The following is a 56,299-nucleotide window of genomic DNA, read 5'->3' on the forward strand; positions in this document are numbered from 1 at the left end:
GGTAGCCGCAAAAATCAAACGCTGAATCAGCATCACGTTTGATGGTGAGTGCTTCATCGGAATTCTGCTGCGACTGAAGTAATGCTCTTGCGCTCATTGGATCACTGAAACGCTGCATAAGCTGGCGAACAATTACCGCCAGCTCGCTGGCAATCTTCTCTTTGAGCTGAGTATCACGTTCCTCCGGTGCTATCTGGTCGGGGAAATGCAGGATCACCCTTCGGCGTGAAACTCCACCACTACGATCAGTGAAACGCATCGGGTTATTGTTCACAGCCAGGATGACCGCCGGGATGTGAGTTGAATAGGCGTTCTGATATTTGGGATCAACGGATACCGCATCGCCGCCAGTGATGGCTTTTAGTCCGGCCCCGTCACCGCTCCACTTTTCCTGGTCGGGAAGTCGAATCAGTGAAAAACCTATTAACGCAGCTCGTTCTCTTGGCGACTCAAGCATTTCAATGGTTGCCGAGGTAGCGTTATCTTCACCCGCCAGCATGGTTGCTATTTCAGCAAGAATACTCTTTCCACTTCCGCCAGGGCCAGTGACCTCCAGAAAAAGCTGCCAGTCATAACGGTTAGCCAGCACCATAAACAATGCAGCCAGAATAATGTCCCGCTTTTCAGGATTAAAACCTGCGGCACGATCCAGCCAGCGCCAGAATGCCGGGGCATGGGTTTCCAGTGACTCGCCGTCAACGGGCTGCGTGTAATCCACCTCGCACAGCGTACGTAACCAGTGCTTCTTATCGTGCGGGCTGAACAATCCTGTCCGGGTATCGAGCACACCGTTGCGAAATCCGATAAGTTGCCGCGCCGGATTCTGCTGTTGCGGAACGATCAGTTTGAGGGTTTCCACGAGAGACGCAATTTTCGCGGATGAAAAAGGTGCGTCGAGGCGCTGAAACAGCGCAGCGACATCACGGGCAAAATCGGCGTAATAGATAACTTTCCAGGCCCCCGCCTCATAGCGTGAAAGGAGCTGCCCGTTCGGGTCTACTGCCAGTGAATTTTTATAGTGATCCACTACCCTCTGCGCTTTTTCGCTGACACTCAGAGCGGTAAATTCAGCTTCGCTCATTGTGTCGAAAGGGCTGGCAACAGCTGGTTTTATTACTTCATAAATTGCCAGCCGGGTGGCTTCTTCGCCGTTCTGCGTGAATGCATCGTTCCAGTCACCATACACAGGTGGGAGCGCCATTGTGCAATTGCAGGCCCTGGCAGCAGCTTCGCCCCTTGTTTGCCCCGCACCGTTGAGATCGCGGTCAGCAGCAATAATTATCTGGCGCGTTGGGTACTGACTGCAGGCAATGCTCGCCAGGGAAAGGAAATTGACGGATGAAAAGGCCACCATGACAGCATCGCCAGTCAGATGGTTGATAGTGAGTGCGGTGGCATATCCTTCCGCTATCCAGAGCCGTTTGGCTGCTTTGGCAGTACCTTCAATCAGGTAAAAGGCATTCTTAACCTGACCGCCTTTAAGGAAGCATTTGCCCCCATCAGCGTTGATTAACTGCAGATTTACCAGCTCTCCATCTGCATACAATGGAACGATAAGATCTCCCGCGCGAAATGCCACACCACCGACTTTATGCATGGCGGTTAATTCCCGGCAAGGCAGTGCAGGAAACCCTTTACTCGTCAGATAGGCATTGCCTGTGGTCTGACGGGACTTATCAAACAAACGGGCAGCCAGCACTGCTGCAGCTTTTTTCCCGTCCTCTTTTTCAGGAGAACCAGATTCATGCATTTCCTGAGATACTGGCGGCAGGTTTCCGGTAATACCGTTTATTCTGTCTGCCGCTTCACTAATGCCTACATCCAGTACTTTACTTACTAGCGCCAGGCCATCACCTGCCCCGCACTGGTTACAGAACCACGTTCCCCGCCCTTCCTGGTCATCAAATCGAAAGCGGTCTTTCCCGGCACAGACCGGGCAGGGCTGGTGCCGATTTTTCAGTACGGTTACACCCAGTGCGGGTAAAATTCTTGACCAGTGACCACGAGCTGCTTTCTCTGCCTGGCTAACTTTCATTCCTGACATTGTGCGGCCCTCCTCAGTGCAGCGCTGGTTTGTTGAGGTGACGGGAACAAAGTTCATCCATGACCGTCATTCCGAGCAGTGAGAGAACCGGACAGGCTTTAAGCGGCCCCGACTCCATCAGATCCGAAAGCAACGCGCAGGCAATTTCCAGTCCTCTTTGCTGCCCATGCTGGCGCAGATAGAACCCTTCCAGCTCGCGGGCTATGGCATCTTCAAGTTCAGCGAGCGTCAGGCCGGAATAACGTTCCTGCTGACAACTGATAGTCAGCCAGGCACAGGCTACGGCACGGCGATACAGAGCGGCACGAAGTACCAGATGAGATTCACAGCATTTCATCAGGCCACCTCCGCATTCATCAGGTCGTCATGGCAGCGTTGCACCACTCCATCCAGTTGCTCTGTCATCAGATAAATGAGGGAAACCAGTTGTTCGCATTGGGCACCTGCTGGCTTTTCATAACAGTCCTGCAGGGCTGCCATGCCAGTTACATACTCACCCACATTGCGTAAATGTTTCAGCCTTACAACATCGTCGTAAGAAATCTCAAACTGGTTCATAGCGTCACCTCCCCGGCAGGCAGGCGTGCAGAAAGGGAGAGCACATAATCACGGACCAGCGAACGGCGCGCGGAACGCTCATCGCAGGCGACAGTGCGAAGCATACAAATGCGGGGTTGAGTGTCAGCACGGCGGATTGCGGCAAACACAAAGACATATTGCGGATATGACGGGGTGAGGATTGTAGCCATGATGGCAGCCTCCATTGAGTAGCGGTTATTGCTACCACCGGAAACGCCAATTTCACTGGTGGCAGCCCGAACGGGGTTGGCGTAACCGGCCTCAATGGATACCGGCCAGCCCGAAGGCTGCCCCGCCCGGACTGCCATTATCTCGAAAGAACTACGGTGTACACACAAACACCACAGCCCGGAAAATGGGTGTGCCTGAGCTACGACGAAAAAAAAGACGCCTGGCGCGTCTGGTGTCGCCATTGAGTTTCGCGGAACGCCAATTCCGGCTGCCGATTTTGCGACAGCGGAAAAACTATACCTGGAAATGACGACAGTAAGCAAGCCTGAAAAAAGGTATTTATTGTATTCAGGTATCATCATGCATCACATCCCCGCCCACGGGCGCTGATACGGTCCGCCATCCATGCGCTGACCTCAGACTGTGCCCAGGCAACATTTTTACCGCCAAGCGGGATCTGCTTCGGAAACGCATCGCGACTGATCAGGTCGTAAATGGTCGAACGGGACAACCCGCATAAGTGCATCACCTCAGGCAGGCGTAAAAATCGTTCATGCTGGTTCGGTACAGGAAATAATGGCGCAGCCGGAGCTGGCGCAGACACAGAAATATTACGCATTTATCTACCCTCTTTAATTTCCACAACAGACCTGATGAATTTATCCGGGTTCAGGTAGTTCCTTATTATGTGTATATAAACCGCCTGCGCACGCATTATTTATTTAGCGTCACATATTGATTTCATGAAACTTAAAACCAGATCAAACCATATAAAACAACATAATAAATACTATGCCTGCGGGCTATAAATATAGGAGCATTAATAGGAACTACCATTCATCAATGAGTTAACTACCCCATGGGTCATTGCACCTGATAGTGCTGACCCCACCGCCAATACAGCAAGGCAGTACAACTTCTACACGAGGCCTTGCATTGCAGGCCCCAATTTCCGGGCATATTTTTGAATCGCATCCAACTTATAAACATTGGGTCTGCATAAAAACCTTGATATTAAATAATTTCATCTTAAATCTTAAAATATATCCGCATGAATCCATAAAGAACCGGACAGTTCTAGTTTTATAAAAATCAGTATGAAATGCAACACCATGGTCAGAGGCGAAAATGTTATTTCCCGGCAATAACAGGCAGTCTATTTCAGCGCCTGTCGAATACTACTGAATAAGGGTGAATAGTGGTGAGGAGCAAAAAACAAATAGCTACGAGGAATAAAAAACCATCCATTATGAAAAAATACCATAAATAATTTTATTCCCATGTGAACAGTTATGAACAGTCGATGAATACTGCCATGCCAACCCTTCACCTTATAACCTACTGTATTATCTATTTTTTTACCTAAGTGAATAGTAGTGAACAGTTAATGTAAGTCTGAAACTGACTCAGTTAAACGAGGCCTTTCTTGGCTAGCCAAAAGAGGTCTTTGTCTTGTCGCTCGCACAATGGCGTTCAATGGCGGCTTTGTATGCATCACAGCACAATTGACACCAACACAAACAACAAGGTGCTGACATGACTATCCCAGACCAGAGCAATAAATCGACTGCTGATATTTCTATCCCTGCTGCGACACAACAGGCGCTTGAAAAAGTGAATGCTGCCAAATCAGCCTGGACGGAAGCCCGTCGCAAACAAATTGATGCTGCTGCGATGCTCGCAACAATCCGTAAACGCCGTGTAGAAACGGAAACGGAGGCAAAGGCGCAAAATGAAGAATGGCGTCAGATGTTTCATGAAAACCAGGGACAGGTAACGCCGAAAATGAAAAAACTAAGGGCTGAGATTGCCCTGGGGCGTGAAACACTCGACGAGTTTGATGATCTGCTTGCGGCCCATGCCGGAGAGAATGAGTATCTCCCATGGAAAACGGCGGAACTGGCCCGTGGTTACATTCAGGCACATGATAATCTTATCGAAACCCATGTTAACCAGCTTTGGCATGATTTTATGAAGCAGCATGGTCAAACCCTTATCCAGCTTTTAAGCCTTCTCAAAGTGACAAAAGGGAGAAGTGCCAGCTCTGTAATTGGTGTTGTCCATTCTGTGAATGATCCTGAAACGCTATTGCGGGATTTCATTACTTCTTCAATCACTAATCCGGCGTTGAAACAGAATGCCTCTCTGCAGAGTGACCCTTTCCTGAATAAAATTGGTGTACTTGCTGATAATAGTGCCTATCAGGATATTCAGAACGCCCCCAGCCCGGCGGCGCAAATCCGCATACAAAAACAGCGTGAAAAAGCGAAGAAGGGGCAAAGCTGATGGACACCACAATTACCCCTAAGGAAGCGCTGCATCACTACCGGGATGCTTCTCAGAGCTGGCTATCACTTCGCAACGAGCAAAGTACAGCCCAACTACGGCTGCAGGCATTGTTGCTGTCTGCAGATAAGCCTTACAATTATGCCTGGCAGGTTGAAACTCTCAGAGAAAAGCTAGAAGTGCTTGAATGCCAGATCAGCTGTGCGGCAAATGATGGTCTCTACGCGCAGAGAAGTGTCGTGGATGCCTGTGTTGATAATGCCTTGAGTGAATTTATGGCAAATTCGGGCAAGGCGCTGACCTCAGCGCTGGCACCTTATCTGAACGGCCCCTTTGGCCTTGATGTTGCTGCACGTGTGCTGCGTTTGGCGCTGGCGCATTATTCGGAACTCAATGCTCCAGAACTGCTTGAGTCCTGCCGTGAAATCCTTGATGAATCAGGTTTATCGCCTGATGCATCAATGCGCATGGATGCCTCGAAGAGATTCACTCCGGCGAAGCATAAAACTTTTCAGGACAGGCTCAAGCGCCTGAAACTTGCGGAGGAAGCCTATGGCTTTACAGTGTCCTGAGTGCGGCGCAATCTCACATGCCCGTTCAAGCTTTTATGAGGCCCCATCCATAAAGCGGACTTACTATCAGTGCAAAAACCTGGAGTGCTCATGCACATTCACCGCACTGGAGAGCGTGGACACGATTATTGCCCGGCCTAACAAGGTTGAGACCAAGGATGAAACCGCAAGCGAGCAATCAGAGAAGTCAGCTCACACACTCGGAAAATATGGCGCTGCCTCCAGGCTCTCAAACCGCCAGCAAATTCCTGTCTGACGGCTCAAAGCAATCCTCGAACCGGCTTTTATGCCGGTTTTTTATGCCAACTTTCTGACTTTCCCGTTGATGCTGAGAGTGCATGGCTATGCTGCATGAAACCGCATGACTTTATGTACTGGTATTTTTACCTCTCAGACCGCACGCGGCATGGATGAGAACCGTTCATGCACCTGCATGAAAACCACTACATAAAGCGGGCAGGCGTGGCGGGGCTACGAGCGCGCGCTAAGATGTTAAATGGTGCTTATCTTTTCAAATTTCAACGAGCTGGCATGGTCAAGACGGGGGGAATCTCGCCTCTGCGGTGCGCTGTTGAAACATAAGGAACAAGAGCGAAGATCAGCAGGTTAGTGCAGAACAGCGTGGTAGCAAGTATTCCAAGCTTGACGCTGCTTGATGGGTGAAAAAATTTTAAAAATTTCACGAATGAATAGAGTGTAATTTACCTCCATAACCGCGCCGAACTACCGCTCAGTAACCTGCCCCTCCTAAATACCGTCATTTTTCCCGATTTAAGCAATGCATCCAAACGAGGCATGGTTTTGCAGGTGTTTTCCTGTCGCTGTAATCCCTGCTAGCGCCATTCGCGGCGCGGCCAGAGTACGCCGTTGCAACGGCATTAAAAGCGACTTCTTAAACGGGCAGGCGTGGCGGGGAGAGCATTGCGCACCAATATAGTTGACCATTTAAATTTTTTGAGATAGAAAAGCTTATCCGAAGATGCAATTAATTTTAGGTTTAAGAATTCTATTTTTCAGAGGGGAGAAAGTTGGTGCAGGATAACACTTCAATTTCTTTATATATTTCTATAGGTGGTTTTATCATATCCTGCCTAGGATTTTTAAATACCATTCGCCAGTCAAAATACAATAGAAAAATAGAACGTCTAAGAACTTATGACAAAATCTACTTCGATGTTTGCGACTTACTACTTTTCGACTACAAAATAAAATCACAGAAAACATACACATCAGAAGATAAAGATTTAGAACAAGCCGTCAATCAATTTAGTCAGTTGCACTGGATGGAACAAATATATGGTCCGGATAGTTATGAACATATAAGCTTCAAGAATAAATCAGATCAAGCCAGCTTTAGCAAAAAAGTATCAGAGGAATATTACAAATTCCAAAGAGAAAAAAGTTCAACATTATTAGGAAATCAATCACCAGTTATGCATACTGATAATGAAGAATTTAACAATCGTTTTAGACGTGTTATGGCACATATTAAGGAGAACATATCCCTTTTTAGTAAGCCAATTAGATTAGAATGGGAAAAAACAAGTTTAAGGGAACCAAATGAGATAAGGATGGAATATATCGCTCTTGAACGTGTCAACAGCTACTCTTGTGAAGAACTGGAAGAAAAAATTGACGACCCATACCTTGAAATATTCCTTATGATAAGACAAGAACACAGACTACTAAATAAGCAGAACTCAGAAAAGCTATTGGATACTTTATTCAATTTAAAATGGCGAATTTCAAAACCCTTGAGAAATACCAAGAGAAAAATATCATTTAAATTTAAATCACACGCCAAAGATTGATTCAAAGGCCTTAAAAAGGCCCTTGATTTGATCATAACTCATTTTCTGTTATTTCTACGGGCTTTTTTTTGCGCCTTTTTAATTCGTTTTATTCTAGCCTTACTATTCTTTTCAACCCTTAAAGTTTCTTTTTCAGGATAGTCTCCAGGAAGAATAGGGAATTGATAATCGTGATCATCAGTTCTTTTAATATTATCCGGAAGTAAAGCTTTAAATTCATCTCTATCTTTTCGAGCTCTTTCGTAGTCATCCTCTGTCCACTGAGTTGAATCAATAAACACCATATCTTCCCCTCCATTCCCCCCCATCGGTTCTGTGGCAACTCCAACTATATATTTCATATCCGGGAAAAGTAGCTTTGCTGAAGCACAGTAAACAGAGAGAGTATCTTTACGATATTTTCTATAGTCATCATATGATGTGCAACATTCTGGCACCGGAACCACTAGCCAAACATACCCATTATCGCTGTTACTGGGAGAGACCAAAACTCTAACACCTCTTTGCCCATGAGGGATGGAGGTGACTTTTTCAATTATTGCATTTGATAGTATACGCCTTGAAAATCTCGTCTCGGATGCCATAATTCTTAGACCACGAGTCATCTCATCAAATGAAAAATCCCCTTCGGACAATATTGTCCCACTAAGCATATGTTTCGCAAAATTTTCTATACAGGCATCCCAAAAATAAGAATTAGAATTTAGTTCTTTCCCTCTAATAAACTGAGGAAGGTTTTTAAGAGATTCATAGGCCCCCTCAACAATCAAAGCTGATACTCCTTTCTCTATATAAAACCCCGGCTCACGCCCATCTTTAGCATTTATATAGTACCATGCTAAAAGTTCTTCCTCTCCCGCTGCCGAGTTTAGTCCTCCTGAAGCAATAAATTCTTCCTTCTTACTAAGATAATCTATAAAATCAGCAATTGTATCGAGTTCAGAAAGTATAATATCTAAAGCAATATCATCAAAAACATGCACATAAGGCTTGTCAGCAATGGGCTGACCGATCATAAACGGAGTATCAAAATGTTGGTTTCCCACTATGCGCGGACATATAATCAAACTCCCAGAACCGCCAGAATGCTCTTGGAATTTTTTTGATGCATTCTTTGCAACAGCAATTCGGTGAACGATAATTTCGTCACACTTTGGCACTTTAATTGGAAAAGGGACATTACACTTAGCATCAAGAAATAACCTACCGGGTCTCTCTTTTAATGATGACTCGGCACCATAAAGTTGAACTGCGGATTTAATAACAGCCCTTTTAACCCAACGCCCCCAATCAACTTTTAAATCCCCTGAATCCTTAAACGAAATATCTTTATCGGAAAATATTATAACATGATTTTCAAATACAACTAGAAGATCACAGAGTTCCTTCCCATCTCCCGACGCCGTTTTTTTTCCTTCATCAGTATAAACATTTGGATAACTCCACAAGCTTAAAAAAGTTCTTTCACACAGCTTAGAAAGATATTTTTCAGAGTCATTTCCCCCGACGTTTTTATTAATAGCTCTCGAAGTTTGCATTTATTTCCCCTGTACATAATCAGCATACCACTGCATCATAACTCTGCGTTTATCAAAATACTGAGCATGGTTATAAGTGCCTCGGATACTGTTTTTATCAACATGAGCTAATTGCATCTCTATCCAACTCGATTCAAATCCTTGCTCATGCAAAATAGTAGACATTGAATGTCTGAATCCGTGCCCTGTAACCTTGCCACCAAAGCCAATGCGTTTGATTACTTGGTTTACACTTGCCTCACTCATTGGCTTATTCGGATCATTTCGTCCAGGAAAAACATAACGGTAGTTTCCTGTCATCGCTTTGAGTTCATTAAGTAAATCTAACGCTTGAGTCGATAGTGGCACAAGGTGTGCCCTACGCATTTTCATCCTTTCTGCTGGTATTTCCCAAATAGCGTTATCCAGATCAAATTCCGACCATAAAGCTGCACGTAATTCAATGGTTCTTACGCCCGTAATCATCAGTAACTTCGTAGCAATAAGGACAAGCCGACTCCCTGTGTAACTGTCTAGAGCACGCAAAAAATCAGGTAACTCATCAGCTTTAAGGAACGGGAAATGATTGGATTGATGCACTTCGAGGGCACTTGAGAGATCTGCCGCAGGATTAAACTCGGCTCTACCTGTAGCAATGGCATAACGGAAAACCTCCGAGCAACGCTGTCGCACTTTCCGCATTTTCTCCAACGCACCTCGTTTTTCAATTTTACGCAGCACATTAAGCAATTCTAGCGGTTTTATTTCGCCAATTGGCCTTTTACCTACATAAGGGAAAATATCGTTCTGAAAAGCTTCCATGATGTCTGATGCATAACCGGCCGACCATTTGGCAGATTTCATCTGGTGCCACTCTGTCGCTATCTTTTCGAACGCGCTTTCAGACTCGGTTTGCAAAGCAATCTTCTGCTCTTTTCGAACCTCACTCGGATTCTTTCCTTCGGCGACCAATTTGCGGGCTTCGTCACGACGGGAACGAGCATCGGCAAGGGTGATCGTTGGGTAAACACCAAGCGAGATCATTTTGGGTTTACCGGCATAGCGATAGCGAAACCGCCAGCTCTTGCTCCCATTAGGTTCTATAAGTAATGACAAGCCTTGACCATCCCCAAGCGTATAGGGTTTCTCTTCAGGCTTAGCGCGACGAATCTGCATATCGTTTAAAGGCATGTGTATAGGAATCCAGGACAGAACAGAAACATATACACAATCCTATACACATTCCGTATCGGATTCTACTGGATGGTTACGGACAAAGATGGACTTAAAAGCAGAAAAGTCTTTATAAATCAGGATATTTATAGACAAATATGGACGTTTGAGGAAGTTGAGATGGTGCCGATAATAGGAGTCGAACCTACGACCTTCGCATTACGAATGCGCTGCTCTACCAACTGAGCTATATCGGCCCTGCAAGAGGTGTTCACGAGCGTGAATCACGAGGCAAAAGGTTAGAACTTAGCGGGCGATGCGTCAATAGTCAGCAGAATCAACTGCCTATTTTTGCATCGCCCGTTCTCATTTACGCACGAATGGTATCGTCGCCGAAACCAATCCACTTATAGGTGGTTAACGCTTCCAGTCCCATCGGGCCGCGGGCGTGCAGCTTCTGAGTGCTGACCGCCACTTCCGCGCCGAGGCCGAACTGGCCGCCGTCGGTGAAGCGCGTGGAGGCGTTCACATAGACCGCGGAAGAGTCCACTTCATTGATAAAGCGGTTGGCGTTACGCAGGGTGCGGGTCAGGATGGCGTCGGAGTGCTGGGTGCCATGTTCGCGGATATGGGCGATAGCCTCATCCATATCAGACACCACTTTGACGTTCAGATCCAGCGACAGATACTCGTCGTCATACTGCTCCGCCTTCATCGGCTCGACCTTCGCCGGGCCGTTCTGCAGCGCGGGGAGGGCGGAAGGGGCGGCGTGCAGAGTGACGCCGCTCTCGGCCATCTGCTTGCTCAACGCCGGCAGGAAGGTGTCGGCGATGTTGCGGTGCACCAGCAGCGTTTCCACGGTATTGCAGGTGCTCGGCCGCTGGGTCTTAGCGTTGACGATGATCTTCAGCGCAGGGGCGATCTCGGCGGTTTCATCAACGAAGATATGGCATACGCCAATCCCGCCGGTGATCACCGGGATCGTTGACTGCTCACGGCATAGCTTGTGCAGGCCCGCGCCACCGCGAGGGATCAGCATATCGATGTATTTATCCATCTTCAGCATTTCGCCCACCAGCGCGCGATCCGGGCTCTCGATAGCCTGTACCGCGGCGGCCGGCAGACCGCACTCCTGCAGCGCCTGCTGGATCACCTTCACCGTGGCGGCGTTGGTGCGCCAGGTCTCTTTCCCGCCGCGCAGGATCGCCGCGTTGCCGGTTTTCAGGCACAGGGAGGCGACGTCGACCGTCACGTTGGGACGCGCTTCATAAATCACGCCGATCACCCCCAGCGGGACGCGGCGACGTTCAATACGCAGACCGCTGTCCAGCAGCCCGCCGTCGATCACCTGGCCGACCGGGTCGGCCAGATTGCACACCTGGCGCACATCGCTGGCGATACCGCTCAGACGCGCCGGGGTCAGCGCGAGGCGATCGAGCATCGCTTCACTCAGGCCATTGGCGCGAGCTTCGGCTAAATCTTCCGCGTTGGCGCGCAGAATATCGTCGGTCTGCGCTTCCAGATAATCGGCGATCTTTTCCAGTACCTGATTCTTTTCCCGGCTGGAGAGTAACGCCAGCTGCCAGGAGGCCGCTTTGGCGGCAATGCCCATTTGTTCCAGCATTTTCAGCTCCTTAACGGATGATCATATCATCGCGGTGGACGGCCACCGGGCCGTATTCGTAGCCCAGAATGGCATCGATTTGCTGCGAGTGCTGGCCGGCGATAAGGCGCAGCGCATCGCTGTTGTAGCGGCTGACGCCGTGAGCGATGTCGCGTCCTTCGCTATTGCGGATGCGGATCACTTCGCCGCGGGAGAAGTTGCCGCTGACGATTTTGATGCCTTTTGGCAACAGCGAGCTGCCTCTTTCGAGGATCGCCTGAGTCGCGCCCGCATCGACGGTGAGTTCACCGGCCGGCGGCGCGCCGAAGATCCAGCGTTTACGGTTCTCCAGCGGAGACTCCTGGGCGTGGAAGCAGGTGCCTACCGGCAGGCCTTCCATCGCGTGGCCGATGACGTCCGGGCGGTTGCCGGCGGCGATGATGGTATCAATCCCCGCGCGGCAGGCGACGTCCGCGGCCTGCAGCTTGGTACCCATGCCGCCGGTGCCGAGTCCGGAGACGCTGTCGCCGGCGATGGCGCGCAGCGCGTCGTCGATGCCGTAGACGTCTTTAATCAGCTCCGCCTGCGGGTTGCTGCGCGGGTCGGCGGTGAACAGGCCAGGCTGGTCGGTTAACAGCAGTAGCTTATCCGCCCCGGCGAGGATCGCGGCCAGCGCGGAGAGATTGTCGTTATCGCCCACTTTGATTTCCGCAGTGGCGACGGCGTCATTTTCGTTAATGACCGGGACGATGCTGTTATCCAGCAGAGCGCGCAGGGTGTCGCGGGCGTTGAGGAACCGTTCTCTGTCTTCCATGTCGGCGCGGGTCAGCAGCATCTGGCCAACGTGAATGCCATAGATAGAAAACAGCTGTTCCCACAGCTGGATAAGACGGCTTTGTCCCACCGCCGCCAGCAGCTGCTTGGAGGCGATGGTGGCGGGCAGTTCCGGGTAACCAAGGTGCTCGCGCCCGGCGGCAATGGCCCCGGAGGTCACGATGACAATACGGTGTCCCATGGCGTGCAACTGTGCGCACTGGCGCACAAGCTCGACGATATGGGCGCGGTTCAGGCGACGGGACCCGCCTGTTAAAACACTGGTGCCCAGTTTTACCACCAGCGTCTGGCTTTCACTCATGATTCTCTGCCGTTCAAAAGGAATATCGATATCGAGCTGATGTTGTAGCAGGAGTCGGCCCGCTTGCCAACACCCGGGGCGGCGGGCGCGCCATTTTATTGCGCGGGATCGGGCATTCTGGAGAGGGTATGTGACAAAAATATGTCAGATACATTTAAATACCCTTTTTTATAAAAAGTTCCATCTTGTCATAAATATTTAATATCCCGGCGTTAAAAAACCTCCAGTTTTTGATGGGCGAGCGCCCGCAATTGAATAGCGCGTATAAATAAATCACCGGGACTAAATAATGAAAAAGAGTACTCTGGCATTAATGATGATGGGCTTTGTGGCTTCAACGGCGACGCAGGCAGCGGAAGTTTATAATAAGAACGCGAACAAGCTGGATGTGTACGGCAAGATCAAAGCCATGCACTACTTCAGCGATTATGACAGCAAAGATGGCGATCAGACTTACGTGCGTTTCGGTATTAAAGGCGAAACGCAGATTAACGAAGACCTGACCGGCTATGGCCGTTGGGAATCTGAATTCTCGGGTAACAAAACCGAGAGCGACTCCAGCCAGAAGACTCGTCTGGCGTTCGCTGGGGTGAAGCTGAAGAACTACGGTTCTTTCGACTACGGCCGTAACCTTGGCGCCCTGTACGACGTGGAAGCCTGGACCGATATGTTCCCGGAATTCGGCGGCGACTCATCCGCTCAGACCGATAACTTTATGACCAAGCGCGCCAGCGGCCTGGCGACCTACCGCAACACCGATTTCTTCGGTCTGGTGGATGGCCTGGATCTGACCCTGCAGTACCAGGGTAAAAACGAAGGCCGTGAAGCGAAGAAACAGAACGGCGACGGCGTCGGCACCTCGTTAAGCTATGACTTCGGCGGCAGCGACTTCGCTGTCAGCGCAGCCTACACCAGCTCCGACCGTACCAACGATCAGAACCTGCTGGCCCGCGGCCAGGGTTCGAAAGCGGAAGCCTGGGCGACCGGCCTGAAATATGACGCCAACAATATCTACCTGGCGACCATGTACTCTGAAACCCGCAAAATGACCCCGATCAGCGGCGGTTTTGCCAACAAAGCGCAGAACTTTGAAGCGGTGGCCCAGTATCAGTTCGACTTCGGTCTGCGTCCGTCCCTCGGCTATGTGCTGTCGAAAGGGAAGGATATCGAAGGGGTGGGGAGCGAAGATCTGGTTAACTACATTGACGTGGGCCTGACCTACTACTTCAACAAAAACATGAACGCCTTCGTGGATTACAAAATCAACCAGCTGAAAAGCGATAACAAACTCGGCATCAACGATGACGACATCGTCGCGCTGGGCATGACCTACCAGTTCTGATCAACTTCAGAACCACCCGCCGCAGCCCAGGCTGCGGCTTTTTTTTTAGCGGCGATTCTTCGCCAGATGCAGGGTGTCGCTGTTCATGGTGATCTGCGCGTTATACTCCTTCGGCAGACGACGCGCCTGATAGAACGCCGACTCCCAGTAAGGGTTGTCCAGCGAAGAGCGCATCACGCCCTGGCTGCTCGAGGCGTGAAGGAAATTATGATCGGTATCGTAAAAGCCAACGTGCATCCCGGCCCGGGTGCGGAAGAAGACCAGATCGCCGGGACGTAAATCCCGCTTATTGACCCGCACGCCCATGTGCAGCAGCTCGCGGGTGGTGATCCGCTCCATCGGCAGGTTAAAGCGATCCTTCAGCGTGCGCCAGACGAAACCCGAGCAGTCGACGCCGCTTTGTTCAGTACCGCCCCATTCATAGGGGGTTCCCTGCCAGGTGTGCATCTGATCATGCAGGGCCGCCACCACCGGGATCAGATCGTCCGATCCGCTATCAATGGTCATATCCGCATGAGATTTTGTGTTCTTTGCCTGTTTCGGTGAGGAGGAGCATCCTGCCAACAGCAAAAAAGGAATTAACAAGAGAGCATGCTTCAGTTTTGGCTTCATATCGTTATTTTCGAAGTAGCAAGCAGACTGCTTTGTTTTATAGCCGATTAAAAAGAACGGCTGAATAAGCCGAGGCCGCCTTTACGTTTATTTACGATTAAAAATAAACAACCAGCCGAGAGATCACCCATAAAAGGCAGTTGTCACTTCCGAACGGCCTGTGCCAGGATTCTGATTAAACATTTCACGAGGCATTCCATGACGCATTACGCCATCTCTGGTGAGACTTTGCCCGGCGCCGCTTTCGACGCGGGGTGGATGACGTCTGCGCCTCATCATCGCTTCGCCACGCTCTGCCCACCGCCTCCCCCTCCAGACCGGGTTGTTTTCGGCGCTTAGCGCCGTCTTTAGCAGGCGCTTACCTGCCGGTATGACGCTTGATACCTTGTGTTTGACGTTCTGGAGCATGCTATGCACGTTCGCTATTCTCTGCTCGCCTCGCAGGCGACAACGGCCACCTTTGTGCTGCTGTGGGGCAGCGCGGCCATTTTCACCCGCTGGGGATTGGACAACGCCTCGCCGATGGCGCTGCTGGTCTTTCGTTTTCTGATTGCCCTGGTCGCGCTGGCGCCGCTGGCCATCGTCCGTCGGCGCTGGCTGCCCGCGCCGGGCACCCGCCTGCAGACCGCGGCCACCGGCCTGATGCTGATTGGCGGCTATTCGGTCTGTTACTTCGAGGCGATGGCCAACGGCGTGACGCCGGGACTTATCGCCACCATGATGGGGATCCAGCCCATCCTCACGCTTTGCGTGGTGGAGCGCCGCCTGCAGGGGCGGCGGCTGCTGGGGCTGCTGCTTGCCCTGGCGGGGCTGGTGCTGCTGGTATGGCGCAGCCTGGCGGCGTCGCCCATGGCGATGGCGGGGATCCTGTTTGCGCTGGCGGCTTTGCTGCTGATGACTTTTGGCGCGCTGTGGCAAAAGCGCAGCCGTCAGTCGCCGGCGGATGTCCTGCCGCTGCAGTATGCCGTGAGTCTGGGGCTGTGCCTGTTGATCGCCCCGGTCAGCGGCTTCCGGTTTACCGTTAACGTCGGGTTGATTATTCCGGTGCTGTTTCTCGGGCTGCTGATTTCGGTGGTCGCCCAGCTGCTGCTGTATCGTCTGCTGAGCGCGGGAAATATCGTCAATGTCACCAGCCTCTTTTATCTGGTGCCGGCGATCACGGCGCTGCTGGATTATCTGCTGCTGGGCAACCGGCTGCCGGCGGCGGCGATGGTCGGTATGGTGGCGATCGTCGGCGGGATCGTATTGGTGTTCCGCACCGGCAAGGTCCGCGCCGGCTGACGACGAGCCGGGCGCTGCGGCGTCCGGTTCATTTTCCTGTCATCTTTTTTACGCATGCTCCCGGCAGCTTATTTTGACCAGTAAGGGAAAGTACCATGGGCAACACGCTGACGATTTTTGATCTCGATAACACCCTGATACAGGGCGATAGCAGTACGGTCTGGAGCCAGTTTATGGTTCGCGAAGGGCTGGCGACGCAGAAGGGGTATCTTGCCCGCGAGGCGCAGCTGATGGCGGATTATGACCGGGGAGAGATGAATATCGCCGATTATGTGGCCCTGATCCAGGCGCCGCTGGCCGGAATACCGAAATCGGACGTTGATGCGCTGGTGGCCCGCTGCGTCCGCGAGGCGATCCTGCCCCGGGTCTATCCGCAGGCGTGGGAGCTCATTCGTCGTCTGCGGGCCGAGGGGGAGCAGATGCTGATTATCTCCGCCTCGGTTAGCCTGCTGGTGCAGGCGGTGGCCGCCGCGCTGGAGATCGATCAGGCGCTGGGCATTGACGTGGCGATGGTCGACGGCGGCTACAGCGGGGTCATTGCCGGGATCCCCAGCTATCAGCAGGGGAAGGTGGCGCGTCTGGCGCAGTGGCGCGAGGCGCATCCGCAGTATGACGGCGAGGTGACGTTCTATACCGATTCCATTAACGATCTGCCGCTGTGCCTGCATGCGGATCGCGTGCGGCTGGTCAATCCCTGTCCGCAGCTGCAGGCGGCCGGTGCCGGATACGGCTGGCCGGTGCTGAGCTGGCGGCTGGAATAGCGGAGCGGATAAATGTTTCTTCGGGTTCAGTCGTTCCAGACCGGATAAGGCGTGTGCCGCCATTCGGCATACAGGCGGCTCCGTGCCGGCGGTCATTGCCCGGCGGCGCTGCGCTTGCGCGGGCCTACGGGGTGTGAGCCTGTGAGAGGGCCCTGTAGGCCGGGTAAGGCGCAGCCGCCACCCGGCGAAATATCGGCGCAACCGGAAATGTCCCTGCTCGCGCTGCGTTTAGCAGGGCTACAACTTCTATTTTAATGCCGGGCAGATTGCGCTCCCGGTTAGTTCTTCTGCGTTATGTCACTTACGGCGCCGGGAGCGCACAGGGGGCGGCCAGTCGCCGCCGCCCCCTGTACCCCCGGGCTCCGGCCAGCAACATCGCCACTGCGTGGTGCCTTCGACTTATCCCTGCAGGCTTCGGGTCGGGCCGAGGCAGCGTCCCTGCAAAACACGGCCCTCAGCCCGCATCCATGCGGGCTGCCCCGGCCTTCCGGGAACGTCTCAGCGATGTTGAGGCCGCCAGCACCGGCAGTTTCAGTCGCGCAAGTGGGTAAATTAATGACTGGTTGCTCGGGCCGTAGGCCGGGTAAGGCGCAGCCGCCACCCGGCATAAAAGCAGCGCCGTGCCTGATGCCCTCGCCCGGCGGCGCTGCGCTTGCGCGGGCCTACGGCGTGTGAACCTGTGAGAGGATCCTGTAGGCCGGGTAAGGCGTAGCCGCCACCCGGCACAAAGGTGCGCTAGCGTTCGTCCTGATACAGCGGCACCACGGCGCCGCCGATATAGCGACGGCGCAGCCAGGCGGAGAGGGTGTCCATGATCATCACCACCGCGACCAGCAGCAGGGTGATAAACATCACCACATCCCAGTTCCACAGGCGCATATTCTCGGCATAGATAAGCCCAATACCGCCGGCGCCGACGAAGCCCAGCACCGCCGCGGAGCGGGTGTTGGATTCAATCTGATACAGGCTCAATGCGAGGAAGGTCGGGAACGACTGGGTAAAAATGCCAAAGCGATGCTTTTGCAGGCCGTTCGCGCCCACGGCGGTCAGTCCGCGCCCGGGGGAGCGGTCCACCGCTTCGTGTCCTTCCGCGTACAGCCGTCCCAGCAGGCCGGTGTCCTGCATGATGATCGCCAGCACCCCGGCCAGCGGCCCGAGGCCTACCGCGCGCACGAAAATCAGCCCCCAGATAGCCATGTCGATCCCGCGCAGCACATCAAACAGGCGGCGCATCAGCAGGGCGAGGGTCCCCAGCACCACGCCGCGCATGATGTTGCGGGCGGCGAAGAAGGAGAGCAGCAGCGCCAGCACCGTGGCGGTGAGCGTCCCGGCGAAGACGATAGCCAGAGTGATGCCGATTTGCGTGAAGTAATAGCCGAACGGCCAGTTCCAGAAGTTGTGCCAGACGAACATCCGCGCCAGATAGCGGCCAATCTGCTGTAGGCCGGTGGTCAGCAGTTCGCCGCTGATGCCGAACTGCAGAAAAAACCAGACGTAATAGAGCAGGCAGGCCAGCGCCACCAGTCCGACGTAGCGCAGGTAGCGCCCCTGGACCTGATAGAGCTGCTTATGCTGCCGCCGGCTGGCGGCGAGATCCGGTTGCATGTGCCAGACGCTCATTTCTTACCCTCCAGTACCCACAGACGCAGACGACCGGACAGCATGTCCAGCGCCGACACCACCAGAATGATCAGCAGCAGGGTGATGCTCACCTGATCGTAGCGGTCGAGCTTGATGTTGGTCATCAGCTCCTGGCCGATGCCGCCCGCGCCCACCAGCCCGAGAATGGTCGACGAGCGGAAGTTGATTTCAAGCCGCATAAAGCCATAGGAGAGAAACAGCGGTTTCACCTGAGGCCACAGGGCGAAGCGAATTTTCTGCAGCGGGGATGCGCCGCAGGCCGCCAGGCCGCGTACCGGTTTGTTTTGCGCGCTTTCCACCGCCTCGTAGAACAGTTTGGTCAGGCTGCCGACGGTATGCAGCATGAGCGCCAGAAAGCCCGGAATCGCGCCGATGCCGAACGCCATCACAAAGATCACCGCCCACGCCAGCTCGGGCATGGTGCGCAAAAACGCCACCAGCACGCGAATGGCAAAGCGCACCGGCGCCGGGGACCAGGCGTTATTGGCGGCAAGAAACGCGAAAACCGTGGCAATGGCGACGGCCACCAGGGTTGAGGCCAGCGCCAGCTGCAGAGTTTCCCAGATCAGCGGCAGCTGGATCGGCAGGCGATAGCCCCACCAGGCCAGCGAGCCTTTGGTCTGCACGTCGGCGAACAGGTTGCCGGCGCTCAGGGGCGGAATGGTCTCTGCCATATAGTCAAAGAAATGGGGCAGCGAGTGCCAGATAGTCAGCAGATTAAATTCCGCGGCGCTGCCGGCGGCAAAATAGAGCGCCAGCAGCAGCAGCGACCAGCAGACGGCATCGCGCTTTTGCCGCGAGCGTACCTGCTGGTAATAGCGTTCAAATTCGGTGTGGGTCGTCTTCATGCGTCGGGGATCTTCAACGTAGCGCCGCCGCTTACCCTGGGGCAAGCAGGCGGCGTTGAGGCAGGATTAACGCGCGCTCACCAGCTCGCGTTTCATATCAATAATCTGCTGGAAGTCAGCCACGCTGCCCGGGCCGATGTGCTGAGTACCGCCCATCGCTTTGATAAAGCAGGCGTGATCCTCAGTATCCAGTTTTTTCACCGCCGCCACGACCTTCGCTTTAAAGTCCGCTGGCAGCGCATTGCTCACCAGGATCGGGCCGTTCGGGATCAGCGGCGATTGCCAGATAATGCGGATCTGCTTCATCAGATCCGGATGATCCATGCGAATCAGGCGGTTGAACGCGCCGGTGGTGTAGCCGGTGTTGTAATCGCCCACCATCGAGGCCCAGGTGACCGCGCCCGCGAACTGGCCATTCAGCACGCCGAGGATGTCCTGCTCGTGGCCACCGGAGAAGGTGACGCTGGAGAAGGTGTTGTTGTATTTGTTGTCGGCGTTACCGCCAAATTTTTCTTTAAACGCATGGTTAGGGATCAGATACCCGGAAGTGGAGTCCGGGTCGGCGAAGCCGAAGGCTTTGCCTTTTAAATCGTCCAGCGTTTTATACGGGGAGTCAGCTTTGACAATCACCACCGAGTGGTAGCCGCGAGACTGATCTTTGTCGTCCACGGCGATACCAACGATATCCACCGCTTTGGGGTTATTAAGATAAACCGAGGCGTAAGAGGAGGGAGACATGCTCAGAACCACGTCGACTTTCCCTCCCAGCAGACCCTGGATCACCCCGGAATAGTCGGAAGAGTTGCGCAGTTTGGTGTCCACGTTCAGCTCTTTATCGAGGAAGGCCTTCACGCACTGGTTATCGCCGATTTGCTGGGTGGCGTTCTGGCCGCCGAGAATGCCCAGATTCAGCTCTTTCGGCTGCGCTGCCGCTGCCTGCCATGCCATTATCATGCCCGCGACCATTGCGGATAAACGAACTGCGCCAGTCATAGATTTTTTCATTATGTTGCCCGTGTGAGTGAAATTAATGCAATTGGCTAACTTCATCGCCGTACAGCCGCTGCAGCACATCCTGCGTCAGCCGGGAGGGGTGATCGTCAAAAATAAGCTGGCCGCTGGCGACGCCGATAACCCGGGTGCAGTAGGTCTTCACCAGCTCTACCGAATGCAGGTTTACCATTACGCTGATGCCCTGCTCGCTAATTTCGCGCAACACATCCATGATGCGCTGTGTGTTTTTCGGATCCAGCGAGGCGACAGGCTCGTCGGCCAGCAGGATCCCGGGGTTCTGCATCAGCGCCCGGCAGATCGCCACCCGCTGCATCTGCCCGCCGGAGAGGTTCTCCGCCCGCTGCAGCGCGTGCGGCAGCATGTTCATCCACTCAAGCAGCGCAATGGCGCGCGCCCGGTCGGCTTCAGGAAAGATTTTAAACAGCGATTTCAGGGTTGAAGTCTGGCTGAGGCGGCCCAGCAGGACGTTGGTGAGCACATCGAGACGGGGCACCAGGCAGAAGTCCTGAAAAATCATTCCGCAGTGGCTGCGCCAGGCATTGAGCGCGCGCCCTTTCAGCCGGGAGACATCGTGCGGGGTACCGACTTCCGGGTAGCTAAGAATTTCGCCGCCGCTGGCGCTGTGGGTGCCGTTGAGGACATGCAGGAGCGTCGATTTACCGGCGCCGGAGCGGCCTATGATGCCAACCATTTCGCCAGCGTGCAGATCAAAGCTGATGCCGTCCAGCACCTTGTGCTGGGCTTGATAAGCTTTACTCAGATTACGCACGCTTAAGACCTTCCGCTGCCGGCCGGCATTGAGTTCGGTGAACGGCTGGAAATCAGTTTCGGCCACCGCGGCAAGAGAGCTGTTCATAAGAGTGTCCAGGTTCGTCATTAACTGGCCACTATTAATAGGTCTTTATGTGAAATTTCGATGACGGTATTGCGAACAAACCGTGAACAGGCGGGAAAGGGCGGCGGTGAGCGGTTCACCGTGCGCGGTACGCTGGCGAAGCGCCGAAAAGCGGCTATGCTTTCGGGAACGCGGAGGCTGGCGTCCCCGTGCGGCAGGAACCCATCGGCAAAACTCGTTTTATCTTGCTAATGAGGTCTGTTTAATCGAATAGATAATGCTTCTGCCTTTGTTTAGCATTCATCATTCCGCAAAATTAACATATATATAACTATTTTGTGCGGCAGGTTAATCTATTTATGAGTCTTATGCATTGGATGAATCATCCTGGTTATTGCTGATTTTTAGACTTATATTCTTTATTTTTGAATAAATTTGGTTTATTTGACAACTGCATTCTGCCCTTCATTAAGAATATTCCTAACATAATAGGGTGAAGATCCTGGGTAATATAAAATTCAGCTAAGAATTGAGGGTTATATTGCTAATAACCTTATGAAAATAAATACCTTTTTCTTGCGCTCAAAAATGAGATATTTTCAGTTTTTGTAAATATTGACCTGGGCGCGAAATTCATTGCCTTCCCGCATGTTGACACTCCATAGGAAAAAACTTAAATTCAACGCCAAGCAGAAAATAATTATAGTTTAACCCCGCTTATTCAATATTGATAAGTAATGCGTGTCTTATTTAATGGCGATTTACTAAAGGAATCGAATACGCCAGTAAACTTTATAGGCCTGGCAAGCAGTGACGTTTTAAAAATGATTACTTCAAGGACTATGAGGTTAAAAACTATATGGAATATAAAATCTGTTCCGATAAGTATATTTGGTCTGCCGATGACTCCTACTTCTATAAAGGATTGTCCGAACTGATTGTAGATATCGACGAATTAATTTATCTGTCGCTAGAGAAAATCAGAAAAGATTTCGTGTTTATCAATCTCAATACGGCTTCGTTAAACGAGTTTATCAGGCGCGACAGCGAATGGCTATCCGAGGTAAAGGGGAAACAGGTCGTATTAATTGCGGCCAGGAAGTCAGAAGCCTTAGCGAATTACTGGTATTACAATAGCGATATTCGCGGCGTGGTATATGTTGGCCTGAGTCGCGATATTCGAAAAGAGCTGGCCTATGTGATTAATGGCAGGTTTCTCCGTAAAGATATTAAGAAAGATAAAATTACAGACCGGGAAATGAAAATTATCCGCATGACCGCCCAGGGCATGCAGCCGAAATCGATCGCCAGAATTGAAAATTGTAGCGTGAAGACAGTATATACCCATCGGCGCAATGCCGAGGCCAAGCTGTATTCCAAAATATACAAATTAGTTCAGTAACACCCAGGTAAGTTAATTTTTGAATGGTTCACCGGGACATCATGTCCTTAATTCAACTCAGGAAGAAAAAGCGATGAAAAAAAAGGTTCTGGCAATAGCTCTGGTAACGGCGTTTACCGGTATGGGCGTGGCGCAGGCTGCTGACGTAACGGCTCAGGCTGTAGCGACCTGGTCTGCGACCGCCAAAAAAGACACCACCAGCAAGCTGGTGGTCACCCCGCTCGGCAGCCTGGCGTTCCAGTATGCCGAAGGCGTGAAAGGATTTAACTCACAGAAAGGTCTGTTTGACGTGGCGATTGAGGGTGACGCAACGGCGACCGCCTTTAAGCTGACCTCGCGTCTTATCACCAACACCTTAACCCAGCTGGATACCTCCGGCTCCACGCTGAGCGTGGGCGTGGATTATAACGGCGCAGCGGTGGAAAAAACCGGTGATACCGTGATGATCGATACCGCCAACAACGTTCTGGGCGGCAACCTCAGCGCGCTGGCTAACGGCTACAACGCCAGCGGCCGTACCACCGCGCAGGATGGTTTCACCTTCTCGATCATCAGCGGCACCACCGACGGCACCACCGCCGTGACCGATTACAGCACCCTGCCGGAAGGGATCTGGAGCGGCGACGTCAGCGTACAGTTCGACGCCACCTGGACCAGCTGATCCTTGTGATGCGCCAGCAGGGGGGCTCCCCCTGCTTTTTTCACGGACGGAATTGTTATGAAAAAGCACCTTCTGGCCCTCGGGCTGCTGCTTGCCGGAGTATCGCCGGCGCAGGCGCTGGATGTCGGCGATATCTCATCGTTTATGAACAGCGGCAGCAGCACGCTGAGCAAAACGATCAAGAACAGCACCGACAGCGGCCGCCTGATCAATATCCATCTCGAACGGCTCTCTTCCCCGCTGGACGACGGACAGGTTATCCCGATGGATAAACCGGATGAGGTGCTGCTCACTCCCGCCAGCCTGCTGCTACCCGCCCAGGCCAGCGATGTGATCCGCTTCTTCTACAAAGGCCCGGCGGATAACAAAGAGCGCTACTACCGCATTGTCTGGTTCGACCAGGCGCTCAGCGATGCCCAGCGCGATAACGCCACCCGCAGCGCGGTGGCCACCGCTTCCGCTCGCATCGGCACCATCCTGGTGGTGGCGCCCCGGCAGGTGAACTACCGCTTTCAGTACGCCAACGGCTCCCTGACCAACACCGGGAATGCGACGCTGCGGATCCTCGCCTACGGCCCCTGCCTGAAGGCCGCCGACGGTAAGGAGTGCAAAGAGAACTACTACCTGATGCCGGGTAAATCACGCCGTTTTACGCGCGTGGACACGGCGGATAAAAAAGGACGGGTTGCGCTTTGGCAGGGTGAGCAGTTTGTTCCCGTGAAATAGACAGCTGTGCAGATGGATAACGACGATGCCTCTACAACGGATTTCCCCAGGACTGAAAACGCGGCTTGCCTTCGGCATGTTTTTTTTGTTCATTCAGCCCGACACCAGTGCGGCGGCCCCAGGCGCGCAGCAGATTGGCGGGGTGATTATTCCGCAGGCCTTCAGCCAGGCGCTGCAGGACGGCATGAGCGTTCCTCTTTATATTCATCTTGCCGGCAGCCAGGACACCCGGGACGATCAGCGGATCGGCAGCGCCTTTATCTGGCTGGACGGCGGCCAGCTGCGCGTTCGGCAGATCCGGCTGGAGGACAATGAGGGTAACGCCAGCGTCAGCGAACAGACCCGACAGCAGCTGATCGGCCTCGCCAACGCCCCATTCAGCGAGGCGCTCACCATTACTCTGACCGACAGCGCGCAGCTGGATCTCAGCCTGCGCCAGCTGCTGCTGCAGCTGGTGGTCAAGCGCGAGGCGCTGGGCACTGTGCTGCGCTCGCGCAGCGAAGACATCGGCCAGTCGAGCGTCAACGCCCTGAGCAGCAACCTGAGCTATAACCTCGGCGTCTATAACAACCAGATGCGCAACGGCGGAAGCAACACCTCCAGCTACCTGTCGCTGAACAACGTCACGGCGCTGCGTGAGTATCACGTGTTGCTCGACGGCTCGCTGTACGGCATCGGCAGTGGTCAGCAGGACAGTGAATTATATAAAGCCATGTATGAACGCGATTTCGCCGGCCACCGCTTTGCCGGCGGGATGCTTGACACCTGGAACCTGCAGTCTCTGGGACCGATGACCGCTATTTCGGCGGGCAAGATTTACGGCCTTTCCTGGGGGAACCAGGCCAGCTCCACCGTCTTCGACAACAGCCAGTCCGCCACGCCGGTGATTGCCTTTTTACCGGCGGCGGGCGAGGTGCATCTCACCCGCGACGGCCGGTTGCTGAGCGTCCAGAACTTCGCCATGGGCAACCATGAAGTGGATACCCGCGGCCTGCCGTACGGTATTTACGACGTGGAAGTGGAGGTGATCGTCAACGGGCGGGTGGTCAGCAAACGCATCCAGCGGGTCAATAAGCTGTTCAGCCGGGGACGCGGCGCCGGCGCGCCGCTGGCGTGGCAGGTATGGGGCGGCAGTTTTCATATGGATCGCTGGTCGGAGAGCGGAAAAAAGACCCGGCCGGCGAAAGAGAGCTGGCTGGCGGGCCTCTCGGCCTCCGGGTCGCTCAGCACCCTGAGCTGGGCGGCAACGGGCTATGGCTACGACAACCAGGCGGTGGGAGAAACTCGCCTGACGCTGCCGCTGGGCGAGGCGATCAACGTTAACCTGCAAAACATGCTGGCCAGCGACAGCTCGTGGAGCAGCGTCGGCAGCATCAGCGCCACGTTGCCGGGGGGCTTTAGTTCAGTGTGGGTCAACCAGGAGAGAACCCACATTGGCGATCAATTGCGGCGCAGCGATGCCGATAACCGGGCGATCGGCGGCACCCTCAACCTGAATGCGCTGTGGTCGAAGCTGGGAACGTTCAGCGTGAGCTACAACGATGATCGCCGCTACAACAGCCATTACTACACCGCGGATTACTATCAGACGGTCTACAGCGGCGCCTTTGGCTCGCTTGGCCTGCGGGCGGGGATCCAGCGCTATAACAATGGCGACAGCAGCGCCAACACCGGGAAATATATCGCCCTCGATCTGTCGCTGCCGCTGGGCAACTGGTTCAGCGCCGGGATGACCCATCAGAACGGCTACACCATGGCTAACCTCTCAGCGCGTAAACAGTTTGATGAAGGCACCATTCGCACCATCGGCGCCAATCTGTCGCGGGCCATCTCCGGCGATACCGGGGATGACAAAACCCTCAGCGGCGGGGCGTATGCCCAGTTCGACGCCCGCTACGCCAGCGGCACGCTGAACGTCAACAGCGCAGCGGACGGCTACGTCAACACCAACCTCACCGCCAGCGGCAGCGTCGGCTGGCAGGGCAAAAATATCGCCGCCAGCGGACGAACCGACGGCAACGCCGGGGTGATCTTCAACACCGGGCTGGAGGACGATGGTCAAATCAGCGCCAGGGTCAACGGGCGGATCTTCCCGCTCAGCGGTAAGCGTAACTATCTGCCGCTCTCGCCTTATGGCCGCTATGAGGTGGAGCTGCAGAACAGCAAAAACTCGCTCGACAGTTACGACATCGTCAGCGGGCGCAAGAGTCATCTGACTCTCTATCCCGGCAACGTGGCGGTGATTGAGCCAGAGGTGAAGCAGATGGTCACCGTCTCCGGTCGTATTCGGGCGGAAGACGGCACGCTGCTGGCGAATGCGCGGATTAACAACCATATCGGCCGTACCCGCACCGATGAAAACGGCGAGTTTGTTATGGATGTGGATAAGAAATACCCCACGATCGATTTCAGCTACGGCGGCAATAAAACCTGCGAAGTGGCGCTGGAGCTCAGCCAGGCGCGCGGCGCCGTGTGGGTGGGGGATGTGGTTTGCAGCGGCCTCTCGTCGTGGGCGGCGGTGCAGCAGACAGGAGAAGAGAATGAAAGTTAACCCATTAATCGCCCTGGCGATCCTCGCGCTGCTCTGGCCGGCGGCTGCGCTCAGGGCGGCGGTGACCAAGACCACCTGGTCGGATGCGCCGGCGCGCGAGTTTGTGTTTGTGGAAAACAACTCCGACGACAACTTTTTCGTCACTCCCGGCGGGGCGCTGGATCCGCGCATGACCGGCGCCAACCGCTGGACCGGCTTAAAATACACCGGCTCCGGGACCATCTATCAGCAGAGTCTCGGCTATATCGATAACGGCTACAACACCGGGCTCAATGCCAACTGGAAGTTTGATATGTGGCTGGAAAACTCGCCGGTTTCGCACCCCTTAACCGGCCTGCGCTGCATCAACTGGTACGCCGGGTGCGATATGGCCACCAGCCTGATCCTGCCGCAGACCACTGACGCCAGCGGGTTCTATGGCGCGACGGTGACCAGCGGCGGCGCGAAGTGGATGCACGGTATGATGTCGGACGCGTTTTATCAGTATCTGCAACAGATGCCGGTCGGCGGCAGCTTCACGATGACCATCAATGCCTGTCAGACCTCGGTGAACTACGACGCCAGCAGCGGCGCGCGCTGTAAGGATCAGGCTTCCGGCAACTGGTATGTGCGCAACGTCACCCACACCAAAGCCGCGAACCTGCGGTTGATTAACACCCACTCGCTGGCGGAGGTGTTTATCAACAGCGATGGCGTGCCAACCCTTGGGGAAGGGAACGCCGACTGCCGGACGCAGACCATCGGCAGCCGTTCAGGATTAAGCTGTAAGATGGTCAATTATACCTTGCAGACCAATGGGTTAAGCAATACGTCGATCCATATTTTCCCGGCGATCGCCAACTCGTCGCTGGCCTCGGCCGTCGGGGCGTATGATATGCAGTTCAGCCTCAACGGCAGCTCATGGAAGCCGGTGAGCAATACCGCCTATTACTACACCTTCAACGAGATGAAGAGCTCAGATGCGATCTATGTGTTCTTCTCCAGCAACTTCTTTAAGCAGATGGTGAATCTCGGGATCAGCGATATCAATACCAAGGATCTGTTCAACTTTCGCTTCCAGAACACCACCTCGCCGGAGTCAGGCTGGTATGAGTTTTCCACCTCCAATACGCTGATTATCAAGCCCCGTGATTTCAGCATCAGCATTATCTCTGACGAATATACCTCGGCGCCGTCGCGGGAGGGGTATGTCGGCAGTGGTGAACCGGCGCTCGATTTCGGCTACATCGTCACCACCAGCGGTAAAACGGCCGCCGACGAAGTGCTGATCAAAGTGACCGGACCGGCGCAGGTGATTGGTGGGCGCTCCTACTGTCTCTTCAGCTCCGATGACGGTACGGCGAAAGTGCCGTTCCCGGCGACGCTCTCTTTTATCACCCGCAGCGGCGCGACGCAGACCTACGACGCCGGGTGCGATGACAGCTGGCGGGACATGACCGATGCGCTGTGGCTGACCACGCCGTGGACCGATATCTCCGGCGAAGTGGGGCAGATGGATAAGACTACGGTGAAATTTTCGATTCCGATGGATAACGCCATTTCGCTGCGGACGGTAGACGATAACGGCTGGTTTGGCGAAGTCAGCGCTTCAGGAGAGATTCATGTCCAGGCGACGTGGCGCAACATTAACTAAGGCCCTGCTGACGCTGAGCTGCCTGCTGGCGGCGCCGCTGGCGCAGGCGATCTCGGTCGGCAATCTGACCTTTTCCCTGCCGGCTGAAGCGGATTTCGCCAGCAAACGGGTGGTCAATAACAATAAAAGCGCGCGGCTGTACCGGATCACCGTCAGCGCCATCGACCGCCCTGGCGGCAGCGAAGTGCGCTCCCGGCCGGTGGATGGCGAACTGCTGTTCGCCCCCCGCCAGCTGGCGCTGCAGGCCGGGGAGAGCGAATATTTCAAATTTTATTATCATGGGCCGCGGGATAACCGCGAGCGCTACTATCGGGTCTCGTTTCGTGAAATTCCCACCCGTAACCTGACGAGGCGCAGCCCGACCGGCGGCGAAGTCAGCATGGAGCCAGTGGTGGTGATGGATACCATCCTGGTGGTGCGCCCGCGGCAGGTACAGTTTAAATGGTCTTTCGATAAGGCGGCCGGGACAGTGAGCAACACCGGCAATACCTGGTTTAAGCTGCTGATTAAACCCGGGTGCGATTCGACCGAAGAGGAGGGCGACGCGTGGTATCTGCGTCCCGGGGACGTGGTTCGCCAGCCGGCATTGCGCCAGCCGGGGAACCACTATCTGGTCTATAACGACAAATTTATTAAGATCAGCGATACCTGTCCGCTGAAGCCCCGTCCCGCGGAGTGAGCCTTATCCGGCGGTCGCGCGGCGGGTAAAGCGCCGGCTGGCCAGCAGGCTCAGACCGCAGCACAGCAGGTAGTACACAGCGCCGGTGAAGACGAAGATCGCCAGGGGATAGATTTGCACCCGGTTGTTGACCTGGCCGGCCACGGTAGTCAGCTCCGGGACGTTGACGATAAACGCCAGCGAAGTGTCCTTCAGCAGGCCGATAAAGATCCCCACCAGCGACGGCTGAACGTTGCGCAGCGCCTGCGGGAGCAGCACCAGGCGCAGCGTTTGCCCGGGGGCGAACCCCTGGGTCAGCGCCGCCTCATACTGTCCTTTCGGCAGCGACTGCAGCCCGGCCAGCACCGAATGCATCACCGAGGCGGCGGTAAACCACGCCAGCGCCAGGGTCACGGTCACCGCGCCGGGCAGATCGCCGCCGGTCAGCATCGGCAGCAGATACCACAGCCAGAAGATGACAAATATCAGCGGGATGCCGCGGATAATTTCCGCCCACAGGAACAGCAGACGTCGCGTCAGCCCGCCGTAGCGCCAGGCCAGCCCCGCCAGCGCAATGCCTCCCGGCAGCGCCAGCAGGGTGGCGCCGATGGCCATCAGCAGGGTCAGGGCCACGCCGCCGGGCTGGCCCTCCGCCAGCCGGCCCCACAGCAGGTAATCAAGGTTATCGGCGATCACCGCCAGATTAGCGTTCATGTTGGGCGCTCCGTTGCAGTTTTCTTCCCGGGCCGAGACGCGTTAGCGCCACGCCCATCGCCACCCCCAGCGCCAGATACAGCGCGGTGCCAACGGCAAACGCCTCCAGGGCGTGCGCGTTATAGCTCTCAATCTGCCGCACCTGATAAGTCAGTTCCGCAAAGCCGATGCCGCTGGCCAGCGATGAGAGTTTCATCAGGTTGAGATACTGGCCGACAATCGGCTGCCAGGCGTTGGCCAGTCCCTGCGGCAGGAGGATAAAGCGCAGCTCCTGCCACGGGGTAAAGCCCTGCGACAGCGCGGCTTCCCGCTGCCCGTGGCTGACGGCGCGCAGTCCGGAGGCGATCTCTTCCACCAGAAAGGCGGAGGTAAAGACCCCCAGCCCCCACATCGAGCAGAGGAACTCCGGCGTCAGCCACCAGACGTTGCCCGGCAGAATGGACCAGGCGTGCTCGTCGTTTACCACGTCCTTCACCGCCAGCGGCAGCAGGTTCCAGGCGGCAAAGTACCAGAACAGCAGCTGGACCAGCAGCGGAGTATTGCGAAACAGCGAGACCCACGCGGCCACCAGCCCGCGCCCCACGCGGCCGCCGCCGAGACGCAGGGCCAGCAGCAGGACCGCCAGCGCAGTGGCGAGCAGGATCCCGGCGACGCTGACCCAGACGGTGGTGAGAAAACCAGAGATAATCCATTGCAACGGCTGTCCGCTCAGGACGCCGTGCCAGTCAAGCATCGGCGTCACTCGAGGCTCTCCTGGTGCAGCGGATCCAGCACCTTCTGCAGAAAACGCCGCGCGCGGGCATGCTGCGGATGGGCGAAAAACTCAGCCGGCGGGGCGACCTCGAGAATGTCGCCGCCGTCGATAAACACCACCCTGTCGGCAATTTCGCGGGCAAACTGCATCTCGTGGGTCACCACCAGCATGGTGATCCCACTGTGGGCGAGGTTTTTCATCACCTGCAGCACTTCGCCGATCATCTCCGGGTCGAGGGCCGAGGTGGGCTCGTCGAACAGGATAATCTGCGGCGAGGAGGCCAGAGCGCGGGCGATGGCCACCCGCTGCTGCTGGCCGCCGGAGAGCTGCGCCGGCATCTGCTGCGCTTTCTCCTCCAGCCCGACCTGGCGCAGCAGCGCAAGCGCCCGCTCCTGAGCCGCGCTTTTTCCCCAGCCGTGGACGCGCTCCAGCGCCAGCGTGATGTTCTCCTGCGCCGTCAGGTGGGCGTAAAGGTTGAACTGCTGGAAGACAAAGCCGACGCGGCTGCGCAGCTGGCGCAAGGCGCTGCCGCTCAGCCGGCTGGTGGGTTTACCGTCGATCAGGATCTCGCCGCCGCTTAAGGATTCGAGCTGGTTGATCAAGCGGATCAGCGTCGATTTTCCCGATCCGGAAGGACCGAGGATCGCCACCACTTCGCCGGGCTCGACCTGCAGGTTGATGGCGTTAAGCACCTGATGATCGCCGTAGCGCTTGGCCACCTCACGAAACGTTATGCTGGCGCGCTGCAGACGTGAAAAATCCGCGGCCGGGGCCGCGGAGTGGGAGAATAAACCCGAGAACATATTATTTCGCTTCTATGGTAAAGGCGCGCGGCTGCGGCGTTTTAGTGGCAGGGCCAAACCAGACATCGTAAATTTTCGCGGCTTCGCCGGTTTTCTCCAGCTTCACCAGCTCATCGTTGACGGCCTTCAGCAGGGCCGGTTCGCCTTTCTTCACGCCCACGCCAATCTCTTCTTTGCTGAGCAGATCGGGCAGAATTTTAAACTTGGCTTTATCCGGCGCTTCCGCCAACAGACCGGCAAGGATAGTGCTGTCCTGGGTGATGGCCTGGACGTTGCCGTTGCGCAGGGCGGTCAGGGCCAGCGGAATATCGTCATAGGAGAGGACGCGAGCCTGCGGGAAACGCTGGTGCAGGGCCTGTTCGCCGGTGGTGCCTTTCACCGCGCCGATGCGCGCTTTGCTGTACTCATCAAGCTTATCCGGAGAACCGGCCGGCACGAGGAACTGCTGGCCGGTGACGAAATACGGCGTTGAGAAATCAATAACCTGGGCCCGCTCCGGGGTGATGGTAATGTCGGCGACGATCAGGTCGGCTTTGCCGGACTGCAGCAGCGGAATACGGTTGGCCGGGTTAGTGGCCACCAGCTCGAGTTTGACGCCGAGCGCTTTCGCCAGCGCCTGGGCAAAGTCGACGTCGTAGCCGACGATATGGTGGGTTTTGGCGTCTACGGAGCCGAACGGCGGGTTGGCGTCAAAGGTGGCGACTTTCACGACGCCAGCGGCTTTGATGTCAGCCAGCTGGTCGGCCTGCGCCTGCGAGGCGAGCAGCAGCATACCCAGCGCCAGTGCGATTTTTGTGGTTTTGTTGCGCATAGTTTTTCCCCTGAATCCCTGTTTTGTTTTGTGGACATCACGCTCCCATAAATTGCCCATCGGCGGCAAAGAAGAAAAAATTCTTATCTATAACCAAAAAGAACTTAACAAACCTGTGGGTATTCTTTATGCGCCGCTGGCGTTTTCCCGGTGCGACAACGACCGCCGAACGGTTCCCTCTCCCTCAGGGAGAGGGTTAGGGTGAGGGGAAAAGGACCGGGGGTAATATGCGCCAGCCAGGATTGCAAATTCGGAATTAATATTTCCCGCGCCCGGCCAACTGTGGTTGAAATAGACCCAGGCGATACGCTTCCCGACAGAGGAGAAAATGAAAGTGGCATTGTGGCAACGGTTAACGGGCTGGCTGGCTTTTTTGTCCAACGGTGAAGCCGGACAGCAAGATACCCAACGCGTCATGGAGGCGATCCTGCCGGTGGCCAGCCTTTACGGCGTGGACATTGGCAACGTGGAAACCCGGTGGTTCCGTCATGATAAGACATACTGAGCGCCGCAGGACGCGAGAAGCCTACTGGAACGAGGTGTGCTTTGTGTAGCAAGAGACTGCCTGAGGTTGCGGCCTCGCAGGAGGCGCCGCCGCAGCCCAGGCAGTTTTGACCATGCCTATCCCCCCAGATACATCCGCTTAATTTCCGGATTAGTCAGCATCTCCCGCGCCGCGCCTGACAAGGTGATCCGGCCATTCTCCAGGACATACGCCCGATCGGCGATCGCCAGCGCGGCCGTCGCATTCTGCTCCACCAGCAGCACCGTCATATTCTCTTCGCGCAGTTGCTTAATGATGCCGAACAGCTCGCCGACAATTTTCGGCGCCAGTCCGAGGCTCGGTTCATCCAGCATCAATAACACCGGCTCGCTCATCAGCGCCCGGGCGATGGCCAGCATCTGCTGCTCGCCGCCGCTCATGGTGCCAGCCATCTGATGGCGCCGCTCCTTGAGCCGTGGAAAGAGGGCGTACATGCGATCGCGCAGGCGGGTGTAGCCGGCGAGATTATTGTAAGCGCCCATGCGCAGGTTCTCTTCGATGGTCAGGTTGGTAAAGACCCGGCGTCCCTCCGGCACCAGCGCAAGCCCGCGGCGCACGATCTGGTGGGTCTGGCTGCGCGAGATATCGTCGTTAAGGAAGCTGACGCGCCCGCTGGAGCGCACCAGGTTGACGATCCCATTGAGGGTGGAGGTTTTACCGGCGCCATTGCTACCGATCAGGGTGACGATCTCCCGGTCATAGACGTCGATATCGACGCCCTTCAGCCCCTGGATCACGCCGTAAAAAACCTTAAGTTCCCGGGCGTTAAGCATAATTGGCTTCTCCCAGATAAGCGGAAATGACGTCCGGATGCTGGATCGCCTCGGCCATCAGGCCGCTGAACAATGGCTTACCATACTCCAGGACCATCACCCGTTCGCACAGGCGGTTGACGAAGGGCATATCGTGCTCGATTAACAGGACGCTGAGCTGATAGTCATGGCGCATGCGGAAGATCAGCTCCGCCAGATCCTCGGTCTCCTTTGGGTTCATCCCGGCAGCCGGCTCATCGAGCAGCAGCAGCTTCGGCGCGGTGGCCAGCGCGCGGGCGATCTCCACTTTGCGCTGGTTGCCATAGCTCAGGTTCGTGGCCTGCATATGGGCGAAGTGGGCGATGCCGATATCCTCCAGAATGGCCATCGCTTTGGCCTTCGCCGCCCGCTCGGCCGGAAAGTAGCGGCCAATGTGCAGGGCCGCCTCCAGCAACGAATAGCGGCTGGCCCGGTCGAGCCCGACCATCACATTCTCCAGCACCGTCATAGAGTTAAACAGCCGGATATTTTGGAAGGTGCGAGCGATCCCGGCGTTCACCACCTGGTTGGGCTTCAGCCCCTTCAGCGAGGCGCCCGCGAGGGTGACGCTGCCGCTGGTGGGCTTATAGTTGGCGGTGATGACGTTAAACAGGGTGGTCTTACCCGCGCCGTTCGGGCCGATAAGGCCAAAGATCTCCGCCTCGTCAACATGAAAGCTGACGTTGTCGATGGCCCGCAGGCCGCCAAACTGCATGGTGACGTCCTGCACCTGCAGGATGATTTTATTTTCCGCCATAGCCGCCGCTCCTTCTTCCGGTCTGCCAAATCTCTTTTTTCCCCAGCAGCCCTTCGCGGGCGAAGAGCATGATAATCAGCAGCAGCAGGGAGAAGACCACCATTCTCAGGCCCGGATAGGCGCCGAGATCGTGACCGAAGAACTGCAGCGGCTGGTCGAGAAAGCGCAGCCACTCGCCGCTGCCGACCACCAGCACGGTGCCGAGCAGGGCGCCGGTGGTGCTGCCGAGTCCGCCGAGGACGATAATAATCAGCAGCTGGAAGGTGAGCATAAAGTCGAACAGCCCCGGGGAGATGGTGGTCAGCAGGGAAGCCAGCAGACCGCCGCCGATCCCTTCGAAGAAGGCGCTGGTGGCGAAGGCGCAGGTTTTAATGCGGAAGGTGTTGACCCCCATGGCGATCGCCGCATCTTCGTCGTCGCGAATAGCTTTCATCATCCGACCATACTTCGACCACACCAGCTGGAGGATCATTCCGGTGGCCAGCAGGGCGAACAGCCCGCACCAGAACAGAAGATGCGGCTGCTGCGGAATATCGTTCAGCCCGATGGCGCCGTTGGTGATTTGCGGGTTGTTAATGGCGAGGATCTTGATGATAAACCCGAAGCCGAGGGTGACGATGGCCAAGTAGTCGCCCCGCACCCGGAAGACCGGTACGGCGAGGCACACCGCCAGCGCCGCCGCGCACAGGCCGCTTATCAGCAGGGCGGGGAGGAAACCCGCGTGCAGGCTGAGGATCCACGGGCTGGGGGCGGCCATTTCAAACATGTCTACCTTGCTGTCGCTGGAGAGGATCAGCAGGGCGGTGACGTAGGCGCCCACCGCCACGAAGCCGTTCGGCTCCAGCGACAGCTGGCCGGTCACGCCGTTGATCAGGTTGTAGCTGACCGCGAGGATCATAAAGATAAAAATGGTGCTGATGACGCGAACAATGTAGTCATTAAAAACCACGTTGATTCCGGCCAACAGCGCGATACAGATGACAATAATGGCCAGGTTGCGCAGCTGCGCCCCGGCGGTCGTCGTCGCGTTGAGCATCAGAAACGGCTCCTTTCCAGACGTTCGTCGCCCATAATGCCGACCGGGCGGAACAAGAGGACCAGAATCAAGAACAGGAAGGCGAAAGCATCTTTATAGCCGCCCAGTTCGGGGAAGATCGCCACCGCGACCACTTCGGTAAAACCGAGGATAAAGCCGCCCAGCACCGCGCCGGTGACGCTGCCGATCCCGCCCAGCACGGCGGCGGCAAAGGCCTTCAGGCCGATAAGCACGCCCATCAGGGGATCGATCGTCGGGTAGCTGATGGAGTAGAACACGCCGCCGAGCGCCGCGAGGCTACTGCCGAGGGCGAAGACCAGAGAGATGATCCGGTTGGCGTCAATGCCCATCAGGCGCACGGTGTTGACGTCAAAGGCCACCGCGCGGATCGCCATCCCATAACGGGTGCGGTACAGCAGCCAGAGGATCGCCAGCAGCAGCAGGACGGTGATCAGCGGCACAATCCACGCCACGTTGGTAATGATGACGCTGCCAAAGGCCCGGGTCTGGTTGAAAAAGTCCGGGGCGGAGAAGAAGCGCGAGCTGCCGCCGAACAGCACGTTAAACAGGTTTTCGAGGAAGAAGCTGACACCGATGGCGGTGATCAGCATGGAGATTTTCGAGGCCTGACGCAGCGGACGATAGGCGACCCGGTCAATTAGCATACCAAACAGGCCGCACAGCCCGAGGGTCAGGAAAACGGCTACCCCGAAGGGTAGCCCAACCGAAGAAAATAAAAACAGCGTACTAAACGCGCCGACCATCATCACGTCCGCATGGGCGAAGTTGATCAGCCGCAGCACGCCATAAACCATCGTATAACCGATGGCAATCAGGGCGTACATGCCCCCAAGACTCATTCCATTGACCACTTGCTGGAGAAAAATGGCGCCGTCCATTTTGTAGCCTCGTCACAACTTAAGGGTTAACCACGGTACGAAACGCCAGCTTGCCATCTTTCACTTCGTTGATGACCGCGCTGCGAATGGCATCGCCGTTCTGTAAGGTCAGCGTGCCGGTCACGCCCTGGAAATCTTTGGTGGCGCGGATTTTTTCATTTACGCAGACCCGATCGTGGGGATCGCTGCACTGGTTCATGGCGTTGACGATGACGTTATAGGCATCCGCCGCCATTGCGCCCCAGGTATGGGTCGGCTGCTGGTATTTGGCTTCCCAGGCTTTGATGAAGGTTTCCCCCGCCGGGGTCTGCTCTTTGGCGTTCGGCGAGTAATAATCGGTGGTCATATAGCCGTTGACCGCGTCTTTACCGACATCGAAGAAGACCTGATCCGCGGCCAGACCATCGCCGCCCACCACCGGTTTGTTGAGCCCCAGCTGTTTAGACTGCACGGCAATCAGCGCCCCTTCGGTGTAGTAGATCGGCATATAAATCATGTCGACATTCTTCGCCTTGACGCTCGCCAGCTGGGCTTTAAAGTCCTTGCTGCCGCCCGGGGCCTGGACCTCGATGGGAATGGTGCCGCCGTTTTTCAGGAACTGGGTGCGGAACGCTTTCGCCAGGCCGACGGAGTAATCGTTGCTGCTGTCAAACACGATGGCGGCGGTTTTGGCTTTCAGATCGCGGGAGGCCAGATTGGCCCCGACCACCCCCTGGAAGCTGTCCGAGAAGCAGACCCGGCTGACGTAGGGATGGTTGCGGGTGACGCGGTCGTTGGTGGCGGTGGAGGAGACCAGCGGCGTTTTGCTGTCGTCGGCGATCTTGGTCATCGCCAGGGTGTTGGAGGAGGTGACTTCCCCGATCACGGCATCCACTTTATCGCTGGAGACCAGCCGCTGCATGGCGTTGGCCGCTTCGACTTTATCGCTTTTATCATCGATGATGATAAGCTTGATGGTATCGCCATTTTTTAACGTCGGGGTGATGGCCTGAATAATGTCCAGACCTTTCTGCGACGGCTGGCCATAGCCGCTGAGGGCGCCGCTCAGGGGTAATACCACCCCGATTTTAATTTCCGCTGCCTGCGCGCTGCTGGCGCCGACCAGCGCGGCAACCAGCGTGGCCATTAAAGACGCTTTCCCGGAAAACGATTTCATGGGTATTTCTCCGTCGGTCGATTATTTATCTTTAACCATCAATGACTGCATAACATTGAGGAATAATGCGCCAGCTTATCCGGCGAATTATTGGCTGTTATGTTGAATAGATAACGAGATATATACCCTAAATAATTCGAGTCGCATGAAGGCGGCAAGTGAGCGAGTCCCCAGGCGCTTACAGAAGTAAGTGACTGACAGCCAACGCACATGCAACTTGAAGTATGACGGGTATTTTTAATGCGCTGAATTACCTTACAACGTCCGTTTCGTTTTTACTCATGCAATATTCTTATTACCTGCAGGCAAGGGCATAAGGCTGGCGACCACACGGTTTTTGATACGGTGAACGCATTTTGCCGGGTGGCGACAGGCGCCTTCCCCGGCCTGAAAACAGGCAATATACCGGTTAAACGGTTTTCGTCGGCCCGCGCAAGCGAAGCGCCGCCGGGAAATTTCAGCGTGCACCCGAATATAATATTCAGGTGCGCCCGGTAATATTAACAATCTATTCTGCTGCTCACGTGACTTATTATTTTAAAGGGGGCAATGGTTTTATTTTCCCATGCAGCGCCGGATTATCGCTTTCATCTTTCAGGCGCACGCCGGTAAGCCGTCGTAAAAAAGCCTGCTCCAGCAGCCAGGCCAGTTTAAAGGCGGCGGCGTCATGGCTCAGCCCTTCCGGGCGAATATTGGAGATACAGTTGCGCTCCGACTCCAGCCGCTGCCGATGCGGCTGCCAGGTGAGGTAGACGCCGAGGCTGTCCGGTGAGGAGAGACCCGGTCGTTCGCCAATCAGGATCGCCACCGCGCGGGCTTTCAGGGTTTCGCCAATATCATCCCCCAGCGCCACCCGTGACTGATGCGCCAGCACCACCGGCGCCAGGCCGATACCCAGCGTCTGCAGGTAGGGCAGCAGGGCGCGGATCAACGGCACCGCCTGGCGCTCTACCGCCCATGAAGAGAGGCCGTCGCCGATCACCAGCAGCAGGTCGGCGGGGCGGACGCCGCTGGCGGCGAGGTCGGCGCGGCTTTCGTCGGCAAGCTGCCTTCCGAGATCCGGACGCCGCAGATAGGTGTGACGGTCCGGCGCGGCGCTGTGCACCGTCAGAGCGTCGAGGCCGAGCGCCGCCAGCGGCGCCACCAGCTGCTGGCTGGCGAACGGCTGATGAATGGCGTCCCGCGCTCTGGCGTGGGCCAGACCAAAGTTGAGGACTTCGCGGGTCGGCAGGCTGGCGCCGCTGCGCCCCAGGGCAATCCGTGCATCGGTAAATTCACGCAGCGGGTTCCAGGCGTCGGGACGGTTCATACGGGGGCTCCTTGCGGCAGGACGGACAGCAGCGGATGGCGGGCGTCGGTGAGCCGCAGCGCGCCGTGCGGATCGATAATTTGCATCTTCGCCAGCCAGTCGGCGAACTCCGGGGCATGCTTTAAGCCCAGCAGGCGACGGGCGTACAGCGCGTCATGGAACGAGGTGCTCTGGTAATTGAGCATGATATCGTCCGCCCCGGGCACGCCGATCAGGAAGGTGAGCCCGGCGGCGCACAGCAGGGTCAGCAGGGTGTCCATATCATCCTGATCCGCTTCCGCGTGGTTGGTATAGCAGACGTCGCAGCCGATCGGCAGGCCCATCAGCTTGCCGCAGAAGTGATCTTCCAGCCCAGCGCGAATAATCTGCTTGCCGTCGTAGAGATACTCCGGACCGATAAAGCCGACCACCGTATTGACCAGCAGCGGTTCAAAGTGGCGGGCGACGGCGTAGGCCCGCGCCTCGCAGGTCTGCTGGTCGACGCCGTGGTGGGCGTTGGCCGACAGGCAGCTCCCCTGGCCGGTCTCAAAATACATCACATTGTTGCCGAGGGTACCGCGCCTGAGGCTCAGGGCCGCCTCGCGGGCCTCCTGCAGCATGGCAAGATTGATGCCGAAGCCGCTGTTGGCCGCTTCGGTTCCCGCCACCGACTGAAACACCAGATCCACCGGCGCGCCGCGCTCAATCAGCTGCAGCGTATTGGTGACGTGGGTCAAAATGCAGGACTGGGTGGGAATGGCGAAGCGCTGGATAATATCGTCCAGCATCACGTTCAACTGCGCCAGCACCGGTAAGCTGTCGCTGGCCGGGTTGATGCCGATCACCGCGTCCCCGGCGCCGTACAGCAGCCCGTCGAGCATACTGGCGGCAATGCCTTTCAGGTCATCGGTGGGATGGTTGGGCTGCAGGCGTACGCTGAGGTGGCCGGGCAGGCCGATGGTGTTGCGAAAGCGCGTCACCACCTGACATTTGCTGGCGGCAAGGATCAGATCCTGATTGCGCATCAGCTTACTGACCGCCGCCGCCATCTCCGGGGTGATGGCGCGGGCGACCCGCTGCAGCGTGGCGGTATCGGTGGCATCGTCCAGCAGCCAGTCGCGGAAATCGCCGACCGTCAGGTGACGCAGGGCGGCAAAGCCCTGCGCATCGTGGGTGTCGAGGATCAGGCGGGTCACTTCGTCCTGCTCGTAAGGGATAAGCGGATTGTCGAGGATGTCGGTCAGCGGCACCTCGGCGAGGGTCATTTTCGCCGCCATCCGCTCTTCGGCTGAGTGGGCGATAACCCCCGCCAGGGCGTCGCCGGAGCGAGCCGGCGACGCTTTCGCCATCAGCGTTTTCAGACTATCAAAGCGCCATACCTGGCCCGATAGTGTGGTTTTATACATGCCGCCTCCTCAGGAGACCGTTCGCAGTTGAGGATCCACTGGCGCCCGTTCACGGGCCGCTGCGGTTTTGCGAAACCACAGGTAGCCTCCGAGCATCATCGCCGCGAAAATCAGCGCCAGCAGCAGGTTATACCAAACCATCGCCACCAGGCAGAGCACCGCCATGCCGAGGGCAAAGGCCGGCGCCAGCGGGTAGAGCGGCGCGCGGAACGGACGGATCAGCTTCGGCTCGCTACGGCGCAGTTTGAACAGCGCCGCCATGGAAGTGATATACATAACAATAGCCCCAAATACCGACATGGTGACGATGCAGGCGGTTAGCGGCATGCCGCTGATGGTGATCAGCGAGTCGGAGAAAATCGCGGCGATGCCCACCACGCCGCCGGCGAGGATCGCCAGATGCGGAGTGCGGGTGCGGCGATTGAGGGTGGCCAGACCGGCGGGCAGATAGCCGGCGCGGGCGAGGGAGTAGATCTGCCGCGAGTAGCCCATAATGATGCCGTGGAAGGAGGCGACGAGGCCAAACAGCCCCAGCCACACCAGCATATGCAGCCAGCCGCTGCCGTTGCCCACGACCGTCTTCATCGCCTGGGGCAGAGGATCGTTAATATTGGACAGCGCGCGCCAGTCGCCGACGCCGCCGGCGAAGACCATCACCCCAATCGCCAGCACCGTCAGCGTCAGAATGCCGCCGCCCAGGGCGCGGGGAATGGTGCGCTGCGGATCTTTGGCCTCTTCGGCGGCCATGGAAGCCCCCTCAATGGCGAGGAAGAACCAGATAGCGAACGGAATGGCGGCGAACATCCCCGGCAGCGCCAGGCCGCTAAAGCTTTCCGCGCCCGCCCAGCCGTTAGTGGTGAAATGGCTCCAGGAGAAGCCGGGGGCGACTACGCCCATAAACACCAGCAGCTCGAAGATGGCCAGCAGGGTGACGATCAGCTCGAAGGTGGCGGCGATGCCGACGCCGAGGATATTGAGCGTCATAAAGATCAGGTAGGCGCCGCAGGCGACCCATTTCGGATCCAGCGCCGGAAACTGCACGTTGAGGTAGGCGCCGATGGCCATGGCGATGGCCGGCGGGGCGAAGACGAATTCAATCAGAGTGGCAAAACCGGCGATAAAGCCGCCGGTGGGCCCGAAGGCGCGGTAGGCATAGGCGAAAGGGCCGCCAGCGTGCGGGATGGCAGTGGTCAGCTCGGTAAAGCTGAAAATAAAGGCGCAGTACATGGCGGCGACCGCGAGGGCGACGACCATAAACCCCATCGTGCCCGCCTGCGACCAGCCGTAGCTCCAGCCGAAGTACTCCCCGGATATCACCAGTCCGACGGCGATCCCCCATAAACGAAAACTGCCGAGCGTTCTTTTTAAGGTGGTGGTGTGCTCTGTCATACGTGTTGCCTCGCCAGATAGAAAGGTTCTGAACGACAGGCTGCAAAGAGAGTGCCAGAACGTTGTCCGTCGCGATGAGGCGCCAGTTCGGGGAGCGCCCGTCGGCGCTGCGCAAAAATGGGGCAGGCTGCACGCTGTCGGCGCGCGACCTGGTGCAGCGGCTTTGCTTTTTCAGCGGCGGCACGGTATAACACTTCTTCTTTTGGATGTTTAGATGTCTATACGTTTATACGCATCATGACCCGGGCAAGCGGGTTGGCGTGAGAAAATAAAATGCAAAGCACAACACAACAACAAGGTGGGCAACTGAAGCGCACCATGAAAACGCGTCATCTGATCATGCTGTCGCTCGGCGGCGTGATTGGCACCGGCCTGTTCTTTAATACCGGCTATATCATCTCCACCACCGGCGCGGCCGGGACGCTGCTGGCGTATCTGATTGGCGCCCTGGTGGTCTGGCTGGTGATGCAGTGCCTCGGCGAACTGTCGGTAGCGATGCCGGAGACCGGCGCTTTCCACGTTTACGCGGCGCGTTACCTTGGCCCGGCGACGGGCTATACCGTGGCGTGGCTCTACTGGCTGACGTGGACGGTGGCGCTGGGTTCGAGCTTTACCGCCGCTGGCTTCTGTATGCAGTACTGGTTCCCGCAGGTGCCGGTCTGGATCTGGTGCGTGGTGTTCTGCGCGGTGATCTTCGGCCTTAACATCATTTCGACCCGCTTCTTCGCCGAAGGCGAGTTCTGGTTCTCGCTGGTGAAAGTGATCACCATCATCGCGTTTATTATTCTCGGCGGCGCGGCCATTTTCGGCATCATTCCGATGCAGGATGGCTCCCCGGCGCCGGGCCTGCGCAATATCACCGCCGAAGGCTGGTTCCCGCACGGCGGCCTGCCGATCCTGATGACCATGGTGGCGGTGAACTTCGCCTTCTCCGGGACGGAGCTTATCGGCATTGCCGCCGGGGAGACGGAAAACCCGCATAAGGTTATTCCGGTTGCCATCCGCACCACCATCGCCCGGCTGATTATTTTCTTTATCGGCACCGTATTTGTGCTGGCGGCGCTGATCCCGATGCAGCAGGCGGGGGTGGAGAAAAGCCCCTTCGTGCTGGTGTTTGAAAAGGTGGGTATCCCTTACGCGGCGGATATTTTCAACTTCGTGATCCTGACGGCGATCCTCTCGGCGGCCAACTCCGGCCTGTACGCTTCCGGGCGGATGCTCTGGTCGCTGTCGAACGAGAAGACGCTGCCGGCCTGCTTTGCCAAAGTCAATAAACGGGGCGTGCCGGTGACCGCGCTGTCAGTGAGTATGCTGGGCGGCGTGCTGGCGCTGTTCTCCAGCGTGGTGGCGCCCGACACGGTGTTTGTGGCGCTGTCGGCGATCTCCGGTTTTGCGGTGGTGGCGGTGTGGTTGAGCATCTGCGCCTCGCACTTTATGTTCCGCCGCCGCCATCTGCAGCAGGGTAAGGCGCTGAGCGACCTGCAATATCGCGCCCCCTGGTATCCAGTGGTGCCGATTCTGGGCTTTGTGCTGTGCCTGGTGGCCTGCGTGGGCCTTGCTTTTGACCCGAGCCAGAGAATTGCGCTGTGGTGCGGGATCCCCTTTGTGGCCCTGTGCTATGGTGCCTGGTATCTTACTCGTTCACGGAAAATGACTCAGGAGCCCCAACATGTCGCAGACTAATCCGTTTACCGCCCTGCTTGCCGCCCAGCCTTTCGTGCTGCTGGACGGCGCTATGGCCACCGAGCTGGAGGCCCGCGGCTGCGATCTGGCTGACAGCCTGTGGTCGGCGAAAGTGCTGCTGGAGAACCCGCAGCTGATCCGCGATGTGCATCTCGACTACTTTCGCGCCGGGGCGCAGGTGGCGATCACCGCCAGCTATCAGGCCACCCCGGCGGGTTTTGCCGTACGCGGGCTGGATGACGCGCAGTCCCGGGCGCTGATCGGCAAAAGCGTCGAGCTGGCGCGCAAAGCGCGCGAGGCGTACCTCGCCGAGAACCCGCAGGCCGGCACGCTGCTGGTCGCCGGTTCGGTGGGGCCGTATGGCGCGTTTCTTGCCGACGGCTCGGAGTATCGCGGCGATTATCAGCGCAGCGCGGCAGAGTTCCAGGCCTTCCACCGGCCGCGCGTCGAAGCGCTGCTGGATGCGGGCGCCGACCTGCTGGCCTGTGAAACCCTGCCGTCATTCGCCGAGATCCAGGCCCTGGCGGCCCTGCTGCAGGAGTATCCCCGCGCTCGCGCCTGGTACTCCTTCACGCTGCGCGACGCCGAACATCTGAGCGACGGCACGCCGCTGCGCGAGGTGATGGCCGCCCTGGCGGATAACCCGCAGGTGGTGGCGGTGGGGATCAACTGTATCGCGCTGGAAAATACGCCCGCGGCGCTGGCGCATTTGCACAGCCTGACGGCGCTGCCGCTGGTGGTCTATCCTAACTCCGGCGAGCATTATGATGCGGTGAGCAAGACCTGGCATCATCATGGCGAAGCCTGCGCCAGCCTGGCGGATTATCTGCCGCAGTGGCTGGCGGCCGGGGCGAAGCTGATCGGCGGCTGCTGCCGCACCACGCCGAAGGATATTGCTGAGCTTAATGCGAAGCGCTGAGTTTTTTGCCGGGTGGCGCTGCGCTTACCCGGCCTACATATTGCGCGATCCTTAGGACGGGCAAGGCGCAGCCGCCACCCGGCGCCAACCATCTGCCACCAACCAATCGCTCAAAATCAACTATCCTTTCCCGCTTTTGTTCTAAAAACGATTCGCTATTAGCCAGAATTTTTAATTACTTCATCTCCATCCTGATGCCGGAAATACTGCACCTATAACAACTCAGGGGAAGCAGACATTATGGCATTCACATCGCGAATTACTCTACTGGCGGCGCTGGCCGTCGCCGCCTTCCAGGCGCAGGCGGTCAACGTGACCGTGGCGTATCAAACCTCCGCTGAGCCGGCGAAAGTCGCCCAGGCGGACAACACCTTCGCCAAAACCAGCGGGGCGACCGTCGACTGGCGGAAATTTGACAGCGGCGCCAGCGTGGTGCGCGCTCTGGCCTCCGGCGATGTGCAGATCGGCAATATCGGCTCCAGCCCGCTGGCGGTGGCCGCCAGCCAGCAGGTGCCGATTGAAGTGTTCCTGCTTGCCTCAAAGCTCGGCAACTCCGAAGCGCTGGTGGTGAAGAAAAGCATCACCAAACCGGAAGATCTGATCGGCAAGCGCATCGCCGTGCCGTTTATCTCCACCACCCACTATAGCCTGCTGTCGGCGCTCAAACACTGGGGCATCAAGCCGGGCCAGGTGCAGATTATTAACCTGCAGCCGCCGGCGATTATCGCCGCCTGGCAGCGCGGGGATATCGATGGCGCTTACGTCTGGGCGCCAGCGGTTAATGAACTGGAAAAAGAGGGCAAGGTGCTGACCGATTCCGCGCAGGTTGGGGAGTGGGGCGCGCCGACCCTCGACGTCTGGGTGGTCCGTAAGGACTTCGCCGAGCAGCATCCGGAGATTGTCAAAGCGTTCGCTAAAAGCGCCATCGACGCCCAGCAGCCCTACATCGCCAACCCGGAGGCATGGCTGAAACAGCCGGACAACATCAGCAAGCTGGCGCGCCTGAGCGGGGTGCCGGAAGCCGATGTCCCGGGGCTGGTGAAGGGCAATACCTATCTCACCGCCGCTGAGCAGGCGCAGGCGCTGAACGGGCCGGTCAATCAGGCCATCGTGGATACCGCGCGCTTCCTGAAAGAGCAGGGCAAAGTGCCTGCGGCGGGAACCGATTATCGTCAGTACGTGACTGACCGCTTTGTGAAGTAAAGGAGGCGGCGATGCTGCAAATCTCGCATCTTTCCGCCGACTACGGCGGTAAACCGGCGCTGGCGGATATCAACCTGACGCTGGAGAGTGGGGAGCTGTTGGTGGTGCTGGGGCCCTCGGGCTGCGGTAAAACTACCCTGCTGAACCTGATTGCCGGATTCGTGCCCTATCAGCACGGCAGCATCACTCTCGAAGGTCAGCGGGTGACCGGGCCGGGCGCAGAGCGCGGCGTGGTCTTCCAGAATGAAGGTCTGCTGCCGTGGCGCAATGTGCAGGATAACGTGGCGCTGGGTCTGCAGCTGGCGGGCGTGGATAAAGCGCAGCGCCGGCAAGCGGCGGCGCAGATGCTGAAGAAGGTGGGTCTCGAAGGGGCGGAAAAACGCTTTATCTGGCAGCTGTCCGGCGGTCAACGCCAGCGGGTGGGCATCGCCCGGGCGCTGGCGGCGAATCCGCAGCTGTTGCTGCTGGATGAGCCCTTCGGCGCGCTTGACGCCTTTACCCGCGAGCAGATGCAGACATTGCTGCTGAAACTGTGGCATGAGACCGGCAAACAGGTGCTGCTGATCACTCATGACATTGAAGAGGCCATCTTTATGGCCACCGAGCTGGTGCTGCTGTCGCCGGGGCCGGGACGGGTGGTGGAGCGGCTGCCGCTTGATTTCAGCCGTCGCTTTGTCGCGGGCGAATCCTGCCGCAGCATCAAATCCGACCCGCGGTTTATTGAACAGCGGGAATACATTTTGAGCCGGGTGTTTGACCAACGGGAGGCTTTCTCATGAGCGTGGTACTGAACGACAAACCGCGTCAGACGACGCTGAAATGGCGCTGGCCGCTCTCCCGTCAGCTTACCCTCAGCGTGGCGACCCTGGCGGTGCTGCTGGCCGTCTGGTGGGCGGTCGCGGCGCTGCAGCTGATTAGCCCGCTGTTTCTGCCGCCGCCAGGACAGGTGTTGCAGAAGCTTATCACCATCGCCGGGCCGCAGGGCTTTATGGATGCGACGCTCTGGCAGCACCTGGCGGCGAGCCTGACGCGGATCGTTATCGCGCTGCTGGCGGCGGTGCTGATCGGCGTACCGGTGGGGATCGCCATGGGGCTCAACTCAACGGTGCGCGGGATCCTCGATCCGCTGATCGAGCTTTATCGTCCGGTGCCGCCGCTGGCCTACTTACCGCTGATGGTGATCTGGTTTGGCATTGGTGAAACGTCAAAGATCCTGCTGATCTACCTGGCGATTTTCGCCCCGGTAGCGATGTCGGCGCTGGCGGGGGTGAAAAGCGCGCAGCAGGTGCGGATTCGCGCCGCCCGTTCGCTGGGCGCCAGCCGGGCGCAGGTGCTGTGGCTGGTGATCCTGCCCGGCGCGCTGCCGGAGATCCTCACCGGGCTGCGCATTGGTCTCGGGGTGGGCTGGTCAACGCTGGTGGCCGCTGAGCTGATCGCCGCCACCCGTGGGTTAGGGTTTATGGTGCAGTCCGCCGGCGAGTTTCTCGCCACCGATGTGGTGCTGGCGGGGATCGCAGTCATTGCCATTATCGCCTTTTTACTGGAACTGGGGCTGCGCGCGCTGCAGCGCCGCCTGACGCCCTGGCATGGAGAAGTACAATGAGTGAACGTCTGAGCATTACCCCGCTGGGGCCGTATATTGGCGCGCTGGTGACCGGGGCGGATTTAACCCGTCCGCTGAGCGACAACCAGTTTGAGCAGCTGTATCACGCGGTGCTGCGTCATCAGGTGGTATTCCTGCGCGAACAGAATATCACCCCGGCGCAACAGCGCGACCTGGCGCTGCGGTTTGGCGACCTGCATATTCATCCGGTCTACCCTCACGCCCCTGGCGTGGAAGAGATTATCGTCCTCGATACCCACAACGATAATCCGCCGGATAATGACAACTGGCATACCGATGTCACCTTTATCGACACGCCGCCCGCCGGCGCCATTCTGGCGGCGAAAGAGCTGCCGGCGACCGGCGGGGATACTCTGTGGACCAGCGGCATTGCCGCCTGGGAAGCGCTGTCAGAACCCTTCCGGCAGCTGCTGAGCGGCCTGCATGCGGAACACGATTTCCGTAAATCGTTCCAGGAGTATAAGTACAACCACACGGAAGCCGAGCATCGGCGCTGGCAGGAGGCGGTGGCGAAGCATCCACCCCTGCTGCACCCGGTGGTGCGTACCCACCCGGTGACCGGCAAGCAGGCGCTGTTCGTTAATGAAGGCTTTACCACGCGGATTGTCGACGTGACCGAGAAAGAGAGCGCGGCGCTGCTGAGCTTCCTGTTTGCCCATATCACCAAACCGGAGTTTCAGGTGCGCTGGCGCTGGCAGCCGAACGATGTCGCTATCTGGGATAACCGGGTGACGCAGCATTACGCCAATGCCGACTATCTGCCGCAGCGGCGCATTATGCACCGGGCGACGATTCTCGGCGATAAGCCGTATTACCGGGCGGGGTAAGGCTTGTAGCCGGTTAAGGCATCAGCCGCGAGCCGCGGAGAAAAGCGGATGCTGCATTGCCCGTAGCTTCCCGGAGGCGGCGCCTGACGCGCCTTTTCCGGGCTACCGATCCGTCGGAAACGGTGAACCGTAGCCCGGCTAAGGCGCAACGCGCCGCAAGCCGGGAAAAAGCTTTTATGCCGATTTTTGCGCACCCAGATGCGCGCCAATATAGCGCTGATAGCGGTTCGCTTTCAGATAGGTCAAATCCACCAGCACCAGACCATCCACGCAGTTATTGAAATCCGGATCGCTGCCGAAATCGATAAACTGCACGCCGCCCGGCTCGCACACTTCCGAGTACTGCTTATACAGCGGCGGGATCGCGCAGCCGAGGTTGCCGAGCAGGGACTTCAGCCGGGCCAGGTCGTCGTTGTAATCCTCCCCGCCAAACTGCGCCAGCACGTCGGGCAGCGACGCCGGATAAGGGCGACGGGACTCCGCCAGCGGGTGCGTGGCCGGGAACCACAGCCGGTAGAACGCCACCAGCAGATCGCGAGCGGCGGGCGGCAGCCCACCAGAAATCGATACCGGGCCAAACAGATAGCGATAGTGCGGGTAGCGCGCCAGATAAGCGCCGATGCCGGACCACAGGTAGTCCAGCCCGCGTCGACCCCAGTAGCGCGGTTGGATAAAGCTGCGCCCAAGCTCAATGCCGTGCTGCAGGATGTCGTCCATTCGCCCGTCGTAGTGGAACAGACTGGAGCTGTAGATCCCCTCCAGGCCGCGCTTTGCCAGCTGTATGGCCGTCGGCATAAAGCGGTAAGCGCCGACGATCTCGAGGTCTTCTTCATCCCACAGGATCAGATGCAAATAGTCGTCATCATACCCGTCGATATCCCGCCGTTTGCCGCTGCCTTCGCCAACCGCGCGGAAGGCGATTTCCCGCAGGCGTCCCAGCTCGCGCAGCAGCGGCGCCTCCTCCTGACCGTTGCGCTGCCAGAGGTAAATCACTTTGCCATCGGCGGTGCGGCCCAGGCATTCGGCCTTGTGCAGTTCGCGTTTGAGCCGCGCCCGATCTTCCGGGCGGGCGATGGCGCTTTCAGTTTTGAACTGCCCAGGCAGCCCTTTGCGCAGCTGTTCAAGGTGCTGATAGCAGCGGCCGGTAAGTTCGCGAGCGCTGGACTGGGCATCGAACCAGCTCGACCAGGGGATCTGCTGGCCGATACGCACCGGCAGGCTGCTGTTGCGCCGGCGAAACATCTGCTGCATCAGCAGGAGCAGCGGCAGGTTGTCGGAGACCAGGGTGCTGGCGTAAAACAGGGCGCTGTTGTGGGCATGAATCCACGCCGGCAGCAGCGGGGCGCGATATTTCGCCGCCAGCTTAATAAAGCCCGAGTGCCATTTTTTATCGCGAATGCCGCGACGGGTAAGGCGAGAGACTTCCCCCGCCGGGAAGAAGATCAGCACCCCACCAGCCTGTAGCTGCTGGTCCATCTGCTGCAGCGCCGTTTTAGCGGTGCGGCCATGAATATTATCTACCGGGATAAACAGCGAGCTCAGGGGCTCAAGGTGGGTGAGCATGCGGTTGGTGACCACTTTGACGTCGCGTCGCACGCGGGATACCGCATACAGGAGCGCCAGGCCGTCGAGGGTGCCGGTGGGGTGGTTGGCGATAATGACCAGCGGGCCATATTCGGGGATTTGTTCGAGATCGTGCGCCGGGATGGCGCAGCGGATATTGAGGTATTCCAGCACCTGTTCGACCGTATCAAGCCCCTTCAGGTGGCGGTGACGGTCGGCAAATTGTTGAAACTCTTCCTCATAAAATAGCTTTTTTAACAGTTTCTTTTGCCAGGGGGCGGGCCTCGCCTGAGGCCACAGGTCATCGAGTACGTTGTCGAGACTAAACATAGTGGCTCCTCCTCCGTCCTGCCCAGACAGTAGAAGGTAGAGATGTCGTTCAGATTACAGTTGGGTGAAGATTCGGTCGCAGCAAGCGAGGTTTCCCGGATAGCGGCTAACGCCTCATCCGGGCTACGGTTGGCGCCGATTTGTAGCCCCGGTAAGCGTCAGCGCCACCGGGGAGAGGCTATCGGCGTTCACCGCAGCTAAGATCAAAGCTATCGCCAGCCCAATTTGGGGGATATAGCCCGCGCTGGACATCGCGATGAAAGGTTGAAAATGGCCAATCGATCACTCGGGTGACCCAGCCATGCTTAAGTGGATTGATATGGATGTAATCAACGTGTCGGCGGTAATCATCTTCATCGCGTATGGCATGCTCCCAAAAGCGAGGTTGCCAGAGGGGGTGTCGTTTTAACGTTCTGGTAAAACAGCCTTTGATATCTCTCCAGCGTGAAGAAAAATCGTCATCATTATGAGGTAGTGTCCAGATGCAATGCAGATGTTCAGGCAACACCACCCAGGCATCAATAATAAAGGCGCGATGTTGTTTAACTACGGCGACAGAGTAGCGCAATAATTCTATGTTTTCAGTTAGGTGCATGCTTCTACGGTCTTTAAGGTTAACGGTGAAGAACCAGGTTCCCCCTTTAATGTAATAACGTCGATAAGCCACCACAGGATCTCCTGGAATTCGGTATTTATGATGTGGTTTAACACGTTAGAAGGCGAAATCCGGTACGCCAAGAAGAACGCGCAGAAGATGGAAAGCGGCGTGCAAAATTTTAGCTACAGATATTGTTTAGCGCCTGTCCCCGGATAGCGGCGCAAGCGCCTTATCCGGGCTACGGTGTGGTGGTCGCGATAAATACAGCGCACCAGAGATGAGGTTTGGTAGCCCCGGTAAGCGTCAGCGCCACCGGGGAGAGGGAGGCTTAACGGAGGATGTTTTTCTCGGCCAGGTCGAGGGCGAAATAGCTGAAGATCAGATCGGCGCCCGCGCGTTTGATAGCGCCGAGGCTTTCCAGAACCACTTTCTCTTCATCGATAGCGCCCGCCTGGGCGGCGAATTTGATCATCGCGTACTCCCCGCTGACCTGGTACGCGCCGAGCGGCAGATCGCTGCGCTCGCGGATATCGCGCAGAATATCCAGGTAGGCGCCCGCCGGTTTCACCATCAGGCAGTCGGCGCCCTGGGCTTCATCGAGCAGCGACTCGCGAATGGCTTCCCGGCGGTTCATCGGGCTCATCTGATAGGTTTTACGATCGCCCTTCAGCGCGGTACCGGCCGCTTCGCGGAACGGGCCGTAGAAGGAAGAGGCGAACTTGGTCGAATAGGACATGATCGCCGTATTGGTGAAGCCGGCGGCGTCCAGCGAGCGGCGAATCGCCTGCACCTGACCATCCATCGCGGCGGAAGGGGCGATGAAATCCGCGCCGGCGGCGGCAGCGACAACGGCCTGTTTGCCGAGGTTTTCCAGGGTCGCGTCGTTATCCACCCCGTGGTCGCACAGCACGCCACAGTGGCCGTGGGAGGTGTATTCGCAGAAGCAGGTATCGGACATGACGATCATCTCCGGCACCGTGGACTTACAGATCCGCGACATACGCGCCACCAGACCATTTTCATTCCAGGTATCGCTGCCGGTGGCATCGGTGTGATGAGAAATACCAAAGGTCATCACCGAGCGAATGCCGGCATTGGCGATGCGTTCGATCTCGCGCGCCAGATATTTTTCCGGAATGCGCATCACCCCGGGCATCGCCTCGATCGCTTTGTAATCATCAATTTCTTCTTCAACAAAGATCGGCAACACCAGGTCGTTCAAACTCAGTGTTGTCTCTTCAAACAGGGCGCGCAGCGCAGCGGATTGACGCAGGCGGCGGGGGCGAGTGATTAAATCTGTCATGGTTTGCCTGATTTTGTGAAATGAAAGAGGGTAGTGTAACTGAAATGGCATCAGGATGTTTCGCCAAAACGATCGTTATGTCGCATCGGCGAAACCTCCCCCGGGCTTACTGACTGGCCGTCTGCATGTTGGGCTGCATGCCGCTCAGCTCGCTGACCAGATCGTTGATGCCATCGCTCATATTGTTGAAACGGGTTAACGGCGAGCGGGTCACCACCACAAAAGCGCCGACGTTAGCCTGCGGATTCATCGCCATATAGGTGATAAACCCGCCGCCGCCGCCGGTTTTCTGAATAATCCCCGGATGGCCATTCTTCGGCTTCATATACACCCAGCCAAGCCCCAGCGCGTCGGCGCGGCCAGGCACGTCCATACCGATCACCCGAGTCAGCTGGTTACGCTGATAAATCAGCGTCTGCATCCGGTCGGCCTGCTGGCTGCGGGTATAGAAATCGGATGACAGGAACTGCTGCATCCAGCGCATCATATCCCCCGGCGTCGAGTAGACGCCGCCGCTGCCGATCGCCGCCAGAGTGTTGTTACACGGGCTGGCGCCTTTCTCCGGGATCATCAGCCGCTGGCACTGATCCGGCGATGGGGTAAAAGTAGTGTCCTTCATCCCCAGCGGCCGGGTGATCTGCTCTTCAAACAGCTGCGGATAAGGTTTGCCGGCGGCGGTGGAGAGCGCGTCCGCCAGTAAATCGAAGGCCAGATTGGAGTAGGCTGCCTGTGAGCCCGGCGCGGTCTTCAGGGTGGCGGTTGAGAGCCAGTTCCAGCGCTGCTGGCGGGTTGGCCAGACAAACACCGGACGATGAGCGGCGCCGCCAGGCTGCTCGCGCGGCAGGGCGCTGGTATGGGTCGCGAGATTCACCAGAGTGATTGGTTTTCCCTGCCAGTCAGGCACTCGGGCGCCCGGCGGAGCGTATTTGCTCAGCGGATCGTTGAGTTTCACCACCCCCTGGTCGAGCAGCTTCACCAGCATCTCGCTGGTCATCAGTTTGCTGAGGGAGGCGATACGGATCACCGAGTCGAGCTGCGGGTGTTGATTATTCCCCGGGCGGGTTTCGCCAAAGCTGCGAAACACACGCTGATTGCCATCGATCACCACCAGCGCCATGCCGGTGGCGCCGCTGCCGTAGTAGATATGATTGGCGTAACGATCGACCACATCCGAGGCGAAAACCGGGTCAACGGTAGGCTGTGCGGCCTGCGCCGAGGTCCACGACGCCGCGCACAGCGCAGCAAAAATGAGCAAACTACGTTTCAACGGAGATCATCCATTAAATAAATAAAAAAGAAGAGGGTATTTATACTACGAAGTGGCGCAGAACAAAGCGGGATTCACGACATTCCTGCAGGAAAAAGGTAACGGTGCGTAAAAAAGACTTTTTTACGCTTTCGGATACCGGCTTTTTTCGCCGGCGCGTATGATGACCGTTTGGCTGAAGGTTTGCGGGAGAAAACAATGGCGGCTCAACGGGTAGTGATGGTCGTGGATATGCAAAACGGCGTGTTCGCCACGCCGCGTCTGGCGCGCGAGCGCTGCGTCGCGCAAATTAATCGTCTGGTGCGCGCGGCGGATAAAGTGATTTTTATTCAGCATGATGAGGCCGGCGGCCTCGAAGCCGGCAGCGAAGGCTTCGCCCTGCTCCCTGAGCTGGAACAGCCGGCCGGCGCGCTGTATGTCACCAAAACCGCCTGCGACGCCTTCTACCACACCTCGCTGGAGCAGGTGCTGTGGGAACACGACATTCAGCAGTTCGTCATCTGCGGTTGCGCCACCGACTACTGCCTCGACACCACCATTAAAAACGGCGCCAGCCGCGGGTACGGCATTGTTATCGCGGAAGATGCCCACACCACCGCCAACCGCCCCGCCGCGCAGGCCGCGACGCTGATCGCCCACTACAATGAGGTGTGGCGTACGCTGACCGTTCCTGGCAATCCTTTACAGGTGAAACCCACAGAAACAATTCTGCACGCCTGGCAGCAGAACTAAGCTGTTGATATCCGGTCTTATCATCCGTCTTCCCCGCGAGAGCGCTTTCACGCGGCGGCCGACGTATGCGTCGTATACAGCAATAGCAGAACGATAAGAAGTTAGCAGGAGACAATGATGTTTAAATCTTTTTTCCCCAAACCGGGGCCGTTTTTTATTTCTGCCTTTATCTGGTCGCTGCTGGCGGTGATCTTTTGGCAGGCGGGCGGCGGCGACTGGCTGCTGCGGGTCACCGGGGCATCGAAGGATGTGGCGATCAGCGCGGCGCGCTTCTGGTCGCTCAACTATCTGGTGTTCTACGCTTACTATCTGTTTTGCGTCGGCGTGTTTGCGCTGTTCTGGTTTGTCTACTGCCCGCATCGCTGGCAGTACTGGTCGATTCTCGGCACGTCGCTCATCATCTTCGTCACCTGGTTTCTGGTGGAAGTGGGGGTGGCGATCAACGCCTGGTATGCGCCGTTCTATGATCTGATCCAGAGCGCGCTGGCCACCCCGCATAAGGTCAGTATCAACCAGTTTTATCATGAGATCGGCATCTTTCTCGGCATCGCGCTCATCGCGGTGATCATCGGCGTGATGAACAACTTTTTCGTCAGCCACTACGTCTTCCGCTGGCGCACGGCGATGAACGAACACTACATGGCCCACTGGCAGCATCTGCGCCATATCGAAGGCGCCGCGCAGCGTGTGCAGGAAGATACCATGCGCTTTGCCTCCACCCTGGAAGATATGGGCGTGAGCTTTATCAACGCGGTGATGACCCTGATCGCCTTCCTGCCGGTGCTGGTGACGCTCTCCGAACACGTTCCCGACCTGCCCATCGTCGGTCACTTGCCGTATGGCCTGGTGATTGCAGCGATCGTCTGGTCGCTGATGGGGACCGGCCTGCTGGCGGTGGTGGGGATTAAGCTGCCGGGTCTGGAGTTTAAAAACCAGCGCGTGGAAGCGGCCTATCGTAAAGAGCTGGTCTACGGCGAGGACGATGAAACCCGCGCCACGCCGCCGACGGTGCGCGAGCTGTTCAGCGCGGTGCGTCGCAACTATTTCCGTCTCTATTTTCACTATATGTACTTCAATATCGCCCGCATTCTCTATCTGCAGGTGGATAACGTTTTCGGCCTTTTCCTGCTGTTTCCGTCGATCGTTGCCGGTACGATTACCCTTGGGCTGATGACGCAAATTACCAACGTTTTCGGCCAGGTGCGCGGTTCGTTCCAGTACCTGATCAGCTCGTGGACGACGCTGGTGGAACTGATGTCCATCTACAAACGTCTGCGCAGCTTTGAGCGCGAACTGGACGGCAAGCCGCTGCAGGAAGCGATCCCGACATTACGTTAATCAAGACAAGGAAGCAGGATGGCCGCACGTTTATCGCGCATTATACCCGGTTCATTGACGCTGCTGGCGGCCGTGGTGCTCAGCGCCTGTACCAGCCAGCAGGCGCCGGTGCTGAAAGAGGGTGAGAAGCCCGTTGACGTGGCGTCGGTGGTGCGGCAGAAAATGCCCGCCAGCGTCAAGGATCGGGAGGCCTGGGCGCAAGCCATCGCCACCGCCTTTGACAGCCAGAAGCTGGCGCCGACGGAAGAGAACGTCTGCTCGGTGCTGGCGGTCGCGCAGCAGGAGTCCAATTATCAGTCCGATCCGGTGGTGCCGGGGCTGAATAAAATCGCCTGGCAGGAGATCGACCGCCGGGCGGAAAAAATGCACATTCCGCTGTTTCTGGTCCATACCGCGCTGAAGATCACCTCACCAAACGGCAAAAGCTACAGCGACCGTCTGGACAACGTGAAGACGGAAAAGCAGCTGAGCGCTATTTTTGATGACTTTATCGGGATGGTGCCGATGGGGCAGAAGCTGTTCGGCTCCCTGAACCCGGTGCACACCGGCGGCCCAATGCAGGTCAGCATCGCCTTTGCTGAGCAGCATACCTCCGGCTACCCGTGGAAAATGAACGGTACGGTGCGCCAGGAGGTCTTCAGCCTGCGCGGCGGCCTCTGGTTTGGTACCTATCATCTGCTGAACTACCCGGCCAGCTACAGCGTGCCGTTGTACCGTTTTGCCGACTTTAACGCCGGCTGGTATGCCAGCCGTAACGCCGCCTTCCAGAACGCGGTGGTGAAAGCCAGCGGGGTGAAACTGGCGCTCGACGGCGACCTTATCCGCTATGACAGCGATGAGCCGGGCAGCACCGAGCTGGCGGTACGTCGCCTGGCGGGCCAGCTGGGGATGAGCGACAGCGAGATCCACAGCCAGCTGAAAAAGGGCGACAGCCTGGCGTTTGAGAAGACCGACCTCTATCAACAGGTTTTCCGTCTCGCTGATAAAAAAGCGGGCAAAACCCTGCCGCGGGAGATGTTGCCGGGGATCCAGCTTGAGAGTCCGAAAATCACCCGTAATCTGACGACGGCGTGGTTTGCGAAACGGGTCGATGAGCGGCGGGCAAGCTGTATGGCGCGGCGTTAACGGCGCCGACGCCAGCGTACAATGATCGCCAGCAGCCCGATGAACGCGCAGCCGACCAGGAAAGGGATCAGGCCAAAGAGGGTGCCAACGGCGAGACTGATGTCGACCTGCGGACGGCTGGCGTCCTGGGCCTGCATCAGGCGCTCAAACACCCCCGGGGCGTGGATCAGCATGCTGAGCATCTGCGCGCCGGCCCAGCAGCAGATCAGCACGAACAGCCCGTAGGCGACATGGCTGCCGGTCAGCGCCCCTCTTTTTTTATTTCCCAAAAGCGATTTTGAAAAACTGAATTCAGCCATAGGCCCTCCCACCTCTGTACTGCTGGTTTTTTCTCCAGCTCTATGGCAGGTATTCTGGCAGTGCGACGCCGTCGCCAGTATCAGATTGCTGGTAATTGCCCTCCAGGAATAATCCTGTTTTCGCCGTTGTGTTAACCGCGCCACAGGAAGGGAAAAGGGAGACCGGCGTCGCAATCCAGCAACATTCTCCATATCGCTACAGACCGCCGCGGGCGGCTATGCGAAGATGCGTTTTTTGCTGTTGGAGGCCGCATGAAGCTCACTGATAAAATTCGCCGCGACTG

The 56,299-nt window shown here is 57.2% G+C and carries 57 protein-coding genes, 1 tRNA gene and 1 pseudogene (2 of these 59 cut by a window edge); 26 read left to right on the forward strand and 33 right to left on the reverse strand.

Features of this window, described 5'->3' with window-relative positions; genetic code table 11:
* The 6 genes and pseudogenes from MKS11_RS21895 to MKS11_RS21920 all read right to left on the reverse strand — a co-directional run.
* Positions 1–2,044 carry the 5' portion of a primase-helicase zinc-binding domain-containing protein gene (locus MKS11_RS21895; protein WP_210177931.1) on the reverse strand. Its footprint begins 290 nt before the window's first position, so the window shows 2,044 of its 2,334 coding nt (coding positions 1–2,044); it begins with the start codon at positions 2,042–2,044; the stop codon falls past the left edge of the window.
* A gap of 13 nt (positions 2,045–2,057) precedes the next feature.
* Positions 2,058–2,381: a DUF5375 family protein gene (locus tag MKS11_RS21900; RefSeq protein ID WP_001619170.1), complete on the reverse strand. Its 324-nt coding sequence runs from the start codon at positions 2,379–2,381 to the stop codon at positions 2,058–2,060.
* Positions 2,381–2,602: a hypothetical protein gene (locus tag MKS11_RS21905; RefSeq protein ID WP_001071227.1), complete on the reverse strand. Its 222-nt coding sequence runs from the start codon at positions 2,600–2,602 to the stop codon at positions 2,381–2,383. Before MKS11_RS21905 ends, MKS11_RS21900 begins: the two co-directional genes overlap by 1 nt.
* Positions 2,599–2,793 carry a host cell division inhibitor Icd-like protein gene (locus MKS11_RS21910; RefSeq protein WP_048276953.1) on the reverse strand — a complete coding sequence of 65 codons (195 nt, stop codon included), beginning with the start codon at positions 2,791–2,793 and terminating at the stop codon, positions 2,599–2,601. Before MKS11_RS21910 ends, MKS11_RS21905 begins: the two co-directional genes overlap by 4 nt.
* Before the next feature lie 36 nt (positions 2,794–2,829).
* Positions 2,830–3,156, reverse strand: a pseudogene (locus MKS11_RS27615) (ash family protein); the annotation flags it as partial.
* Entirely contained in the window at positions 3,153–3,413 is a 261-nt protein-coding gene (locus MKS11_RS21920; protein ID WP_001619168.1) for an AlpA family transcriptional regulator, read from the reverse strand. The gene MKS11_RS21920 and the pseudogene MKS11_RS27615, both read right to left, overlap by 4 nt.
* A 917-nt stretch (positions 3,414–4,330) precedes the next feature.
* Between MKS11_RS21920 and MKS11_RS21925 the strand changes: the two genes are divergently transcribed.
* From MKS11_RS21925 to MKS11_RS21940, 4 genes are all read left to right on the forward strand, one after another.
* Positions 4,331–5,080, forward strand: coding sequence for a septation initiation protein (locus MKS11_RS21925; protein ID WP_097749018.1), 750 nt, complete (start codon positions 4,331–4,333; stop codon positions 5,078–5,080).
* Positions 5,080–5,652: a phage polarity suppression protein gene (locus MKS11_RS21930; RefSeq protein WP_284109693.1), complete on the forward strand. Its 573-nt coding sequence runs from the start codon at positions 5,080–5,082 to the stop codon at positions 5,650–5,652. Before MKS11_RS21925 ends, MKS11_RS21930 begins: the two co-directional genes overlap by 1 nt.
* The gene (locus MKS11_RS21935; RefSeq protein WP_001619165.1) at positions 5,633–5,908 is read left to right on the forward strand and encodes an ogr/Delta-like zinc finger family protein; all 276 of its coding nucleotides are present in this window, start codon (positions 5,633–5,635) and stop codon (positions 5,906–5,908) included. The genes MKS11_RS21930 and MKS11_RS21935 overlap by 20 nt, the downstream gene beginning before the upstream one ends.
* A gap of 775 nt (positions 5,909–6,683) precedes the next feature.
* Entirely contained in the window at positions 6,684–7,463 is a 780-nt protein-coding gene (locus tag MKS11_RS21940; RefSeq protein ID WP_284109694.1) for a hypothetical protein, read from the forward strand.
* Positions 7,464–7,501: 38 nt separating this feature from the next.
* On the opposite strand, the gene MKS11_RS21945 is transcribed toward MKS11_RS21940, so the two are convergent.
* The 5 genes from MKS11_RS21945 to proB form a co-directional block, all read right to left on the reverse strand.
* Entirely contained in the window at positions 7,502–9,001 is a 1,500-nt protein-coding gene (locus MKS11_RS21945; RefSeq protein ID WP_001619163.1) for a hypothetical protein, read from the reverse strand.
* The gene (locus tag MKS11_RS21950; RefSeq protein ID WP_001619162.1) at positions 9,002–10,171 is read right to left on the reverse strand and encodes a phage integrase central domain-containing protein; all 1,170 of its coding nucleotides are present in this window, start codon (positions 10,169–10,171) and stop codon (positions 9,002–9,004) included.
* Positions 10,172–10,334: 163 nt separating this feature from the next.
* Positions 10,335–10,410 (reverse strand) — tRNA-Thr (locus MKS11_RS21955).
* A gap of 113 nt (positions 10,411–10,523) precedes the next feature.
* Positions 10,524–11,777 carry a glutamate-5-semialdehyde dehydrogenase gene (proA, locus tag MKS11_RS21960; protein ID WP_284109695.1) on the reverse strand — a complete coding sequence of 418 codons (1,254 nt, stop codon included), beginning with the start codon at positions 11,775–11,777 and terminating at the stop codon, positions 10,524–10,526.
* 10 nt (positions 11,778–11,787) lie between these two features.
* A complete protein-coding gene (proB, locus tag MKS11_RS21965) occupies positions 11,788–12,891 on the reverse strand; it encodes a glutamate 5-kinase (RefSeq protein ID WP_008805306.1) in 1,104 nt (367 codons plus the stop codon).
* 289 nt (positions 12,892–13,180) lie between these two features.
* Here proB and phoE point away from each other — a divergent pair, with 289 nt between their 5' ends.
* Positions 13,181–14,233, forward strand: a complete 1,053-nt coding sequence (gene phoE / locus MKS11_RS21970; protein WP_004204700.1) for a phosphoporin PhoE — start codon at positions 13,181–13,183, stop codon at positions 14,231–14,233.
* Positions 14,234–14,278: 45 nt separating this feature from the next.
* Here the strand turns inward: phoE and MKS11_RS21975 are convergent, their stop codons facing one another.
* Positions 14,279–14,845: a C40 family peptidase gene (locus MKS11_RS21975; RefSeq protein ID WP_060656921.1), complete on the reverse strand. Its 567-nt coding sequence runs from the start codon at positions 14,843–14,845 to the stop codon at positions 14,279–14,281.
* 411 nt (positions 14,846–15,256) lie between these two features.
* Between MKS11_RS21975 and MKS11_RS21980 the strand changes: the two genes are divergently transcribed.
* Both MKS11_RS21980 and MKS11_RS21985 read left to right on the forward strand, forming a co-directional pair.
* On the forward strand, positions 15,257–16,126 hold the full coding sequence (locus MKS11_RS21980) for a DMT family transporter (protein WP_017901339.1): 870 nt from the start codon (positions 15,257–15,259) through the stop codon (positions 16,124–16,126).
* A gap of 95 nt (positions 16,127–16,221) precedes the next feature.
* Complete coding sequence (locus MKS11_RS21985; protein ID WP_049002969.1) at positions 16,222–16,887, forward strand: HAD family phosphatase; 666 nt, start codon at positions 16,222–16,224, stop codon at positions 16,885–16,887.
* Between the two features lie 735 nt (positions 16,888–17,622).
* Here MKS11_RS21985 and phnE (MKS11_RS21990) read toward each other — a convergent pair.
* The 4 genes from phnE (MKS11_RS21990) to phnC form a co-directional block, all read right to left on the reverse strand.
* Complete coding sequence (phnE, locus tag MKS11_RS21990) at positions 17,623–18,507, reverse strand: phosphonate ABC transporter, permease protein PhnE (RefSeq protein WP_087771488.1); 885 nt, start codon at positions 18,505–18,507, stop codon at positions 17,623–17,625.
* Entirely contained in the window at positions 18,504–19,376 is an 873-nt protein-coding gene (gene phnE, locus MKS11_RS21995) for a phosphonate ABC transporter, permease protein PhnE (RefSeq protein WP_002890001.1), read from the reverse strand. Before phnE (MKS11_RS21995) ends, phnE (MKS11_RS21990) begins: the two co-directional genes overlap by 4 nt.
* A gap of 66 nt (positions 19,377–19,442) precedes the next feature.
* Positions 19,443–20,381, reverse strand: coding sequence for a phosphonate ABC transporter substrate-binding protein (phnD, locus tag MKS11_RS22000; protein ID WP_064177995.1), 939 nt, complete (start codon positions 20,379–20,381; stop codon positions 19,443–19,445).
* A 22-nt stretch (positions 20,382–20,403) separates the two neighbouring features.
* Positions 20,404–21,246, reverse strand: a complete 843-nt coding sequence (gene phnC / locus MKS11_RS22005; protein WP_004204921.1) for a phosphonate ABC transporter ATP-binding protein — start codon at positions 21,244–21,246, stop codon at positions 20,404–20,406.
* An 838-nt stretch (positions 21,247–22,084) separates the two neighbouring features.
* On the opposite strand from phnC, the gene MKS11_RS22010 reads away from it, so the two are divergent.
* The 6 genes from MKS11_RS22010 to MKS11_RS22035 all read left to right on the forward strand — a co-directional run bounded on the left by MKS11_RS22010 (position 22,085) and on the right by MKS11_RS22035 (position 28,877).
* On the forward strand, positions 22,085–22,627 hold the full coding sequence (locus tag MKS11_RS22010) for a helix-turn-helix transcriptional regulator (protein ID WP_284109696.1): 543 nt from the start codon (positions 22,085–22,087) through the stop codon (positions 22,625–22,627).
* A 73-nt stretch (positions 22,628–22,700) separates the two neighbouring features.
* Complete coding sequence (gene ecpA, locus MKS11_RS22015) at positions 22,701–23,288, forward strand: common pilus major fimbrillin subunit EcpA (RefSeq protein WP_004204919.1); 588 nt, start codon at positions 22,701–22,703, stop codon at positions 23,286–23,288.
* Positions 23,289–23,345: 57 nt separating this feature from the next.
* Entirely contained in the window at positions 23,346–24,014 is a 669-nt protein-coding gene (locus MKS11_RS22020; protein WP_017900976.1) for a hypothetical protein, read from the forward strand.
* Positions 24,015–24,039: 25 nt separating this feature from the next.
* On the forward strand, positions 24,040–26,565 hold the full coding sequence (locus MKS11_RS22025; protein ID WP_087771485.1) for a fimbrial biogenesis outer membrane usher protein: 2,526 nt from the start codon (positions 24,040–24,042) through the stop codon (positions 26,563–26,565).
* The gene (gene ecpD, locus MKS11_RS22030) at positions 26,555–28,198 is read left to right on the forward strand and encodes a fimbrial adhesin EcpD (RefSeq protein WP_004204915.1); all 1,644 of its coding nucleotides are present in this window, start codon (positions 26,555–26,557) and stop codon (positions 28,196–28,198) included. Before MKS11_RS22025 ends, ecpD begins: the two co-directional genes overlap by 11 nt.
* Positions 28,167–28,877, forward strand: coding sequence for a fimbria/pilus periplasmic chaperone (locus tag MKS11_RS22035; RefSeq protein ID WP_017900978.1), 711 nt, complete (start codon positions 28,167–28,169; stop codon positions 28,875–28,877). The genes ecpD and MKS11_RS22035 overlap by 32 nt, the downstream gene beginning before the upstream one ends.
* 3 nt (positions 28,878–28,880) lie before the next feature.
* Here MKS11_RS22035 and MKS11_RS22040 read toward each other — a convergent pair whose 3' ends face one another.
* Genes MKS11_RS22040 through MKS11_RS22055 form a run of 4 tightly spaced genes read right to left on the reverse strand, consistent with a single transcriptional unit; the run spans position 28,881 to position 31,938 of the window.
* Entirely contained in the window at positions 28,881–29,570 is a 690-nt protein-coding gene (locus tag MKS11_RS22040) for an amino acid ABC transporter permease (RefSeq protein WP_017900979.1), read from the reverse strand.
* On the reverse strand, positions 29,560–30,312 hold the full coding sequence (locus tag MKS11_RS22045) for an amino acid ABC transporter permease (RefSeq protein ID WP_017900980.1): 753 nt from the start codon (positions 30,310–30,312) through the stop codon (positions 29,560–29,562). The genes MKS11_RS22040 and MKS11_RS22045 overlap by 11 nt, the downstream gene beginning before the upstream one ends.
* Complete coding sequence (locus MKS11_RS22050; protein ID WP_004204909.1) at positions 30,309–31,127, reverse strand: amino acid ABC transporter ATP-binding protein; 819 nt, start codon at positions 31,125–31,127, stop codon at positions 30,309–30,311. The genes MKS11_RS22045 and MKS11_RS22050 overlap by 4 nt, the downstream gene beginning before the upstream one ends.
* Position 31,128: 1 nt before the next feature.
* Positions 31,129–31,938, reverse strand: a complete 810-nt coding sequence (locus MKS11_RS22055) for an ABC transporter substrate-binding protein (protein ID WP_002890106.1) — start codon at positions 31,936–31,938, stop codon at positions 31,129–31,131.
* A gap of 328 nt (positions 31,939–32,266) precedes the next feature.
* Here MKS11_RS22055 and MKS11_RS22060 point away from each other — a divergent pair, with 328 nt between their 5' ends.
* A complete protein-coding gene (locus tag MKS11_RS22060) occupies positions 32,267–32,443 on the forward strand; it encodes a hypothetical protein (RefSeq protein WP_012542732.1) in 177 nt (58 codons plus the stop codon).
* Between the two features lie 116 nt (positions 32,444–32,559).
* On the opposite strand, the gene MKS11_RS22065 is transcribed toward MKS11_RS22060, so the two are convergent.
* From MKS11_RS22065 to MKS11_RS22085, 5 genes are read right to left on the reverse strand one after another with little or no spacing between them, the layout of a single operon-like run.
* Positions 32,560–33,255, reverse strand: a complete 696-nt coding sequence (locus tag MKS11_RS22065) for an ABC transporter ATP-binding protein (RefSeq protein WP_004204908.1) — start codon at positions 33,253–33,255, stop codon at positions 32,560–32,562.
* Complete coding sequence (locus tag MKS11_RS22070) at positions 33,248–34,030, reverse strand: ABC transporter ATP-binding protein (RefSeq protein WP_017900983.1); 783 nt, start codon at positions 34,028–34,030, stop codon at positions 33,248–33,250. The genes MKS11_RS22065 and MKS11_RS22070 overlap by 8 nt, the downstream gene beginning before the upstream one ends.
* Entirely contained in the window at positions 34,017–35,066 is a 1,050-nt protein-coding gene (locus MKS11_RS22075) for a branched-chain amino acid ABC transporter permease (protein WP_002890127.1), read from the reverse strand. Before MKS11_RS22075 ends, MKS11_RS22070 begins: the two co-directional genes overlap by 14 nt.
* Positions 35,066–35,965: a branched-chain amino acid ABC transporter permease gene (locus MKS11_RS22080; protein ID WP_002890128.1), complete on the reverse strand. Its 900-nt coding sequence runs from the start codon at positions 35,963–35,965 to the stop codon at positions 35,066–35,068. Before MKS11_RS22080 ends, MKS11_RS22075 begins: the two co-directional genes overlap by 1 nt.
* Positions 35,966–35,984: 19 nt before the next feature.
* A complete protein-coding gene (locus MKS11_RS22085; protein ID WP_162574700.1) occupies positions 35,985–37,091 on the reverse strand; it encodes an ABC transporter substrate-binding protein in 1,107 nt (368 codons plus the stop codon).
* Between MKS11_RS22085 and MKS11_RS22090 the strand changes: the two genes are divergently transcribed.
* Positions 37,084–37,227, forward strand: coding sequence for a hypothetical protein (locus tag MKS11_RS22090; RefSeq protein ID WP_032426080.1), 144 nt, complete (start codon positions 37,084–37,086; stop codon positions 37,225–37,227). The two genes, MKS11_RS22085 and MKS11_RS22090, sit on opposite strands and share 8 nt — an antisense overlap.
* A gap of 426 nt (positions 37,228–37,653) precedes the next feature.
* Here MKS11_RS22090 and eutC read toward each other — a convergent pair whose 3' ends face one another.
* The 3 genes from eutC to eat are packed head-to-tail and all read right to left on the reverse strand — an operon-like array spanning position 37,654 to position 41,204.
* A complete protein-coding gene (gene eutC / locus MKS11_RS22095; protein ID WP_004204903.1) occupies positions 37,654–38,430 on the reverse strand; it encodes an ethanolamine ammonia-lyase subunit EutC in 777 nt (258 codons plus the stop codon).
* A complete protein-coding gene (locus MKS11_RS22100; protein WP_062914663.1) occupies positions 38,427–39,815 on the reverse strand; it encodes an ethanolamine ammonia-lyase subunit EutB in 1,389 nt (462 codons plus the stop codon). The genes eutC and MKS11_RS22100 overlap by 4 nt, the downstream gene beginning before the upstream one ends.
* 9 nt (positions 39,816–39,824) lie before the next feature.
* Positions 39,825–41,204 (reverse strand): ethanolamine permease, encoded by a 1,380-nt coding sequence (gene eat, locus MKS11_RS22105; RefSeq protein ID WP_048323119.1) that lies wholly within the window; start codon positions 41,202–41,204, stop codon positions 39,825–39,827.
* 62 nt (positions 41,205–41,266) lie between these two features.
* Between eat and MKS11_RS22110 the strand changes: the two genes are divergently transcribed.
* The 7 genes from MKS11_RS22110 (at position 41,267) to tauD (ending at position 47,460) form a co-directional block, all read left to right on the forward strand.
* Positions 41,267–41,395, forward strand: a complete 129-nt coding sequence (locus MKS11_RS22110) for a hypothetical protein (RefSeq protein WP_161992934.1) — start codon at positions 41,267–41,269, stop codon at positions 41,393–41,395.
* Between the two features lie 82 nt (positions 41,396–41,477).
* Positions 41,478–42,887: an S-methylmethionine permease gene (gene mmuP / locus MKS11_RS22115; protein ID WP_004204899.1), complete on the forward strand. Its 1,410-nt coding sequence runs from the start codon at positions 41,478–41,480 to the stop codon at positions 42,885–42,887.
* The gene (mmuM, locus tag MKS11_RS22120) at positions 42,874–43,806 is read left to right on the forward strand and encodes a homocysteine S-methyltransferase (protein ID WP_004204898.1); all 933 of its coding nucleotides are present in this window, start codon (positions 42,874–42,876) and stop codon (positions 43,804–43,806) included. Before mmuP ends, mmuM begins: the two co-directional genes overlap by 14 nt.
* 240 nt (positions 43,807–44,046) lie before the next feature.
* Positions 44,047–45,009, forward strand: a complete 963-nt coding sequence (gene tauA / locus MKS11_RS22125) for a taurine ABC transporter substrate-binding protein (RefSeq protein WP_004204897.1) — start codon at positions 44,047–44,049, stop codon at positions 45,007–45,009.
* Between the two features lie 11 nt (positions 45,010–45,020).
* Complete coding sequence (gene tauB, locus MKS11_RS22130; protein WP_004178719.1) at positions 45,021–45,788, forward strand: taurine ABC transporter ATP-binding subunit; 768 nt, start codon at positions 45,021–45,023, stop codon at positions 45,786–45,788.
* Positions 45,785–46,612: a taurine ABC transporter permease TauC gene (tauC, locus tag MKS11_RS22135; RefSeq protein WP_008805332.1), complete on the forward strand. Its 828-nt coding sequence runs from the start codon at positions 45,785–45,787 to the stop codon at positions 46,610–46,612. The genes tauB and tauC overlap by 4 nt, the downstream gene beginning before the upstream one ends.
* On the forward strand, positions 46,609–47,460 hold the full coding sequence (gene tauD, locus MKS11_RS22140; RefSeq protein ID WP_042939275.1) for a taurine dioxygenase: 852 nt from the start codon (positions 46,609–46,611) through the stop codon (positions 47,458–47,460). The genes tauC and tauD overlap by 4 nt, the downstream gene beginning before the upstream one ends.
* A gap of 174 nt (positions 47,461–47,634) precedes the next feature.
* Here tauD and MKS11_RS22145 read toward each other — a convergent pair whose 3' ends face one another.
* From MKS11_RS22145 to ampH, 4 genes are all read right to left on the reverse strand, one after another.
* The gene (locus MKS11_RS22145; protein ID WP_004204890.1) at positions 47,635–49,353 is read right to left on the reverse strand and encodes a lysophospholipid acyltransferase family protein; all 1,719 of its coding nucleotides are present in this window, start codon (positions 49,351–49,353) and stop codon (positions 47,635–47,637) included.
* A gap of 178 nt (positions 49,354–49,531) precedes the next feature.
* Positions 49,532–50,023 carry an REP-associated tyrosine transposase gene (locus MKS11_RS22150; protein ID WP_074384370.1) on the reverse strand — a complete coding sequence of 164 codons (492 nt, stop codon included), beginning with the start codon at positions 50,021–50,023 and terminating at the stop codon, positions 49,532–49,534.
* 256 nt (positions 50,024–50,279) lie between these two features.
* Entirely contained in the window at positions 50,280–51,254 is a 975-nt protein-coding gene (gene hemB, locus MKS11_RS22155) for a porphobilinogen synthase (RefSeq protein ID WP_004204887.1), read from the reverse strand.
* Positions 51,255–51,360: 106 nt separating this feature from the next.
* The gene (gene ampH / locus MKS11_RS22160) at positions 51,361–52,521 is read right to left on the reverse strand and encodes a D-alanyl-D-alanine-carboxypeptidase/endopeptidase AmpH (protein ID WP_004204886.1); all 1,161 of its coding nucleotides are present in this window, start codon (positions 52,519–52,521) and stop codon (positions 51,361–51,363) included.
* Positions 52,522–52,740: 219 nt separating this feature from the next.
* On the opposite strand from ampH, the gene MKS11_RS22165 reads away from it, so the two are divergent.
* The 3 genes from MKS11_RS22165 to MKS11_RS22175 all read left to right on the forward strand — a co-directional run bounded on the left by MKS11_RS22165 (position 52,741) and on the right by MKS11_RS22175 (position 55,716).
* A complete protein-coding gene (locus MKS11_RS22165) occupies positions 52,741–53,253 on the forward strand; it encodes an isochorismatase family protein (RefSeq protein WP_165474147.1) in 513 nt (170 codons plus the stop codon).
* Between the two features lie 117 nt (positions 53,254–53,370).
* Complete coding sequence (sbmA, locus tag MKS11_RS22170) at positions 53,371–54,591, forward strand: peptide antibiotic transporter SbmA (protein ID WP_004204884.1); 1,221 nt, start codon at positions 53,371–53,373, stop codon at positions 54,589–54,591.
* A gap of 18 nt (positions 54,592–54,609) precedes the next feature.
* Positions 54,610–55,716 (forward strand): DUF1615 domain-containing protein, encoded by a 1,107-nt coding sequence (locus MKS11_RS22175; protein WP_017898945.1) that lies wholly within the window; start codon positions 54,610–54,612, stop codon positions 55,714–55,716.
* Here the strand turns inward: MKS11_RS22175 and MKS11_RS22180 are convergent.
* A complete protein-coding gene (locus MKS11_RS22180) occupies positions 55,713–56,015 on the reverse strand; it encodes a YaiY family protein (RefSeq protein WP_017898944.1) in 303 nt (100 codons plus the stop codon). The two genes, MKS11_RS22175 and MKS11_RS22180, sit on opposite strands and share 4 nt — an antisense overlap.
* Before the next feature lie 252 nt (positions 56,016–56,267).
* Between MKS11_RS22180 and MKS11_RS22185 the strand changes: the two genes are divergently transcribed.
* A protein-coding gene (locus tag MKS11_RS22185) for a DUF2754 family protein (protein WP_004204881.1) crosses the window boundary here: on the forward strand, positions 56,268–56,299 show its 5' end (the start). 172 nt of this gene lie beyond the right edge of the window; 32 of the gene's 204 nt are visible here — the first part of the coding sequence; its start codon is at positions 56,268–56,270; the stop codon falls past the right edge of the window.

The organism is Klebsiella sp. K5-45 (assembly GCF_030128605.1).
Lineage (GTDB): Bacteria > Pseudomonadota > Gammaproteobacteria > Enterobacterales > Enterobacteriaceae > Klebsiella > Klebsiella quasipneumoniae.

Coding starts and splice junctions, on each gene's coding strand:
- MKS11_RS21900 (WP_001619170.1), bottom strand. CDS start 2,381: ATGAAATGCTGTGAATCTCATCTGGTACTTCGTGCCGCTCTGTATCGC.
- MKS11_RS21905 (WP_001071227.1), bottom strand. CDS start 2,602: ATGAACCAGTTTGAGATTTCTTACGACGATGTTGTAAGGCTGAAACAT.
- MKS11_RS21910 (WP_048276953.1), bottom strand. CDS start 2,793: ATGGCTACAATCCTCACCCCGTCATATCCGCAATATGTCTTTGTGTTT.
- MKS11_RS21920 (WP_001619168.1), bottom strand. CDS start 3,413: ATGCGTAATATTTCTGTGTCTGCGCCAGCTCCGGCTGCGCCATTATTT.
- MKS11_RS21925 (WP_097749018.1), top strand. CDS start 4,331: ATGACTATCCCAGACCAGAGCAATAAATCGACTGCTGATATTTCTATC.
- MKS11_RS21930 (WP_284109693.1), top strand. CDS start 5,080: ATGGACACCACAATTACCCCTAAGGAAGCGCTGCATCACTACCGGGAT.
- MKS11_RS21935 (WP_001619165.1), top strand. CDS start 5,633: ATGGCTTTACAGTGTCCTGAGTGCGGCGCAATCTCACATGCCCGTTCA.
- MKS11_RS21945 (WP_001619163.1), bottom strand. CDS start 9,001: ATGCAAACTTCGAGAGCTATTAATAAAAACGTCGGGGGAAATGACTCT.
- MKS11_RS21950 (WP_001619162.1), bottom strand. CDS start 10,171: ATGCCTTTAAACGATATGCAGATTCGTCGCGCTAAGCCTGAAGAGAAA.
- proA (WP_284109695.1), bottom strand. CDS start 11,777: ATGCTGGAACAAATGGGCATTGCCGCCAAAGCGGCCTCCTGGCAGCTG.
- proB (WP_008805306.1), bottom strand. CDS start 12,891: ATGAGTGAAAGCCAGACGCTGGTGGTAAAACTGGGCACCAGTGTTTTA.
- phoE (WP_004204700.1), top strand. CDS start 13,181: ATGAAAAAGAGTACTCTGGCATTAATGATGATGGGCTTTGTGGCTTCA.
- MKS11_RS21975 (WP_060656921.1), bottom strand. CDS start 14,845: ATGAAGCCAAAACTGAAGCATGCTCTCTTGTTAATTCCTTTTTTGCTG.
- MKS11_RS21980 (WP_017901339.1), top strand. CDS start 15,257: ATGCACGTTCGCTATTCTCTGCTCGCCTCGCAGGCGACAACGGCCACC.
- MKS11_RS21985 (WP_049002969.1), top strand. CDS start 16,222: ATGGGCAACACGCTGACGATTTTTGATCTCGATAACACCCTGATACAG.
- phnE (WP_087771488.1), bottom strand. CDS start 18,507: ATGAGCGTCTGGCACATGCAACCGGATCTCGCCGCCAGCCGGCGGCAG.
- phnE (WP_002890001.1), bottom strand. CDS start 19,376: ATGAAGACGACCCACACCGAATTTGAACGCTATTACCAGCAGGTACGC.
- phnD (WP_064177995.1), bottom strand. CDS start 20,381: ATGAAAAAATCTATGACTGGCGCAGTTCGTTTATCCGCAATGGTCGCG.
- phnC (WP_004204921.1), bottom strand. CDS start 21,246: ATGAACAGCTCTCTTGCCGCGGTGGCCGAAACTGATTTCCAGCCGTTC.
- MKS11_RS22010 (WP_284109696.1), top strand. CDS start 22,085: ATGGAATATAAAATCTGTTCCGATAAGTATATTTGGTCTGCCGATGAC.
- ecpA (WP_004204919.1), top strand. CDS start 22,701: ATGAAAAAAAAGGTTCTGGCAATAGCTCTGGTAACGGCGTTTACCGGT.
- MKS11_RS22020 (WP_017900976.1), top strand. CDS start 23,346: ATGAAAAAGCACCTTCTGGCCCTCGGGCTGCTGCTTGCCGGAGTATCG.
- MKS11_RS22025 (WP_087771485.1), top strand. CDS start 24,040: ATGCCTCTACAACGGATTTCCCCAGGACTGAAAACGCGGCTTGCCTTC.
- ecpD (WP_004204915.1), top strand. CDS start 26,555: ATGAAAGTTAACCCATTAATCGCCCTGGCGATCCTCGCGCTGCTCTGG.
- MKS11_RS22035 (WP_017900978.1), top strand. CDS start 28,167: ATGTCCAGGCGACGTGGCGCAACATTAACTAAGGCCCTGCTGACGCTG.
- MKS11_RS22040 (WP_017900979.1), bottom strand. CDS start 29,570: ATGAACGCTAATCTGGCGGTGATCGCCGATAACCTTGATTACCTGCTG.
- MKS11_RS22050 (WP_004204909.1), bottom strand. CDS start 31,127: ATGTTCTCGGGTTTATTCTCCCACTCCGCGGCCCCGGCCGCGGATTTT.
- MKS11_RS22055 (WP_002890106.1), bottom strand. CDS start 31,938: ATGCGCAACAAAACCACAAAAATCGCACTGGCGCTGGGTATGCTGCTG.
- MKS11_RS22060 (WP_012542732.1), top strand. CDS start 32,267: ATGAAAGTGGCATTGTGGCAACGGTTAACGGGCTGGCTGGCTTTTTTG.
- MKS11_RS22065 (WP_004204908.1), bottom strand. CDS start 33,255: ATGCTTAACGCCCGGGAACTTAAGGTTTTTTACGGCGTGATCCAGGGG.
- MKS11_RS22070 (WP_017900983.1), bottom strand. CDS start 34,030: ATGGCGGAAAATAAAATCATCCTGCAGGTGCAGGACGTCACCATGCAG.
- MKS11_RS22075 (WP_002890127.1), bottom strand. CDS start 35,066: ATGCTCAACGCGACGACGACCGCCGGGGCGCAGCTGCGCAACCTGGCC.
- MKS11_RS22080 (WP_002890128.1), bottom strand. CDS start 35,965: ATGGACGGCGCCATTTTTCTCCAGCAAGTGGTCAATGGAATGAGTCTT.
- MKS11_RS22085 (WP_162574700.1), bottom strand. CDS start 37,091: ATGGCCACGCTGGTTGCCGCGCTGGTCGGCGCCAGCAGCGCGCAGGCA.
- eutC (WP_004204903.1), bottom strand. CDS start 38,430: ATGAACCGTCCCGACGCCTGGAACCCGCTGCGTGAATTTACCGATGCA.
- MKS11_RS22100 (WP_062914663.1), bottom strand. CDS start 39,815: ATGTATAAAACCACACTATCGGGCCAGGTATGGCGCTTTGATAGTCTG.
- eat (WP_048323119.1), bottom strand. CDS start 41,204: ATGACAGAGCACACCACCACCTTAAAAAGAACGCTCGGCAGTTTTCGT.
- mmuP (WP_004204899.1), top strand. CDS start 41,478: ATGCAAAGCACAACACAACAACAAGGTGGGCAACTGAAGCGCACCATG.
- mmuM (WP_004204898.1), top strand. CDS start 42,874: ATGTCGCAGACTAATCCGTTTACCGCCCTGCTTGCCGCCCAGCCTTTC.
- tauA (WP_004204897.1), top strand. CDS start 44,047: ATGGCATTCACATCGCGAATTACTCTACTGGCGGCGCTGGCCGTCGCC.
- tauB (WP_004178719.1), top strand. CDS start 45,021: ATGCTGCAAATCTCGCATCTTTCCGCCGACTACGGCGGTAAACCGGCG.
- tauC (WP_008805332.1), top strand. CDS start 45,785: ATGAGCGTGGTACTGAACGACAAACCGCGTCAGACGACGCTGAAATGG.
- tauD (WP_042939275.1), top strand. CDS start 46,609: ATGAGTGAACGTCTGAGCATTACCCCGCTGGGGCCGTATATTGGCGCG.
- MKS11_RS22145 (WP_004204890.1), bottom strand. CDS start 49,353: ATGTTTAGTCTCGACAACGTACTCGATGACCTGTGGCCTCAGGCGAGG.
- hemB (WP_004204887.1), bottom strand. CDS start 51,254: ATGACAGATTTAATCACTCGCCCCCGCCGCCTGCGTCAATCCGCTGCG.
- MKS11_RS22165 (WP_165474147.1), top strand. CDS start 52,741: ATGGTCGTGGATATGCAAAACGGCGTGTTCGCCACGCCGCGTCTGGCG.
- sbmA (WP_004204884.1), top strand. CDS start 53,371: ATGTTTAAATCTTTTTTCCCCAAACCGGGGCCGTTTTTTATTTCTGCC.
- MKS11_RS22175 (WP_017898945.1), top strand. CDS start 54,610: ATGGCCGCACGTTTATCGCGCATTATACCCGGTTCATTGACGCTGCTG.
- MKS11_RS22180 (WP_017898944.1), bottom strand. CDS start 56,015: ATGGCTGAATTCAGTTTTTCAAAATCGCTTTTGGGAAATAAAAAAAGA.